Here is a 57671-nt window from a genome sequence, read left to right on the forward strand (position 1 = left end):
AAGGTATTGCTTTTAAAGTATCATGATCTGGATTTATGGTCACTCCCGGGCGGTTTCGTATTTAATGATGAAGATCTCCGGGAAGCAGCTGCAAGGGTATTATTTGAGAGAACACACCTTAAAGACTTGTTTTTAAAGCAGTTTCATACTTTCGGAAGAATAGACCGTACAGAAAATAACGTTCACCAGATTCTTCTTCAAAACAAAGGAATAGAGGTTCCGAAAGATCACTGGATTTTCCAAAGATTTATAACGGTTGGCTACTGCAGCCTTATCGATTTTTCAATAGCCAATACTTTTCCTGATGCTTTCAATGAAAGCTGTGAATGGTTTGAAGTTAGCAAGTTACCTAAGATGGCTTTTGATCACGACAGGATCATAGAAACGGGTCTGGAATACCTGCGGATGAATATCAATACGGAAGTGGCAGCAAGTAATCTTCTTCCGGAAAAGTTTACAATGAAAGACCTTCAGTCACTTTATGAAACAATATTAGGACAGAAGTTCAGGAGAAATAATTTTCAGCGGAAAATTTTAAGTTTAAATATTCTTGACAGACTTGAAAAATTATATGATGGCTCAGCAAATAAAGCCCCTTACCTGTATAAATTCAAAAGCAAAGTTCATAATGCCCCTAATCAGTATCCTATATCCAACGATGAGGAGGTCTGAAAATGAAAAACAGAGCACTAAAATACCATAAATAACGCTATACAATTGAAAATCAACAATAACAGAAGTTGAGAAAAAAATTTCCCAGACAAGACGAAAATTGTTATTTTTAACAAAATCAAAAAATCATGTCATATTATCCTCTTACAAGCATCCCTGATTATTACGGTATAGATGCTTTACTTACTGAAGAACACAAACTAATCCGCCAATCTGTAAGAGACTGGGTAGAAAGTTTTGTAATGCCACAGATTGATCAGGCAGCACAAAACCATACAGATCTTCCCGGCCTGATGAGAGAATTAGGAAAAATTGGGGCTTTAGGTCCATATATCCCGGTGGAATATGGCGGTTCAGGATTAGACCAGATTTCTTACGGTTTAATCATGCAGGAGTTGGAAAGAGGAGATTCTGCAGTACGTTCTGCTGCATCTGTGCAAAGCTCACTGGTAATGTTTCCTATCAACGAATTCGGTTCTGAAGAGCAGAAAAGAAAATACCTTCCTAAGCTTGCTGCAGGAGAAATGATCGGGTCTTTTGGGCTGACTGAGCCTAATCACGGCTCTGACCCGGGTTCTATGGAGACTTATTTTAAAGATATGGGAGATCATTATCTTTTAAATGGTGCCAAAATGTGGATCACCAATTCACCGTTATGCGATATCGCTGTGGTTTGGGCAAAAAATGAAGAAGGAAAAGTACAGGGACTCATCGTTGAAAGAGGAATGGAAGGCTTCACCACTCCGGAAACACACAATAAATGGAGCTTAAGGGCTTCAAAAACAGGAGAACTGGTATTCAATAATGTGAAAGTTCCTAAAGAGAATTTACTTCCGGGAGTTACAGGACTTAAAGGGCCACTTTCTTGTCTGAACTCTGCCAGATATGGAATTTCATGGGGAGTAATCGGTGCTGCTATCGACTGTTACTGCACTGCAGTTCAATATTCGAAAGAAAGAAAACAATTCGGTAAACCAATCGGCTCCTACCAGCTTCAGCAAAAGAAATTAGCCGAATTCCTGACAGAAATTACAAAAGCACAATTGTTATGTCTTCAGCTGGGAAATCTTAAAAATGATCATAAGGCTACTCCTGCACAAATTTCAATGGCAAAACGAAACAACGTAAAAATGGCTATTGATATCGCAAGAGAATCAAGACAAATACTTGGAGGTATGGGAATTATGGGAGAATTCCCAATGATGAGACACGCTGCGAATTTAGAATCGGTTATCACCTATGAAGGGACTCATGATGTTCATTTGTTAATCACCGGTTTAGATATTACAGGAATCAACGCTTTTTAAATCAAAGCAAAATATACCGAAAGAGTCTGGCCCATGGACCAGACTCTTTTATTTTAGTCACTTTCAGGAGATTTGATATTCAATGAATAATTATTAATGTCATAATTTTTAATTAAATTTATTAAATACACTATATTGATACCACTATAAAAATATCAATATGAGAAAAATCGCCGTTTTTTTATTAGGATTAGCCGCACCATTTTACTTTGCCCAGCAACCCGGTGATCTGGTAAGCGTAGAACAGAAACTGGACTTAACCCCGCAAGGTGTTGTCAATTTTATTGCAAATAATCTTGGAGAACAGAATGCTCCTGATTTTGTAAATTATCTTAACGGGTTTAATGTGGGAGTAAAAGGTTATAAAATTACCTATTACACTAAAAATGAGAATAATAACCTGGTAAAGGCAACCGGACTTCTTATGTTTCCCAATGTGGGATTTAAGCTTTCAACAGTAGTTTCAGATCATGGTACAACCGACAGCAGGCATAATGTCCCCTCCAATTTTAAAGGAACATTAACAGCCGGGTTTGTTGTTGAATTATCGTATGTACTTAACGGATATATTTTAATGGCTCCTGATTACGTAGGGATGGGAACAGGAGAAGGTACTCACCCGTATGTAGATTATGCCACAGAAGCCGGGGCTACCATAGATTTTGTAACGGCAGCTGATAAAGTTTTGTCTCAATTGGGAGTAAAACGGTATGATGAATATTTCTTAGCGGGATATTCCCAGGGAGCCCATGCCGCAATGTCTACACTCAAGAAGTTAAGTGTGTCTAATCCTACTAATTTAAAATTTAAGTATGCTTATATGGGAGACGGCCCTTATGACTTCTCAGGGGTCACTCTCAATAAAGGGGTTTTGGAAAAAGATTTTTATCCTTTCACTGCATTTTTAGCCAATGTTCTGCATAGCTGCAATAATACCGGATATAAAACCTATACCAGCGATATTTCGGAAGTCATTTCTGCAGAATACCTGGACCGTTACAATTATCATGTAGTCCAGGATAACGGAGGGCTGCTTTGGGGTCCCGTTATATGGAGAAAGCTTTTTACCACCAATTTTATCAATGATGTGACCAATAATCCAGGTAACAAACTCAGACAATGTATGAAACCTAAGGATGTATACGATTGGTATAATAAAACTCCTATGACTTTGGGCCATTCTACCGTAGATCTGGCTATTCCACCCGAAAATACTTCCAAAACCATTGAAGTACAGCGTGGATATTATCCATGGTGGGATCTGAATAAATATAAACTTGACTCCTTTTACTGGGGGCCTTTGGGTCATATAGGAGGTATTGTACCTTTCGTTCTGGCATCAAATGCAAAATTCAATACATTGAGGAGCGGCGGCCTTTTAAATCAATGGGCTATTGCAGATTCCATTTTTGGCAAACAGTCCGCTCCAGTTCTCTCACAGGCTGATCCATTATCCTCTTCCCAGATAAAACCAGATCTTGGAACTATGCAACTGATTCAAATTACAGATTTCAACCAGGAAAAAGCCATAAGCAGATCAGCAGCAAACCGCAATTTATCTTCTTTAAAGGATGGAGTCTATCTTTTAAAAGTATCGGAAAACAATGAAGATAAATTGATTCCTTATATCAAAAGTACCCCAAAGGAAATTGCAGAAAATGAAATGGTTCAATCTGAAAATAATGCTGTTTTACAATTAAAAATTAATCCGCAGGAACTTTCCTCAGTACATATTTTTGATGAAAATAAAAACCTGGTTAAAACCATTTCCAATGAACAATACCAGGAAAACAACGGCATTGATATACGGAATCTGGAAAGCAGAAATTATATTTTTGAAGTGGTAACTCCGTTTTATAACCTTCAGTTTAAAAAATCAATCGGTCGTGGACTAACAGAAGACATTTCCGAGATTTATACGCAAAATCGTCAAATTAAAGCCAGATCGGGTGATGTTATCAAAAGCATTAGTATATACAGCATCTCCGGTACTTTGGTGCTTCAACAAGAGGTCAATAAATCCAGCTTTGAATCTGACAATTTAGAGCCGGGAGTATATGTGGTGCAAATCAGTCTTTCTAATGGTAAAGTAAACCATAAAAAAATAAAACTCTAACTATCCTCTTCTATTAATTTCAAGTTTAATTTTTTATTACACCTCATTTCTGTGGGGTGTATTTTTATGGATTAAAATTTAAATCCTATACTGAAATATATTCTCCAGAATTCAAGATAATCATTTCTTGAAATATTAAAACTGATTGGACCTAAGAGAGATTCATATCCGAGATTCAGTCCGTAACCCAGAATATTATAACTTTGTTTAAAAGGTGACAGCTCCTGACTGATTTTACCATAATGAAGGGAGGGTGTCAGGTACAATCGTCTCATGATTCTGTATTGAAGCGCTACTCCAGCTTTGGCAACAGAAGTTACAGGCAGCTCTTTCTGGCGTAATCCATTAAATTCGGGATTGAGTAAATCATAATTGTATTCACTTCCTCCCAGATTATATTTCTCATTAAGAAACAGATAAGGATATTTTCCCTCCTTCTGGGATCCGAAACTTGTTCCCAGGAATAGATTGCCTTTTACGGTCAGGCTTCTTGTAACAGGATGAGCAAAATTTTCATTTAAAGTAAATGAAACCAGATTTTCAGGCTGATAGTAATAATCTCCCTTAGGGTTTAAAATAGAATACAACTGAGGTTGTACCTGCTCTAAATCATACAATTCATATTGATCTCCATAATAAAACCTGGCGCTGGCCTGAAGATGATTTCCTTTGGTAGAAAAATATTTCTTGTTAAGGTTGTTCTGCTCAAATTTCAGAAAAGTATTAAAATTGCTGTGATTATATAGTTTTTTACTGTAATTATCATACCTTGTCTGATCTACTTTATCCAATAGACTATACATTCTTTCCGTACTGAATTCGGTACCTAAAGAAATAAATGCATTCGGTGTAACATTATAATTTAAGGCAATTTTCCCGGTTATATTTCTATACATATGATTAGGGAATCTGGCATTCTCACTTTCGCTATAAAGATCTACCAATCTAAAAGTCAGGTCATTACTTTTAAGATGTATCATTTTGGCTTCCGCTTCAAACCACCATCGATCTCCGGTACCCAGAAACTGCTGATACGCCAATCTGGCTTTAAAACGTTCTGAAATATCTACAGTTGCTAAAAATCTTGATCTGTTCATCAGGATATTCCGGTATGTATAATTTACAATAATTCCTACAGATTGTTCCGTATCATAGTGGAGAGCCAGTTTAAAGGCACCCTTTTTAGCTCTTTTCACAAAAATATTCATTACAAGATGGTCATTTTCAGCGGTATAGGTATAATACACTTTCTCATACTGACGCATCCCGAAAACCCGGTCAATGGCTTCGTTGATTGTTTTGGCATCATAATACTTTCCTTCCATCAATCCCATCTGATTTTTAATTACCTTTATTTCAGCAGTATCGGTAATTGGGGTTCCATCTTCTTCATTATATGTAAACTTTGCTGTTGGCATTTTTACTTCCTCAATCATCTGGTGCTCACTTTTAATACCCAGCTTTTTCTGCGCTTCTGCCAATGCTACAAATTCAGGAAGATGTTTTCTTGCTTCCGTTTCTCCAATTTTGATAATCCTTCTGAACTTTGCAAAGTCTTTGGTGGTAATATCTCCCAAAGGATCTACAAAATCTACCAGTATATCGGATAGTTCCTTCTGGTGTTTAAAATCTTCTACAGAACGGATTGCATGGGTTTGATAGATCATTTTCATCGGATTTTCAATTTCCTTTTTGGTAAAAAGCCTAAACCCTGTGTATCCTCCTATTACAAAATCAGCCCCCATCTGTCTGACTTCATTTGCAGGATAATTACGGTCCAAACCACCATCTACCAATAATTTTCCATCAATATAAACCGGGGCAAAAGCCGCCGGGATCGCTAAAGTGGCACGGATTGCCAAGGGCAAAGAGCCTTTTTTCTGCATAACCAATCCTCCGTTTTCTATATCAGAAGAGGTAAGCTCTACAGGGATCCTGAGCTTGCTGAAATCATTAATATGTTTTGCATTGAAGGTAAGGGTATTAAGAACTTCACCCATATATTGCCCTTCAATATAAGAACTGGGAAGTGTCGGAAACCCTTTTACCACCGGAAACTCAAGAATATATTTGTCATACTCTCCTTTTTCGCTGATATTCACTTTATTGTAAGGGATTTTATTACTTAAAATCCTGTTCCAGTCTACTTTATAAACGGTTTTCTTCAGCTGGTCAGCATTATACCCCATTGCATATAACCCGCCAAGAATACCTCCCATACTGGTTCCGGTAATATAGTCGATTTTAATACCGAGCGAATCAATCATTTTCAAAATACCGATGTGAGCAAATCCTTTGGCCCCGCCTCCACTTAGAGCGAGCCCGAATTTGGTATCCCTGGTTATATTTTGCAATGCTGTATCTAAAGTATCCGTTTTTTGTTGAGATTGTAGAGTAAAAGAGAAAATTATAGCCAATACTGTCAAAAGCTTTTTCATACGGTGCTGCGTTTGTTCAATTATCCTGAGATGAAAAGTTTACAGTAAATATACAATTATACCTCTAAAAAACTCTATGAGATTCAATAAAAACATTTTCCATTTTTTTGAGGAAAGGACTAAAAAAATTAATTAATAATTTTAAACGAGGTACAGAATTTTAGTAAAAATATAAACCGGACACCTTAATAAGACTTTATATTCTCTACAAAACTGATATCCGGATTGAGAATCTCCAGAATAAGGCTTTTAACAGATTTCATCGCCTCATCGATATCCCCTTTATCGAATTGTAACGCAACCATTCCTTTTTTGGCTTCTGCAAAGCTCCAGATTCCGGTTTCTATAGGAAAACCCCAGAATTCAGGAAGGTGTTGCACCACGTAATGATAAATACATAACTGAAGAGCCTGCTTCCGGTCACTATTATGGAAATAATCAGAAACATTGTCTTCGTCAATTTTCACATTAAGATTTTTAATTTTGGCAGTTTTATAATCGATAATTCTTAAAGTCCCATTCAGCTTATCGATTCTGTCGATAAAACCAAAAAAAGAAATTTTATCGTTTCCCTCCAGGTAAAATTCTACATTTTCAAACTTTCTTTCAATATCAACAATTTCTAATTTATTGCCCTGCTTTATTAATTCAAGATCATGATTGAGGATATTTTCAATTACTTTCTTAGCAATGGCTTTATGAATATAATTCATCCCTTTTTCATAGAATTCAGGCTGATGTTTCAGTTTTTCAATGGCAATATTAATATATTGATCTACAGCTTTAATTGAATTTCGCAAATCACTTTCTTTTAATAACTTACCTTTTAAAACTTCATATACTTCTTGAAGTGAGTAATGAACCAGATTTCCATAATTTTTCACTGATAATTCTTCCTCAATCTCATCGGTTTCCGAAGTGTTTAAAATCTTGGAAAGATAAAAATCGATAGGATTATAAAGATAACTTGTAAGGTGTGAAGCAGATACTTTCTCTTTCCATTTTTGGAGGCGTTCCATTACAATTCCCGTTTTAGCAATTTCAATAGGTTTTGTAGTAATGGGATCTGAAGAATTTTCAATAATCAAATGCTCAATCTCATGAGCACTTTCCATTTCAATCTGGGTAATAAACCTGCTTTTTTCTCCAGTATTCACACCGGAACTTAAAGCATTGTACAGTAAATGAACATTTCTGGCATCCTGAATAAGCCTGTAAAAGTGATATGCATAAATGCTGTCGTTTTCCAGAAATGTATGAAGATCAAAAACCTTACGGATATCAAAAGGAATATAGGTATTCTGTGAGTTCCCAAGGGGCAGTTTCCCTTCATTCACCGAAAGCATAATGACGTTCTCAAAATTCAGGAGACGTGTCTCCAGCAGCCCCATAATCTGTAGCCCCCGTAATGGTTCTCCCTGGAAATCTATACTTTCGGAATTAATATGCTGATTAATCAGAATTTCCAGTGTTTCCATTTTGATCTCAATATTATAGGGAGTCAGCTGGTTCTTGATAATCCTGAACGCATTTTCAAAATGAGAAACATTTTCGTACTGAATGTCATCTATTTCCAGCCATTTAACCTGTTGGCAAAATGCAATCAGCTTATCGAGATAAGAATGGGTACCCTCCGCTTTCTGAAGAAGTCCGAAATACGATAATTTGCCCAGAAGTTCATGCAAAAGCTTTCCGGAAATATAGACAATATTTCTTTCTTCAATCTTTGCTTTAAAATCATTAATGATGAGTTCATCTTCAGCAGATTTGGGCAATTCTTCCAAAATCGGAAAAATATCCCTGTAATAGTAAGACGATTTATTCTTCTCCAATTGCTTTTGCAGGTAAAAAAGACGTTTTTACTGCATTGGAAAAGGACAAGTTTTTCAAAGGAAATCCCATGGTAATATTCAGGCTTTCAATCCCGTGCATCACATCCAGGCTCGCAGGCAAAAGATTTTCATCAAGCAGCACTACCGCTGTATTGGAATAGGTTTTATTATTGATTTCCTTAAAAATCTCCGGCAGTACTTTTGTTTGGGTTACATTTCCTGAAACCTCATAAACCTTGATTTTTTTAGGCTGGCTGAAATCATCTTCAATCCATTGAAAAGCCCGGTGCTCATCAAATTCTTTCCACATTTTATGATTTCTGAGAAATTTCCCGGCTTCCTGTCTTTCATCATCAAAGTAATAACGGTCTGCCTGAAAAAAACACTGGGCCTTATCTTGTTTCAACAGGCTCCTGACGAGTTTTTCTTCAACCGGAGTAAAGGCGTTAAACCCACAAAAAACAAAATGTTCTGAAGTACTTTTCGCAAAACTTTCAATTTCGGCTTTTGCCGTTTCATGAATCATTCCTGAGGTAGCCCAGTTCCTTTCTTTTAATTTCTCTTTCAACTCCGGAAGAAAGACATTCATATTCCGCCAGAAATTAAGGAACTTTTTTCTGGGAACACCTTCGTCATCCCCTAGGTTCTGGGCCCATTCCTTAATCCTTTCCTCATCAAACATATATTGCAGTACTGCCTGATCACTGTCTGAAAATTTCAGAATATCGTCCCAATCTTTCTGCAAGGTCGGAAACCATTTTAAAAATTCTGCAAAATCTTCGTAAGGTGTAAAGTTCAGACTCCGGAATACATCATAAGAAAAAAGCCAGAGTGGTATTCCCTGAATAGGCTGCTTATCTGCAATCGTATTAATTAATTCCTCTATTGTGAAAAAATTAGGCAGGAAACCGGAGTAATTATTTTCCTCCAGAATCTGACGGATAAACACAATGGGACGCTTCCCGGGCAGAATGATATTGAACGCAGAAAGATCCGGGTTTTGCGCCAACAGTTCATGAATGATTTTATTGAGGAATTTCAAGGGGCTTTATAGCTTTTTAAATTTTCTAATTCTTGAGAAATTATCGTATTGTATTCTTCCTGTTTCTCTTTATTCATCCCATGGCGGGTTTCTTTATCATAAGAGACCTGAAAGTTTTTATAGCTGGCTGACATCTCATTATACACTGTTTTAAAAAACCTGTCATAATCCCCGGAAGTTTTAATTTTCTCTGCAATAGTTTTTCTGAATTTCCTTACAAACATCTCCGCTATATCAAAATGCTTCTGCTCATGCAGTAAAATATAATCATTGATTTTGTTTACATCCTTCCAGGATTTATCTTCATGAAAAACAGCCTTTATTTCAATACTTACGGGAGACTTTGGATTGGTAGATTTCACTACAGAATATTCCCAGCCACAGTTTGTATATGCTGCAACATCCGGATTACTTTTGCTTTTAACAGGACTCCTGAAATTATCCCAGACAAGTTTCTGCTCTTCTTTCCAGATTATTTTCTGACCATACAGGATACTCACAGTCAAAAAACAAAACATCCAGCCTAACTTCATTATTGCACCACAATTGTTTTGGTAATCCAGTTATTTCCACCGTTCCAAAATTTAAAGATATAGGTTCCCTTCTTCTGCGGACTGAAGTTGATTTGGCTGGCTCCCACATAGCTGCCTTGTGCACAAGGGCCGTTCGTAATGTATTTGTAAGAAGTAACGGTTCTTTCAAGGTTGGCATTATAGATATAATCGTATCCGTAGAAACCTTCACAATGAGACGGATAAGTAGAATAGGTTTTAATACTCTGAATGGTAAACACATCCATCGTATCATTCATGACTTTTACACTGTCTATTTTAATCTTGCCAATGGATTCTATGGTCTGGTAGTCTTCATCATCATTACACGAGACCAGAAACAGACCCGATAAAATCACCAAAAACCCAATGTTTAAAAGTTTTTTCATAACTTTTTAATTTCCCGATTATCAATAAATAGTTAGCAAAAATCATTCCTTATTGTTGTCAAATCAGGAACTAAAATTACCTTTTGACAAATAAACCACTTTTTTTGTGTCAAAGAATTCTTCTTCAAAATAATTTTTAAGATTGAAAATTTCGCATTTAATTCCTGCCAGTTCCTCTGCGAGATCTCCTCCTTTTAGATATAAAACACCATTATGCTTCTGATTGAACTGCTCTTTTTCAAACTTTCCTTTCAGCCATCTTAAAAACTCAGGCATCTGGGTAACTGCCCTGCTGACTACAAAATGAAATTTATCTTTTAATTTCTCAGCCCTTCCGTGAATGGCCGTTACATTTTTTAATCCGACACCTTCCGCTACAGCATTCACTACGTTTATCTTCTTCCCGATGGAATCAATTAAAGTGAATTCTGATTCGGGAAATAAAATTGCCAGAGGAATACCCGGAAAACCACCTCCGGTCCCGATATCAAGAACTTTCGTTCCCGGAGCAAACTCCATTACTTTGGCAATTCCCAGTGAGTGCAGGATATGTTTTTCATACAGCGACTCCATATCTTTTCTGGAAATCACATTAATCTTTTCATTCCATTCATTGTACAGTTTTTCCAATTGTGCAAACTGTTCCAGCTGCGTTTCTGTTAGATCCGGAAAGTATTTTAATAGTAACGATGTAGACATGTGAATTATTATAATCCGCAAAAATAAGTTTTTATTAGCTTTATTCAAATTTTAAAGGAATGAATTGCAAACACAGATTCACTAATTGAGATCCTTTAATCTTTTTTACATAAAACGCTGCTGGACAATAACTCCATTAAAGTTTGCTGTAAAAGTATCCACTTTATGAATGTAAAAATCGTGTCCCGACCTGATAAAAATCTTTAAACCGGCTATCTTTTTTATTCCTTTTAAAAAACCTTTTTATTTATATTTGTTAAAATTCAAAAAATACATGGATAAACTTTCAGATAGAGTAAAAAGACTAGGATACTCACAGACTTTTGTAATGTCTAACAAAGCCAGGGAAATGAAAGCGAACGGAATAGATGTAATCAGCTTAACTCTTGGTGAACCGGATTTTGATGTTCCGGATAATATCAAACAGGCTGCGTTCGATGCCATCAATCAAAACTACAGCCACTACTCTCCTGTTCCCGGATTCCTGGAATTGCGTGAAGCTATTGCCTATAAATTAAAAAGAGATAATAAACTGGAGTACAAACCTACTCAAATCTGTGTTTCCAATGGTGCCAAGCAAGCTATTTTAAATGTTCTGGCAGCGATCATTAATGATGGTGATGAAGTTCTTCTTCCCGCTCCTTACTGGGTGAGCTATGATGAGATGGTAAAAATGATGGGCGGAACTTCTGTAATGCTTCCGACATCCTATGTTACGGATTTCAAAGTGACAGCAGAACAACTGGAAGAAGCCATTACAGAGAAAACCAAAGCTATCCTTTTCAGTTCTCCATGTAATCCTTCCGGCGGATATTACACCTATGATGAACTAAAATCTCTTGCTCAGGTTATTGCTAAATATCCTCATGTTACGATAATTTCTGATGAGATCTATGAGTACATCAATTATGAAACAAAAACAACCTCTATTGCCCAGTTTCCGGAAGTATACGAGCAAACAGCCGTTATTAACGGAATGTCTAAAGCATTTGCAATGACCGGCTGGAGAATCGGATACTCCGCATGCCCGGAATGGCTGGCTAAAGCCTGTGAAAAAGTACAGGGACAGATGACAAGCGGTGCCAATACTGTTGCCCAAAGGGCATCCATTGTTGCTTTAAAAACAGACCCTTCAGAATACAGGTACATGATTGATGCCTTCAAGAAAAGAAGAGACCTGGTTTATGAACTGATCAAAGAAATCCCGGGATTCAAAGTGTTGTTGCCAAAAGCAGCGTTTTATTTCTTCCCGGATATTTCACACTATATCGGTAAAAATCTGAACGGAACCGAAATTAAGGATTCGGACGATTTTGCTATGTTCCTTCTTGAAAATGCACATGTAGGATGCGTGGGCGGGCTCTCTTTCGGCAGCCCTGAATGTATCCGGTTTTCTTATGCTGCTTCAGAAGAAGATCTCAGAGAAGCCATGAGACGGATTAAAGAGTTGTTAGAGAAATTTAACTAAAAAAATAAACAAAAAAGTCCTGAATTCAGGGCTTTTTCAATTAAAACACCTTAAAAACAATTATAGATTTTATTTATCGATATTTGTTTGTTCGATAGACAAGTCTTTTATATATTTGCAACAGAAATTTAAATATAAAAACAAGAAAATTATGTCTTTAGTAGGAAAAAAATTCCCGAATTTAACGATTGACGCAATGTCTGAAATGGGTGATGATCTTAGAATCAACATCCTTGATGAAGCAGTAAACAACCAGCAAAAAGTTCTTTTATTCTGGTATCCTAAAGATTTCACTTTTGTATGTCCTACAGAGCTTCACGCTTTCCAGGAAGCTTTAGGTGAATTCGAAAAAAGAAACACTAAAGTAATCGGTGCATCTTGTGATACCAACGAAGTACACTTTGCATGGTTAAACACTCCAAAAGATAACGGAGGTATTGAAGGAGTTACTTATCCGCTTTTAGCTGATACACACAGACAATTGGCTAACACATTAGGAATCGTAGATCAGGATTTCGAATATGATGAAGATGGAAATGAAATTTTCACAGGTTCTAACGTAACTTACAGAGCGACTTACCTTATCGACGAAACCGGAAAAATTTTCCACGAAGCGGTAAACGATATGCCACTGGGTAGAAATGTAAAAGAATTCTTAAGATTAATTGACGCTTACACACACGTTCAAAAACACGGTGAAGTATGTCCGGCAAACTGGGAAGAAGGAAAAGAAGCAATGAAAGCAGACAGAACTTCTACAGCAGAATACTTAGCAAAAAATTAATATTGTAATATAACAATGTAACAATCTAACAGTACAATAATTTACTAGATTGGTAATTTTTTAGATTGTTACATTGTTTATTTTTTCCAAAAATAAACTTATGTACACAGAATTAACCGAAGATACATTACAAAACATAGTTAACGACAACGAAAAAGTAGTTGTTCAGTATGGGGCAACATGGTGCGGAAACTGTAGGATCATGAAGCCGAAGTTCAAAAAATTAGCATCTGAAAATGAATCTATTCCATTTTTATATGTAGATGCTGAAAAGCTTCCTGAAAGCAGAAAATTAGCAAAAGTAGATAACCTGCCTACTTTCGCCATCTTTAAAAACGGAGAATTGGTAAATCAGGTTCAATCTAACCAGGCAGAAAGTTTAATTAACCTTTTTAACGAATTAGTATAATGAAGTTACCAGTAATCAGACAGTTTTATCAGAATCAGACTCCTGAAAGCCTTGAAAAAACATTAGAAGTCCTGGAAAGCTTCTGTGAGTTCAGAGGAACAAGCGAAGAGGATCTTAATGTTGCAGGAGAGCTTATTACCAACATTTGCGGGGCTTTGGAAGTTCATGCCAATGTACAGAACGGAATGAGCGAAAAAGATGCTTTAAACTCTTTTGCCCAAAAGGTTTTGGGTTCTATTGATAAATAGCATTATTATATTTCTACTTAAAAGATTGTAAAAACACAATACCTGAGGTTTTCCTCATTACTATACTTTTCTATTCTTTAAGAATTATTTTATTCAATTGTAAACTTACTTCAAAGGGCTAAACAGGTCATATGAAGCAGATGTTGCATGAACTCCTTAAAGAATCCAAAAATCCCGGTGAAAATATCATCAGGATTTTTTGGTTCACAGCTTACATTAAACTCCAACCCTATTAATATTCTTGTACAAATATCAACTGTACCAATAGTGTCATTTATGGGATTAAGCGCAAAAGTTGGGGGCATATAATATTAGATCTATTTAATTTTTAAAATTCATGCAAAGGTTTCTTTTTGACTACTCTTTATTTTAAGTAAGCTAAGAAATGAATCGATCTTTAATGGATTCAGATGAAGCGAACACTTTGCATGCGCTTAGTCAGCAGCTATGCTGCCTTCTTTGCCTGCTTGAAATAGAACATTACTTTTTTTTAAAAACTTTGAGTGAAAAACGAGCTCAATAATTTTGACGCTAATCAATAATGAACAGAATTTTTATTCAAGATCCCATTTGTGGTTAAAACACTTATTGCAATACACTGCCATTCCGACGAAGGAGGAATATCTATTGCCGCAATGTGTGTTTAACTCTATTATCTAAAAAAAAACTTCCCAAAAAATCAGATTCCGAAATAAAAAAATCCTGATGAAAACTCACCAGGACTCTATTTAAAATTAATAAGATCTTCCCATTAACTTCTTCTGCTCATCAGAATACTCAGGATATACCAGAATAAAAGCATAATAGAAGCAAAAAGCTGTAAAGCGGCACCTACATACTGGTTGGTTCCGAAAGCATCTTTTAATTTGCTTGTTTGATATAAAATGGTAGCTGAAGCCAGGATTACCATTCCTACCGAAAACCATAACCCAAGGTTAAAACCAAAGATCATGCCCGCTACAATCAGTCCGATGGAAATAAATCCTCCGATTACAATGATATTTCTTAAAAAAGAAAAATCTCTTTTAGAAGAAAATGCAACTGCAGAAATACCAGCAAACATCGCAATAGTAAGGGTTGCAGCCTGGAAAATTACATTAGCTCCACCCGTCATATTGGTTGCAATGAAAAGCAAAGGCATGAAGATAACAGCCTCCAGCAGGATATAAAATCCTAAACCTAAATACTGGGTAGATTTACTTTGTGAAAGTGACCATTTGGAAGCTAAAACAGAAGCTAACCAAAACACTCCAATAATCAATAGCCACGTATATCTTTGCCCGAACATCATCGCTATAACTTCTACCGGTACTGTTTTCAGCAAAATAGTTTCAACACCAATAAAAGCCAGGATTGATAAGGCAACATGCAAATACGTCTTCTTGTAAAAATTCGCCTTCTCCGCTTCTGAAGAATGAGCGACTAAAACATCTGTCATCATAGTTACTATTTTTTTATAAAATCAAAATTAAATTTATTTATCTTTATTCGTAGGCAATACACCTAAAATTTTACCATCATCTTCAAATACGGCACTTATCACTTCTTTTGACGATGAATCTCCCTCATATTTATATTTAATATTGGGATGACTGATACCATCCATCGTTACGTGATACCCTACTTTTAAAATTTCAAGTTTTTTTATTGACATCAATGCCATCCTTCACTTTTTTTAAGGATATCTTCTGTAACAATTTCTTTTACCTTATCAGAAAGAACTTCTTGTGCAGCTTTATAATCCGAAGATTGAAGAGCTTTGATAAACCTCTGGAAATTTTCATTACAAACATTGACTTTATCCTTACTTATGGTAGCCGGCTGTTCTTTCTTTTGACTGTTCTCAACCTTCAGTCCCATAACTTTCTGAGCAAACATCAACTGTGCGCCAATAATCGCCAGACCTAAAAATATTTTTTTCATTTAATTATTTTTTATTTGGTGAAATAGGTCATGGAAGATACGAAAATCAAACCAGTTCCAAAAATTTCATCGTATCCACATTATCTGCATACGTATCAAGCCCCGGATTTTGTGCTTCCCCGAATGAAATGGAGTTCAGTCCTAACACACTCTTAGCTACCACACACTGGATATTTTCTTCATTTTCTTCAATAAAATTCCGGACATCATCCAGAGATTCATATCTGCTGAAATTAATTACAGAAAGTGGACTGAAGAGTTTGTCATCTTCTTTCAGCATTACGAAATTATTATCCCAGAACTTTTCCTGATTCAAAAGATAAATCGCCCTGTTGTAGTCATAATTGTTAGCATACTTATGATGATTGATAATATCCTTGAAACCGAGGAAATTTTCAAACAACCTGTCAATCAAAAAAGTCTTTTGGAATAAAGATTCTGGTGACATTTCTGCAGCCTAATCCAAAATATTGGAAAATGTCATGAGCAAGAAGCTGAAGTTCCTCATCTGTTTCATCACCTTTCAAAACAGCAATAGAAGTTCTGTTTTTACGAATAATATTTAAATGATTTTTAAAATAATATTCAAGATACCTGGCTGTATTATTACTTCCTGTGGCAATTACCGCATCAAAATTCTCTAGCTTTTCTACAAATTCAAATTTTATCCGGTTCTCTGAAAACCCGTTCCATTTATTTAATAAAAAAGGAATCAGGTATTTATCTTTGGAAGAAAGTTTAATCACCGGAATATGATTGCTTACAACTACTGAAATTACATCATGAAAGCCCACCAAAGGGATATTGCCAGCTAAAATCAATCCTATTCTCTTGGATATTTTAGAGATTGTATAATTTTCAAGCCAATTTTTGATATTTTCTTCAGTAAGAAGATCTGCCCACTGTTGTAAAGCAAATTTCTGATTATCAACCGTAAACCACGGATTCTCTATTTCAGACTTCTTTAACAATAATTCAATATTAACATCATCCTCATTATAACTCTCCGGTTTCTTAGCTAAAAACGCTTTTATATAACTGCTTAATTTAATAAGTCCTAAAACTTGATTTTCGATATTCATAATTACTTTAAAATTGGGGAATATTTTGTAATTTTGTGCAAATTTAAAAAAAAATTAGCGATGGCTATTAAAATAACTGATGAATGCATTAATTGTGGGGCTTGTGAACCGGAATGTCCGAATAATGCAATATATGAAGGAGCAGTAGATTGGAAAGCTTCAGAAGGGACTGCCCTTAAAGGTACGGTAACACTGCCTTCAGGACTTACTGTAGATGCGGACGCACCACAGGAGCCAGTAAGTGATGACGTTTATTTCATCGTAACTGATAAATGTACAGAATGTAAAGGATTCCACGAAGAGCCACAATGTGCTGCTGTATGTCCGGTAGACTGCTGTATTCCTGATGAAGACCATGTAGAGTCTGAAGAAGCTCTGCTTGATAAAAAAAGCTTTCTTACACGGCGAATAAAAAAATCTCCGTCTCATGATGTGTGAGGCGGCTTTTTTTACCCAAAAACTTAATAAATCTAGTAAAAAATCAAATAAAGCTAAAAGAATTGAAAAATTCCGGAAGCAACCAAAAAATAAAGATATGAACAAAAAGCACAACTTTAGCGCGGGACCATGTATTTTACCACAAGAGGTGTTTGAAAAATCGGCGCAGGCGATTTTAGATTTTAACGGAATCGGATTATCACTCCTGGAAATCTCTCATAGAAGTAAGGATTTTGTTGCGGTAATGGACGAAGCGCGTGCCATTGTGAAAAGGCTGATGAATCTTGGGGATGATTACGAAGTACTTTATTTGGGAAGCGGTGCCAGTATGCAATTTGCAATGGTTCCTTACAACCTTATGAAAGTTGGCGGTAAAGCGGCTTACCTTGATACAGGAACCTGGGCAGCCGGTGCCATTAAAGAAGCTAAAAAATTAGGAACTGTAGATGTTGTAGGGTCTTCAAAAGAAGAAAACTACTCTTTTATTCCTAAAAATTATACGGTAGGATCAGAATATGATTATTTCCATTGTACCTCTAACAATACGATCTATGGAACTCAAATGAAAACTTTCCCTGAGGTAGACACCTTGATGGTATGTGATATGAGTTCCGATATTTTCTCCAGACAACTTGACTTCTCTAAATTTGACCTGATCTACGCCGGAGCCCAAAAAAATATGGGACCTGCGGGAGTTACTTTGGTAGTGATAAAAAAAGAAATCCTTGGAAAAACAGGTAGAGAAAATATGCTGTCTATGCTGGATTATTCCCAGCATATTGCAAAGGAGTCTATGTACAACACCCCACCCGTATTTCCGGTATACGCATCATTACTGACACTTCAGTATCTTGAAAAAAACGGGGGAATAGCTGCTGCTGAACAGAGAAATGAAGCAAAAGCAAAACTTTTATATGATGAAATAGACCGTAATCCCCTATTTGAAACATTCTGCGTAAAAGAAGACCGTTCCCTGATGAACGTTTCTTTCAAAATCACAGACGAAACCAGGAAAGAAGAGTTCGATAATGCGTGGAAAGCTGCAGGGATCAGCGGATTAAACGGACATAGAAGCTTAGGCGGATACCGTGCAAGTCTGTACAACGCTTTACCTATCGAGAGTGTACAGGTTTTAGTGGATGTAATGAAGTCGATAAAATAGTTTATATTAGGCGATCGAAAAAATAAAAAGATACCAGAAACAGATACAGACAACAGACCCTCAAAGTCTGATTTATGACATCTTAAATCTAACATCTGTAATAAAATAACACATGAAAGTTTTAGCAAACGATGGAATTTCGAGAGCAGGAGAACAGGCTTTAAAAGAAGCCGGAATCGAAATCCTGGACAATAGAGTCGCCCAGGATCACGTTATTAATTTTATAAATGACAATAATGTGGATGTTCTTCTTGTAAGAAGTGCAACTAAAGTAAGACAAAATCTGATCGATGCATGTCCCGGCCTTAAAATTATCGGAAGAGGCGGTATCGGCATGGATAATATTGATGTTGAATATGCAAAAAACAAAGGGATTAAAGTAATCAACACTCCTACTGCATCTTCAAAATCAGTGGCAGAGCTTGTATTCGGACATTTTTTTATCATTGGCCAGATTCCTTCACGAATCGAACAGATTGATGCCGTTGGAGGGAGAAACTCACTTCAATGCAATGAAAAAGTCATTCAGCAATGCTTACGAACTTTCAGGTAAAACATTAGGAGTAATCGGTTTTGGAAGTATTGGCCAGGAAGTAGTGAAGATAGGAATTGCATTAGGGATGAAAGTTACTGTTCTGACAAGAAGCCCCAAAACGGAAGTTCTTACCCTGAATTTCTTTGACGGGCAGTCGGTCAGCTTTGAAATTACTTCCACCAATGATATGGATGCATTCCTTAAAGAAGCAGATTTCATCAGCATTAATACTCCTAAAACAACCGAATATATTATAGATACTCCACAATTTGAAAAAATGAAAGACGGAGTCTATATTGTAAATACTGCAAGAGGCGGAGTGATCAATGAAGTGACCCTGGTTGATTTTATTGAGTCAGGAAAAGTGGCGGGGGCTGCATTGGATGTTTTTGAGAATGAGCCCAATCCGGAACTGCCATTATTAATGAACCCTGCATTATCCCTTTCTCCTCACATAGGAGGAAATACGGTAGATGCGCAAGAGAAAATCGGTGTCGAACTTGCAGAACAAATTATTAAGCTACAAAAAGAAACTATAAGATAAATATGCCTGTTTTTAAACCTTTCCGTGGAATAAGACCTCATAGAGACTTCGAGAGTACTTTCCCTACCCATCCTCTGGATAATTTCACCCAGGAAGAGATCGCAGAGAAAGCTCAAGTCGAAAATACTTACATCAATATGATTAAACCCTATGTTGTAAGTAAATCTAAAGATATTGACCGGAATCTGAGAAAAATACGTTCTACATTTGAAGAACTTCTGGAAGACAAAAAATTGGTTCAGGACAATTCAGCTTATTATCTATATGAGCAGATCTATCCCAACAAACAGGTATTCAGAGGACTACTGGGTTTAGCCAGCATTGAAGATTTCTGGAATGGAAAAATCAAAAGACATGAAAGTACCATTCCTCAGAAAAAAGAAAAGCTTGCTCATTACCTTGAAAAAGTAAATCTGCAGGCCGAACCTGTATTACTTACCTACCCTGCCAACTCAAAAATTGAGCTGCTGATGAACCATGAGGAAAAGAATGTTCCAATTTTTAATCATGTGGATTCTATCGGGATCAGACATAAAATCTGGAGAATAGACAATCGTCTGAAACTTCAGCAGTTCAAAGAAGTGATTGATCAGATCGACTCTTTTTATATTGCCGACGGACACCACAGAATTGGTTCTACCGCACTAAACGCTAAGCGCCAGAAAGAAAAAAACAAAAGACATAACGGGACTGAGCTTTACAATTTTGTGTACAGTTTCATTGTTTCCAACCAGTCTATTAAAATTCATGACTACAACAGGCTTCTGCATGATCTGAACGGGCTTTCCAACGAACAATTCCTGAAAGAACTTGAACAGTATTTTCTTATTCATGAGAAAGGAGAAACTCCCTATTTTCCTTCGCAAAAATTCCATATTTCAATGTATATGGGAAACAAATTCTACTCTCTTCACGTAAAACATGATTTACGCTCAAAAGAAATGTCGCTGGACAATCTGGATCACCATCTGGTAGATAAATATATTTTTAAAAACATTTTGAAAATCGAAGACCCTGACAGTTCTGAACAAATTTCTTATGTAAAAGGAACTTCCAATATTAACGGAATCAATATTTTAAAAGAAAAAGTAGACAGCGGCGAAGGTAAGGTCGGCTTCGGAATTTACCCTGTAAGTTTTAATGATATGATTAAAATTTCAGATTTAAAATTGAGCATGCCCCCAAAATGTACATTTATTGAACCAAAACTGGTTACAGCTTTGTTAATGTACGACATGAAACCTTAATAAATTCCTATTTTTTCCCTACTTTTATCCCCGGAAAAAGAAAGGTAAATAAAAAATGAAAAAAATATTCATTATACTTCCACTCTTTTTGAGTGGATTTTTATTTTCTCAAAAAAAACCTCAGAAAAAGCCTGCCGGAAAAGCAGCAATTCCTGTAAAATTAAACTACCACAAAGAATTTGAAAGAATCTCAGATGAGATTATGACCAATGGTAAAGCATATGACAACCTCGGAGAACTTACAAAAGGTATCGGGGCCCGTTTCAGTGCAACCCCCGGTTATGCAAAAGCAGTAGAATGGGCTGAAAAAAAGTTCAGGGAAATTGGTATTGACATGATCTGGAGGCAAGAAGCCAAAGCACCCGTATGGATCAGAGGAAAAGAATCCCTACAGATAAAAGCGGGAAATGGAGATTGGAAAAATATCAGGATGCTTTCTTTCGGGAACTCTGAAGGAACCGGCGGAAAAGACCTGATAGGTGAAATCGTTTTAATTAACTCCACTACCGAGCTTAACGCCATGTCAATAGGCCAGTTAAAAGACAAAATTGTTTTCGTAAATGTTCCTATGGATCCGAAAATTATCAATACGAGTGATTCCTATCTGCTGGCTGCCAAATCAAAATTAATTTCTGCCTCTGTTATTGCTAAAACTGGTGCAAAAGCATTAATCATAAGATCATTAACAACAGCAAATGACGATGTTCCTCATGCCAAAATGATCTACTACGAACCAGATGATAAAGTTAAAATTCCGGCTTTATCAATAGGAGTAAGATCTGCAGATGAATTGGAAAAATTACTAAAAAAACAAAAAGTTACGGCTAAAATCAACATGACTGCGGAATCAAAAAACGATACCACAAATCCCAATATTATTGCTGAAATCCAGGGCAAAAAAGATTCAAAAGTGATTATTTTAGGTGCCCAGCTTGATTCATGGGATATTGGTGAAGGTGCTATTGATGACGGAACAGGAGTGGTGCAATGCATCGAAGTTTTAAGAACTTTGAAAGCAATTGGATATGAAAATAATCACACCATCCGGGTGGTCCTGTATGCCAACAGTGAAAATGGAGGACAGGGCCGCGAGATGTACGCTGCTTATGTGAAAAAGAAAGAAGAAAAACATGTATTTGCCTTAGGTACAGATGCAGGAGGTTATTCTCCACGAGGTTTTTCTTTGGATATGCCCCCTCAGAGAAGAAGATTGATTGAGCCCTGGAAAGAATATTTTCGTCCTTATGGCGTTTATGATTTCGACCAAACCAATGCAATCCAGGACATATCTCCTTTAAAAAAACTGGATATTCCTCTGGCAGAACTCGTTGTAGATACCCAAAGATACTTTGATTACCATCACTCCGAACAGGATACTTTCGATAAAGTGAATAAAAGAGAGCTTTTGCTGGGCGCAGTGGCGATGACTCAATTAATTTTTATGGTTGATAAAAAACTGGTAATATGAAAAGAATAGCCAACCTGTCATTATTCTCAATTTTAGGAGTGACTTTCTTATCCGGTCAGTCCAAAGAAGATTCCTTACAATTCAACAGAATCTCTACAGAAATTCTGAATTATGGAAAAGGCTACAACGATCTGCGCGAACTCACTAAAAATATCGGCCACCGTTTAAGCGGATCTGAAGCTTATGAAAAATCCGTAAAATGGGCAGAACAAAAACTCCGTGAAGCCGGAGCAGATAAAGTCTGGCTTCAGGAAGTCATGATTCCGGTTTGGGTAAGAGGAAAAGAGTCCTTACACATCAAAACTTCCAACGGAGGCTGGAAAAGCCTTAAAATGCTCTCTCTTGGAAACTCCGAAGGAACAGGTGGTAAAGACGTATCAGGGGAAATCATTATGGTAAAATCCATAGAAGAATATGATAAACTTTCCCCGGAACAGGTAAAAGATAAAATTGTATTTTTTAATTATCCTTTCAATCAGGGGCATGTACAGACTTTTATTTCCTATAGGGAATCAGGTCCGTACAGAAGGACTGCTGCTGCTTTAACAGCAGGAAAAGGCGGAAAATTTGCTATCATAAGATCGCTTTCTTCAGCGTTTGACGATGTTCCGCATACAGGAAATATGCGATACGAGGAGAATACGGTCAAAATTCCTGCAGTTACTATTGGAAATACGACTGCAGATGAGCTGGAAGCTCTATTGAAAAACCAGAAAGTCACTGCAAAGCTCAATTCCAACTGCGGGATGAAAGGTGAAAAGCTCTCCCACTCCGTCATCGGAGAAATTACCGGTAAAAAAAGACCAGAGCGTAATTGTGGTAGGTGGCCACCTTGATTCCTGGGATGTAGGAGAAGGGGCCCATGATGACGGAGCAGGAATTGTTCAGAGTATTGAAGTACTGAGAACCTTTAAAAAAATTAGGACTTCAAAATAACCATACCATCAGGGCAGTTTGCTTTGCCAATGAAGAAAACGGCACAAAGGGAGGAAAGCAATATGGAAAAACCGTTAAAGAGAAAAATGAAAAACACCTTTTCGCTATAGAATCTGATGCCGGAGGTTTTTCTCCCAGAGGAATATCACTGGAAATGGAAGATTCTAAAAGAAAACAGATCCAAAGCTGGGGAAAGCTCTTTTTACCTTATGGAGTCTACAACTTCGAGGGTAAATATTCCGGATCAGACATTGCTCCGCTTCATGATATGGGTGTACCCACTGCAGAACTCGTTCCGGAACCACAACGTTATTTTGACATCCACCATACAGCAGAAGATACCTTTGAAAAAGTCAACCGAAGAGAACTGCTGCTTGGCGCAACAGTGATGACACAACTTATTTATATGATCGATAAAAATTGGTAACAATGAAAAAGATACTAGGAACCTCATTATTGCTTTTTGGAATGGTAGCTTTTGGCCAGACCAAAGAAGATTCAGTACAATTCAGCAAGATCTCCCTTGAAGTTTTAAATAACGGAAAAGGCTACAACGATCTGCGCGAACTCACTAAAAATATCGGCCACCGTTTAAGCGGATCTGATGCCTATGAGAAATCTGTAAAATGGGCAGAACAAAAACTCCGTGATGCCGGAGCAGATAAAGTATGGCTTCAGGAAGTCATGATTCCGGTTTGGGTAAGAGGAAAAGAATCCTTACACATTAAAACTTCCAACGGAGGCTGGAAAAGCCTTAAAATGCTCTCTCTTGGAAACTCCGAAGGAACGGGTGGCAAAGACGTATCAGGGGAAATCATCATGGTAAAATCTATGGAAGAATATGAAAAACTCTCTCCGGAACAGGTAAAGGACAAAATCCTGTTTTTTAATTATGCATTCAAACAATCATTCATAGAAACTTTTAAAGGATATAGTGATGCTGCCAAATACAGAACAACAGCAGCTTCATTAACGGCCAAAAAAGGCGGAAAATTTGCTATTATCCGTTCACTTTCGTCAGCTTTTGATGATGTACCGCATACCGGGGCAATGAGATATGAAGACAACGTCGTAAAAGTACCTGCCGTAGCCATCGGAAGCAGTACAGCTGATGAGTTGGAAGTCCTTCTGAAAAACCAGAAAATTATTGCAAAACTTAATTCAAATTGCGGGATGAAAGGAGAAAAACTCTCCCATTCCGTTATTGGTGAAATTACCGGTAAAAAAGACCAGAGCGTAATTGTGGTAGGCGGCCACCTTGATTCCTGGGATGTAGGAGAAGGGGCCCATGATGACGGGGCAGGAATTGTTCAGAGTATTGAAGTATTGAGAACCTTTAAAAAATTAGGACTCCAGAACAACCATACCATCAGGGTTGTATGTTTTGCTAATGAAGAAAACGGCGTAAAAGGCGGAGTTCAGTACGGAAAAACAGTAAAAGAAAAAAATGAAAAGCACCTTTTTGCCATAGAATCTGATGCCGGAGGCTTTGCACCAAGAGGAATTGCTTTAGACATGGACGATACCAAAAGAAAGCAGATTCAAGGCTGGTCAAAACTATTCCTTCCTTACGGAGTTTATAATTTTGAAGAAAAATTCTCAGGAACAGACCTCTATCCACTTCATGATATGGGCATTCCTGCCGCAGAGCTAATGCCTGATTCCCAGCGTTACTTCGACATCCATCACACGGAAGAAGATACCTTTGAAAAAGTAAACCGGAGAGAACTGCTGCTGGGAGCCGTTGCAATGACACAGATGATCTATATGATTGATAAAAACTGGTAAAACCATACACGCCAGATTACATAACAAGTCCATAAAAACCTGATAAATCACGGATTTTTATGGACTTATCATATCCAGAGATCCATGCAAATTTATATTAGTGACATTCATCCTTTATTTTAGTGCAATTTGGTATTTTTTAAAACTCTAATACTACAAATGCTTTCTCCAATATATTAATTATTCATTAGGAACAGACTTTGTCCGCTTTTTAATGGTTAGGCATATATCGGCTTTAGCCAAACCTAATTGATTCATAAATATTATTTCCTTGTTTAAGGAAATAATAAAGAGAAATGCCCTTCAATACCAGACTTATCAATCTCGTAAAACAAAGTGTTAATCGTGAAAATTTCACTTTGGCATGATATTGGCATATAATTTTTCGAGAAAAAATTATAAAAAAAGCACTAAGGATGAGAAAAGAGGTTTTCTGTGGATTTTCAGTTTTCCACTGATTCATGTTCATATACCAGTATATGAATCCTTTTTTTTTCTACGATGCCGTATAAGATACGGGAACGTGATTGGTCAACTGTACGTTGGTTTTTCATTGCAGTTTTATGCCCCGTATCTACTGGTATCTTTCACCCTCGAATCATGAGCAATGATTCAACAGATTGTTAAAATATCCCGGGTTTTCTGACCTGGTATGATATATATTTGAATAAATAGCCCAGCTATCACGACCTTAGCCCAGTAAGAGAATGTAATATTCTTTTTACCGTGATGAAGGATGCTGATTATTCTATTAGTTTAATTAATGTATAACCCTTAAAATGTTAATAATGATGAGAGCCTTTTTTGAAATGATTTTTAAGAGAAATGAAGATGCTGCAAAATTGCATATCTGGAGCCTAATGTTGGTGTTGAGTTTTGCTGCCTTTTCCGTATTGGTATACAGCTCAAAACCTAGCTTAAACAGTTTAATAATATATCTGACCGCATTTGCCGCTTATATCGGCTTTGGTCTTGTATTCATCAGTTCCCTTGCAGGAAACGGTATGAAGAAGAGATCCGGCAGAAATACATAACTTTAATTATTTCTTTTTACTAGAAAACCGCCCCCAGGGGCGGTTTTTTGATAATAACAGGTCTATTATCACATCGTACAAAATTTACTCTTTAAACATATCCTTCATGATCTTATTAAGCAGCTTTTCCGTCTGCTCTTCAATACTTTTTTCAGACTTTTGAACCAACGCCAGCCTGAAAGGATCACAGCAGGCTTTAATTCCAAATCCCTCTTCTGTTTTTATAAACTCAGGATGAATACCATGCTCTCCACAGATTTCTGATTCAATTCCTATTTTATTACATCGTAATTCAGATCAAACATATTTATTGTTTATTAATGTAAGTGTCTGATAAAGATATCAGTAATTGTTCTTTTAGGAAATCCGTATTTATACGGTATTTATAGAAACAAAAAAACGTTCTTTATAGAGCATATTCTGCAATATTCACAGATTTTCTTCAGTAAATCATCAGCAGATTCAGGGGACCTTTTCAATAATAAAATATTCATGCTTTCTGATCTTTGGAAACAGCACATGCTTTCATATTATTTCCGGTTTTGTGAGATCGCACCAACTTTCCAATCCAATAAAAAACCACCCTTTTCCGGGTGGTCTTATATCTTTAAAAAACTGCGATTATTTTACCTTTACAAGCTCAACATCAAAGATCAGCCATGAGTTTGGCGGAATCACGCCTCCTGCTCCCCTTTCTCCGTAAGCCATTGCCGGCGGAATCAATAAAGTAGCTGTTTCACCTTCTTTCAATAATAAGATTCCTTCATCCCATCCTTTGATTACTCTTCCCGTTCCGATTGGAATTTCGATCGGCTCGTTTCTCTTGAATGAAGAATCAAACTCAGTTCCGTCTACCAATTTCCCTGCATAGTGCACAGATACATTATCTCCTGCTTTAGGAGCTTTACCATCAGTATTTTTGGTAATTTTATAATAAAGGCCTGATTCAGTTTTCTGCATACCCGCTTTCAGATTTTCCACTAATTTCTCCTGGTTTGCTCTGAATTCTTCTTCTCTTTTCTTTTTTTTCTGCTTCTTCTTTAGCGATGAAAGCTTTATTGTTTTCTGCGATTTTAGCTTTTCCTTCGTTGAAAGTCTTGGCTGCATCGTAGTTTTTTATATTCATCACCTTTACTGAAAACAGAAACTTTTTCTAAAACAATATCCGTTTTAGGCTTATCCTGCGCTCCTTTTTCTACATTAGCAATGGCATCAATCACTTCAGTTCCTTTTACAACTTTTCCGAAGATTGTGTGTCTTCCGTCTAACCAAGGAGTAGCAACTTCAGTGATAAAAAACTGAGAACCATTTGTATTCGGTCCCGAATTCGCCATAGAAAGAATACCTTTTCCTGTGTGCTTAAGATCGTTTTTTTCATCTTCGAATTTATATCCGGGATCCCCCATTCCTGTTCCCTGGGGATCACCACCCTGGATCATGAAATCTTTAATTACTCTGTGGAAAATAGTTCCGTCATAATAAGGAACTCCCTTAGCCTTAGCTTTGTTATCGATTTTACCTTCTGCAAGACCGATAAAGTTGGCTACAGTTACTGGTGCTTTCTTGTCCTCAAACTTCACAATCATATTGCCTTTAGTTGTTTGAAGATTAGCATAAAGTCCGTCATTAAGACCTTCGTAAGTTTCTTTGTCTACGTTCATTTTTTTATAAATTGGGGTACAACTCATCAGCGAAACACTTGCCGCTGCCAGAATTATATTCTTGTTAAACAATTTCATGTATTATAAAGCTTTTAATTTTATGATTAATGGGATATCGTTATCTATTTTCTTTTCATCTCCAAAAGTTCCATAGGCCAATGCAGACGGCACCAAAAGCGTCACTTCCTCTCCATCATGTATAAAACGCAAAGCATTCTCTACTGCTTTCAGTTCATCAAAATGCCCGAATCTAGCCTCTCTTCTTTCAACAGGCTGATCGTAAATCTTGGTTTGATCAAAATCATACAAATCATAAGAATATGAGATCGAAGTGTTATCAGCTCTCCTTTCTCTCTGATCATACCCTTCTACCGATACCCAATAGTTAAGCTGTGTAGGATAATACCTTACATTCTGACTGCTGATCCATTCCTGAATCTGATTCCTTTCTATCGTATTCAGGTTTTTCATTCTGTTCTTAGAAACCTCCAGGTCTTTCTGACTTAGAATACCGCCTACCGGAGGATGGACGGTTTGTGCATTTCTGTTACAGCTCAGCAGGCTTATGGCTGATATGAAGAGTAATTTTCTCATAAACTTTTGCGAAAATACACATTTCAGGAATCAATTACAAAATTTATACAGGATTTACAAGAACTAATTAATGATAATCAAAATCAATTATCAACCTCCATAAAAAGCTTTAAACTTTTAATATAATTATACCATAAACATCTCTGTTGATCAATGCCATCTGTGGTTAACAAGCCTACCACAAAAGTCGCAAAAGTTTTGAACACTTTAGTTTTTTAAGTTAAAGGCATAGCACAGAGAAGTACACAAAAGTTTTAAAAATCAAAGATTTTTATTACAAACCTTTACCTGTTTAATCTACAAGAAAAATATCCACAAACATCTGTGTCAATCTGTGTCATCTGTGGTTAAAAGCCAATAAAAAAGCCGGGAAAAATCCCGACTCAATATAGTTATTTAATTAATCTTAAACTGTTTCCAGGACATGGTCCACAGCTACTCTCCATCCGAATGGATCTTCAGAAAGGTTGTTTTGCAAGTCAACCAAATCTTTTTTAAGGATGGCTGCATAACTTTCTTCTGCAGGCAATCTTGGAAGTTCCAACTTCTCACCCTGATAACCTAAAGCCTGGAATTCAGTAGTAACCACAGCGGTACCTACTCCCCATACTTCTTTAAGACTACCATTTTTTAAAGCATCAATCACTGTTTTTACAGCAACAGGTTCTACTTTTACTTCAATTCCTCTTTTCTTAGCCAGCTGAATGAAGCTATCCCTTGTTACTCCATCAAGGATTTTCTCAGAGGTTGGTGGTGTATAAATAGTATCATTGATTCTTACAAATACATTCATTGTACCACTCTCTTCAAAATACTCATGTGTAGCATCATCTGTCCAGATAATCTGCTCATATCCTTCTTCAATTGCCAGCTGCGTAGGATAGAAAGAAGCCGCATAATTTCCGGCTGCCTTAGCAGAACCTACTCCACCATTTGCCGCTCTTGAATAATGGTCAGAGATTTTTACAGAAACAGGTTCTGAATAATAACTCTTTGCAGGGGTAGCAACAATAGCAAACATATATTTATTAGCAACTCTAGCTTTCAAAGCTTCCTCTGTTGCAAAAATCAATGGTCTTATATATAATGACATTCCTTCTCCCTGAGGGATCCAGTCTCTGTCGATATCCACTAATGCTTTTAATCCGCCTAAAAACATTTCTTCAGTCACCTCCGGCATGGCAAGACGCTTCGCTGACTTGTTGATACGTTCAAAATTCTTTTCAGGCCTGAAAAGGAAAACCTGCCCGTCTTTGTCTTTATAGGCTTTCATACCTTCAAAACAAGCTTGTCCGTAGTTTACTCCCATCATAGCAGGGGTAAATGGTATAGGACCATAAGGAACTAATTTTACATCACCCCATTTTCCATTTTCATACTCACATATAATCATATGATCAATAAAAGTACTTCCAAATGTAAAATTGTTTGGGTCAAATGTAGAAATTCTGGAGTTTTCAGTTTTTTGAATTATCATTTTTTAAAATTTTTTAACGATGTTCTACAAATTTAACATAATTTTCTAAATATAAAAATTTTAGAGTAAATTTGACAAAAAAATAGCTTGAAAAGAGAAATTAAGACCACTAACGACGGAAGCAAAACATTGTATATCAATGATTTAAATGAAAATTATCATTCTCATCACGGAGCTCTTCAGGAAGCAGAACACGTGTTTATTAAAAATGGACTAAATTTAATAGATGATTGCGAAATTAATATTTTAGAACTCGGTTTTGGGACAGGTTTGAATGTTTTAGTGACAATTAATGAATATTTAAAAACTGACAAAAATCATGTCATCAATTATTTTTCACTCGAAAAATATCCCATAAATGAATCCGAAGTTAACGATTTAGCTTATTTTGAACTTTTTGATAACCCTGAGTTTAAAAAATATTTATCAGAAAATTCATCTGGCTGATTGGGAAAAATCAGTTGAAATTATTAGTGGTTTCAACTTAAAAAAAGATAGAATGTGACTTTTTTGATCTCAAAGACATTGATCTGCCTGAAATTAATCTTGTTTATTTTGACTGCTTCGGAGCCAGGGTACAGCCTGATCTTTGGGAAAAGCCATTATTTGAGCTTGTATCTGACAAAATGTCCGTTAATGGATTATTAACAACGTATTCTTCTAAAGGAAGTGTAAGAAGAATCCTGCAGGATCTCAATTTTAAAGTAGAGAAAAAGCAGGGGCCGCCTGGAAAAAGGGAAATGATTAATGCGATTAAATTATAGAAGTCAAATCTTTTTAGAAATTCCGGTTTCTGACTTCTGTATAATTTTCTTACTTTAGCTATACAAAATATTATACCTTATATATGATAGACAAGATCAATATCAGAGTCTATGCCTGCGCAATAAAAAAATAAAAAAAGTACTGACTTTATTTGAGGAATATGCCGGCGAGCCTTTAATGAAATTCCCTGGTGGCGGACTGGAATATGGTGAAGGAGTCCTGGAGTGTTTGCATCGCGAGTTTGATGAGGAGCTTAATGTAAAAATAGATGTGATAGAACATTTTTTATACCCAGGAAAATTTCCTGGTGTCCCGTTTCAGGGAAAACGAACAGCTTCTCACCATTTATTATATAGTCAACATTGTAAATGAAGAGGACTTTCTGATCCTGGATCCCTGTATAGAAAAAACAGAATGGATAAATATTGACAGGCCGGATAATCCTTTTCCACTTCCTATCGATAAGATCGTATTTGATAAATTAAAAGAAAAATTCCTGTAAGCAATCTTACAGGAATTATATTTTATTTCTTTACTTTAAAATCGCTGGCTCCGGGATAAGGTTTCAGATATCCTGAATTCCAGTTAGACTGGAGTAATGATTCAACAAATTCATCTGTCCTGTTTTTATGTGGATCATAGCGATCTTTCAGATCAATATCAGCCATTTTACCTTTTAAGTTCCACCAGAAAGCACTTAATCCTCCTCTTAATTCTCTGATAATCTCGTAAACACTTTTATCAGTAGCTCTGTTCATAAGCTTTGCAAAAACCTGTCCTTCTGTAGTAGTCAGATCCCGCAGTTGCTTTTCATACTGATCAGCAAGCATGCTTTGTCTTTCTCTTACAAATTTTCTTTTAGCCTTGCTGTCCATGTCATTCATATCTTTCTGAATGTCCCTGTATTGCTGTAAAGCAGTTAAAAATAACGGATATACTCTATACAGTTTCTTATTCAGGAAATAATAGTAATTTTTATCCAGTTGATTGTTGAATCTCGGTTTATTAACCAAAACCAATTCATCCAATACGACCACAGGCTCACCATTAACTTCATAAACCTTCACCTTCTGCTGCTCATCATAATAATATTTATTGCCAAACTCATCCACCTTCAAGGATTCAGCCGGGTATTGATTAAGTGGTTTAGCCACAATAGTATCTTTCTGACCGAAAACACTGACTCCAAAAAAGAAAATAAAAAAGACAGACAATCTTACTAAAAATTCATTATTTTTACACTTGTAATAGCAAAAATTGAACGCAAAAATCATTCCTTTTTATGAAATTTGAAAAGAAATCTTTAAAATTTTTAGAAAAATATTTAAATACCTCATCACCAACCGGTTACGAACACAAAGGACAGGAAGTCTGGATGGATTACATCAGACCTTATGTAGACAAAGTAGAAGTAGATCATTATGGAACCTGTTATGGTATTATCAATCCGGAAGCAGAATTTAAGGTAGTGATTGAAGCTCATGCCGATGAAATCTCATGGTACGTTAATTATATCACTGATGACGGGCTTATCTACGTTATCAGAAACGGAGGTTCAGATCAAACAATTGCACCTTCGAAAGTAGTTCATATTCATGGTGAAAACGGAATTGTAAAAGGGGTATTCGGATGGCCGGCTATTCACACGAGAACCAATCAAAATGAGCCTGCACCGAAAATTGAAAATATTTTTATTGATTGTGGGGCTACTTCTAAAAAAAGAAGTGGAAGAAATGGGAATCTTTGTAGGTTGTATGATTACATATCCTGATGAGTTCTTTGAAATGAATAACAGGTATTTTGTCTGCAGGGCACTGGACAACAGAATCGGAGGCTTTATGATTGCTGAAGTGGCAAGACTTTTAAAGGAAAATAAAAAAATCTATACCATTTGGTCTTTATATTACCAATTCCGTTCAGGAAGAAGTAGGATTATATGGTGCTGATATGATTGCAGATACAATCAAACCGAATATTGCAATTGTAACAGACGTTACCCATGATACCACTACCCCGATGATCGAAAAGAAAAAAGAAGGAGATCAGAAATGCGGAGCTGGCCCCGTTGTGTTTTTTGCGCCAAGCGTTCACCATACGATCAGGGAGTTAATAATTAGCACGGCAAAAACAAAGAAAATTCCTTTCCAGAGAGCAGCCGCAAGCAGATCTACGGGAACGGATACTGATGCTTTTGCCCATTCCAACGGTGGTGTACCAAGTGCTTTGATTTCCTTACCTTTGCGATACATGCATACCACAGTAGAAATGGTATCTAAAGAAGATGTCGCCAATGTCATCAAACTGATCTACGAAACAGTATTGGCAATCAAGCCGGAAATGAAACTGAAGTATCATTAAAGACATTAGATAAAAGATATCAGACACTAGATTATGATAACAATTCTACGTCTGATATCTGAGGTCTAACATCTTAAATCTAATATTAAGTAAAAAGTAAAAATGAAAACGAAGCTTATTGCTCCATCCCTTTTATCCGCAGACTTTGGGAATCTGCAAAAAGACATTGAAATGTTAAACAGATCTCAGGCCGACTGGTTCCATATTGATGTAATGGACGGCAGATTTGTACCTAATATTTCATTTGGTTTTCCTGTGATGAAAACTGTTCAGCAACATGCTAAAAAAATTCGTAGATGTTCACCTGATGATTGTTGAACCCGAAAAATATGTTGATGAATTCATCAATCACGGTGCAGATCTGATTTCTGTACATTACGAAGCGTGTACTCACCTTCACAGGACCATCCATCACATCCAGAGTAAAGGAGCAAAAGCAGGGGTTGTATTAAATCCTTCTACTCCTGTATTAATGCTTGAAGATATTATTGCAGATGTAGATCTTGTTTTATTGATGAGTGTAAACCCAGGGTTTGGAGGACAGAAATTCATTGAAAACACGTATAAAAAAATTGCGGAAACCAAAGATTTGATTCTGAGCAACAATTCTACTGCCCTTATTGAAGTAGACGGCGGAGTCAATCTTGATAACGCTTCAAAACTTTTTGAAGCCGGAGCAGATGTCCTTGTAGCCGGAAATGCGGTTTTCTCTGCAGAAAGCCCGGAGAGAACTATAGAACTTTTAAAGATCTGAAAAAAATAGAAAACATTATAATAAAGGCAGCCTGCGAGCTGCCTTTATTGTTTACAACAACTCGTATCGTACTCTTTATCAGGATAATTTTTCACTTAAAAACTGACAAGAAAAAGGCAGGTCTGAAGACCTGCCTTTTTCACATTTTTTGGAATTCGAGCTTTGTGGTTTTTAGTTTTAATTCCTTATTGCTACCACTCAAATATCTGAATAAAATACAATAAAACCATCCGTAGAAACACGGAATTTGATTGGTCCGTATTTTTACTGAATTATACTTCCTTATCCCAGATACAGGCACTAATCACCAGCGCAATGGTTATCACGGAAAAAACTGTTCTTATAATGTTCAGCAGATTCCATCTGTTTTCAAAACTGTCGCGCATTTTTTTTAACAGCTTCAGCTGTAGATCCGGAAATATCGAATGTATCCAGGACGTTATTCATCGGGACATTTCCGGCTACCGTAACCCCAAAAACACCTGTGAGATATGCTAAACTTGCCAGTAAAAGAAAAATAAAAGCAGGCTGCCCACGAAAAACGAAAGCTGATACCGGCAGCAGAATAAGTGTTCCCATAAAACTCAGGAAAAAAACAGGGTTTAAGATTTCACGGTTAATACTCTGCATTGCTTTCAGATATTCCGTATCGGACAATTTTCCCAGCCCTAGTACCACAGAGCAGGAATACGCATAAAAAAAGTCCGGCAATAAGCGCAGTAAGCACAGCTGTAATAAGCAGTAATAACGTAGTCATTTTCATATAATTTGATTGATGGTTATTGAATTTTAGTAAGGATTCCATTTTTTAATGATATTCTGGGCCGTCCGTATCATTTCCGGGTCCCAATTCTCAGTTTTAAAATACTGGAAATCAAAATCTTTGAAATGATCAGCTTTCACATTATCAAAAAGAAGCTTTGTAAGTATCGTCTGTTCCCGGTACAATCCTTCATCTTCAACAGGCCGGCCAGCACACTCCGGTTTCTTTTTGATCTTTATTTCTTTATGACGGCTGTTCCATTCTGAAGCCTCGATAATTGCCTTTACCTTGAGAAAGTCGTCAAGGAAGTCTTTTGCCTCAGTTTCCGTTTGTATTGTATGTCCTAGCCTCTCTATAATTACATATTCCAGATTTTCACATTGTGACAATACTGACGGTAAAACAGCCAGTATTTCCGCAGGAACAGTATCGTCATGAGTATCTCTCCGGATTCGTCTCTTTCCATAAGGGCTTGTTTGCCAGCTTCCTCCGGACAGATGTATCTCCCGTACTTTTTCCAAAGGATAAAGTCTGACGATTTCTTCTATACCTAATCCAAAATTGCATGCCTGGCAGTATATATTATGCAGATCCAGAATCAAGAAACCATCTGTATCTTCTATTAATTTTTCAAGAAAAATGCCCTGTTGTTTAACGTCATCTATAGAAAAGGAAAACGCCAGATTTTCTATCCCAACCGGAATTTCCAATACTTCCTGCAGTCTGCACAACCTGTCTTTTCCTATTTCTAAAGTTTTGGGATGCAAAGAAACCGGCAATGGAACTCCCTGATGGAAATTTTCTGTATTCATAAATCCAAAATGTTCCGTGATATGGTTGTATTTTCGCTGCTGAACTTCCTCTTTTAATTTCTGCAGCCACATGCTTTGCCTTTCGGTCCATTTTGCATCAAATAATGAATAGTAAACACCATGCCCCAGCAAACGATTGTTCTGTGAATAGAAGTTCAAAAGACGGGTAAGCCAATCCGGCTCTTCTGCATGGTAAAAAGTATCAAAAGACCATTCTAATACATCAATAGAACCGTCTCTTAATAAAGGTAAAATGGCAGTAAGAAAGTCTGCTTCTGCCATCATTGATATTCCTAAAAAAGGTTTTTCCATTCTTATCCCATTCCGCAGGCCGGACAATGATGTGGAACACGTATAAGCGTATCTTTTTTAACAATCACTTTTGGTGTAGGTTTTGGCTTTTTGGAAGTATCCAGAATAATTTCTTTTTTCATTTTCTTTACCTGCTTTTTGTTTTTGGAAACAGGTTTTGTTTGCGCTGACACTCCTGCCGCTAACAAACTAGCCATTAATACTGCTGGAAGTTTCATACTTGTTTTTTTGATAAAATTTACAATAAGCGTTCCGTTTATTTGTCTTAAAAGTACAACAATTTCATTTGAAGATTATACAATTTGATTTTTATGTCAAAGCATTCATATTTAAAAGAAGATTTTCACAAATACCGGAAAATAAATATTCTTTATTTATATTTAGCCTTAAAATGAAAAATTATGAAAAACAGGCTGATCAAAGCTATTTCCCTTGGTTTGTTATTATCTGCATATAGCATCAATATACAAGCGCAATCTGTTGATAACACCCAAAAAATGGAATGGTTTAAAAAAGCCAAATTGGGTATTTTTATTCACTGGGGAATCTATTCTGTCAATGGAATTTCCGAATCCTGGTCTTTCTTCAACAATTACATCAATTATGATAATTATATGAAGCAGCTTAACGGTTTTTCAGCTTCACAATATCATCCCGAACAATGGACAAGGCTCATCAAAGAATCGGGAGCCCAATATGCGGTTATTACCACCAAACACCATGACGGGGTTTCACTATGGAATTCAAAAGCAGATAAGGCTATTACCGTTCCAGGCAATACTCCCGCCAAAAAAGACGTTTTTAAGTCCTTTTATATCTGATTTGAAAAAATCCGGACTAAAAACAGGGTTATACTTTTCACTTCCTGATTGGAGCCATCCTTATTATGATGTCAATACCCGGACAAAAAAGAGATATGAACTCAAAAATGATCCGAAACGATGGGAAAATTTTATCAATTATTACCAAACCCAGCTCCGGGAGCTTTCATCCTCCTACCGGCCTGATCTACTATGGTTTGATGGAGATTGGGAACACACTTCAGACGAATGGAAAGCTCCTCAGACCTTAAATCTATTAAAAGAATATAATCCCAATATTATCATCAATTCCAGACTCAATAGTCATGGGGATTATGATACTCCTGAACAAGGTATTCCAGTGACAGCCCCACATAACCCCTATTGGGAATTATGCTATACAATGAATGATTCCTGGGGATATCAGCCTTATGACAATAATTATAAGACGTCCAATATGATTATAAGGACACTGGCTGATGTGATCAGTATGGGTGGTAACCTGCTGTTAGACATAGGTCCTAAGTCCGATGGAACTATTCCTGAGAAACAGGTAGAAATCCTGAAAAACCTGGGCAGGTGGACATTAAAGAATAAAGATGCCATTTATGAAACGGAACAAGGTATTCCTTTTGAAAACTACAGAGGAAAATCGGCATTATCTGCTTCTAAAAAGTCATTATTTCTTTACCTTGAAGAAGCCAAGAGTTTTACCCGGATCTATGGTTTGGATTCCAGGCCTGTATCTGCCAAAATCATAGGAGATGAACGGGCCGTGGTAAAAGTAGATTATGATGCAGATAAAACAGCAACACTATATTTTCCTGAAGCAAAGTTTGACAAGGACGTCACCGTTGTGGAACTTACTTTTGATACCCCTCCAATTTTCCTGAAAAATAGTAAACAGAAAGCCCAGCTTACAGATATTCTGGAACGTAAAAACAGTCAGTTGGCCAGTTATGAAATTGCAGACCAGCTCCACCTTGGTAATAATCTACTGAACAACACGGGACTTACAGGTGACGGTCTTGATATGACTATCAAAAAAACCGCCAGAACAAACTCTGAAACCCTGCAATGGATCAGTAAACATGCTGAAGCCCTTTTTGAAACCGGAAAAGGATTGCCGGGCGGTTATTATTCAGGGATGAGTGCACTTTCCAAAGACAGGCAGACCCTTTATCTCTTTGTAGAAGGAACTCCTACCGGCCCTATTGCTTTAAAGGGAATAAAAAATAGTATTGCCAGAATAAGGATTGTGGGGGAAGGTACCCTGATTTCTCATTCTGTTTACAATAAGCTTTATTGGAGCGAAACACCGGGAATCGTTTACATTGATGTTCCAGAAGACAGGTTAGATAAAAATATGACGGTCATTGCTGTGTTGCTTGACAAGCCGCTGGAACTTTACAAAGGGAAAGTAGGTGCTATAGAAAGCAATCTTTAGCCATAAAACAAAATCCGGAGATTGGTCTCCGGATTTTTTATGATGTAAGAAAATTTACTTAGAAAATTTCTCTTCCTGAAAAATGGAATTGAGCTTCGATTAATGCATTCTCGTCAGAGTCTGAACCGTGAACTGCATTTTCTCCGATGCTTCTTGCAAACATTTTTCTGATTGTTCCTTCTGCCGCTTCAGCAGGATTGGTAGAACCAATTAATGTTCTGAAGTCTTCCACAGCGTTTTCTTTTTCTAAAACTGCAGCTACGATAGGACCAGAGCTCATGAATTCTACCAGCTCTCCATAAAATGGTCTTTCAGCATGTACTTCATAGAATTTTTTAGCATCAGCTACTGTAAGCTGGGTTAATTTTAAAGCTTTGATTTTAAAACCTCCTTCAGCAATCTTTCCCAATATAGCACCGATATGTCCGTCTGCAACTGCATCAGGCTTAATCATAGTGAATGTAATGTTAGACATAAATGTATATTTTTTAATGGCGCAAAATTACAAAAAATATCTTTTGTTTTAATTTTAATTTTTATTTAACATAAAAATAACTTTTATTAAGAAATTATGAATTCAACTTTGGCACAGTAATTGTTTATTCTATTGCGATTCTCATGTTTAATTTGAGTTTTCATGGTTATTAGTTTTTACCCAGCTTCGGCTGGGTTTTTTATTGACAATAAATCGATTGTTTTTTTGCGAAATTAACAAAAATAAAAAGCATAAAAAAATCATATTAATACACTATTGCTTCCATTTTAATCAATGAAATAAATGAACTTTTTTTTTATTTTTTTAATTGCTATTTTAAAATCAGTCTAATTACAGAGAAGAAATACAAAAATGGCAGATTTTTTAATGACAAAAGTGGAGTTATTTTTAAATTACAAGAAATTGTAACTTATATAGGTGCTGAATAAATAAAACTTTGTTTTGGAATTTTAAAAACTGATCGGTTCCCAAATAAGAATTGGCAATAATAAATGAAGGAAGTGTCTGAAGTTTATTTTTGGGAAGCTTCTTCCGCTTCATCCATTAGTTTGATATAAGTAGAATAACGGGAAGACTGGATTTCCCCGGTTTCCAAAGCGGCTACAACAGCACATTTCGGTTCATTAATATGCAGGCAGTTATGAAATTTACATTCTTCCCTTTTCCTGAAAATTTCGGGGAAATAATGCTGAACTTCTTCCTTTTCAATATCAATCATTGCAAATTCACGAACACCGGGAGTATCAATAACATTTCCTCCAAAATCCCAGAAATGCATCTGAGCAAAAGTGGTAGTATGTTTACCTTTAAGGTGAGTGTCTGATATTTCAGAGGTTTTTAGGTTCAGGCCGGGCTGCAATGCATTCACCAAGGTAGATTTTCCACATCCTGAATGTCCGAAAAACACAGAAGTTTTATCTTTTAGAATTTCCTGAAGCTGATCCAGGTTTAATCTTGAATAGGATGAAATTTCCAATGTATCATAACCAATTTCCTGATAAAGAAATTCAATATCTTTTACAATTTCAATCTCCTCCTCATGCAGAACATCTATTTTATTGAAAAGAATCAGTGGGGTGATATTATAAGCTTCACAGCATGCCAGAAACCTGTCCAGGAATCCTAATGACGTTTCAGGATGCTTCAGAGTAAAAATAAAACATGCCAGATCAATATTGGAAGCGATGATATGTGCTTCTTTTGAAAGGTTTACTGATTTTCTGATCAGATAATTTCTACGTGGCTCTATTTTCGTAATCCATGCAATATCATCCTGTTCCAGCTGAAACTCGACAAAATCTCCTACAGCAAGTGGATTGGTAAGTCTTGTTTTAATCAGCTTGAATTTCCCCCGGATCCTGGCTTCAAAAATTTTATTTGTTTCCAATTCCAAAACCTGGTACCAGCTGCCTGTTGATTTAATGATTTTTCCTTTCATAGATAATACTTCTGCAAATATACGCAATTAGGGCTTAGATAGCGGATTCAGATGAAAACAAATGCTTTAATTTTCCCTTAGTCCGTTTTATCTAAGCCCTGTATGTATTGATGGCAACATCTGAATCATAAAGATTTACTGATTCAGGACTGTGTGCAATTTATTTCTTGTCGATCATAATGTTATTCTGAACTTCAATAGATTCTTCATGGATCGCCTTAAAGATTTTTTCAATAAACTCCTGGGACATTCCTGTTTCTATAGCCTTCTGGTTAGCATATTCTGTGATAACCTTCCAACGCTCCGGCTGAAAAATAGCAATATCGTTTTCTTTTTTTAAGCTTTCCTATTTTTTCAGAGATCCTCATCCTTTGAGAAAGAAGCTCTATTAACTGGAAGTCAAGATCAGAAATCAGTGTTCTGTGTCTTCCCATTTCTCCTTCAAAACCTGCAAGATTTGAACTTCTTACTTTTAAATTGCCGATAAGGTCCGCCAATACTTCGGGAGTAATCTGTTGTGCGGCATCACTCCAGGCTTCATCAGGGTTACAGTGCGTTTCGATGATTGCTCCCTGGTATCCAACGTTAAGGGCTTCCTGGGTTATATCGGCAAGGCCTGTTCTATTACCGCAAATATGGGATGGATCAATCAGCATTGGAATATCAGGAAACTGGCTTTTGAAGTCAAGAGCAATCTGCCAGTTGGGATTATTCCTGTATTTTGTTTTCTGGTAAGTAGAAAATCCTCTGTGAATTACACCAAGATTTTTAATATCCTGCCCAAGTAGTCTTTCTAAGGCTCCGATCCATAAAGCCAAATCAGGGTTTACAGGGTTTTTAACGAATACCGGCTTGTCTGTTCCGCGTAAAGCCATTGCTATTTCCTGTACTGTAAAAGGATTTACTGTAGACCTTGCTCCTATCCAAAGCACATCTACATCAGCCTCCAAAGCTGCGAATACATGGTGAGCATTGGCTACTTCCGTAGCGGTTTTAAAACCATATTCTTCTTTTACTTTTTTTAGCCAATTCAAGCCGATCACTCCTACTCCTTCAAAGCCATTCGGTTTTGTACGCGGTTTCCAGATTCCTGCCCGGAAAACAGATACCTGGGCATTTGATTCTTTAATTCTTTTGGCTGTTTCAAGCATTTGAGCCTCACTTTCAGCACTGCAGGGTCCGGCAATCATTAATGGTTGTGTAAGACCACTCATCCATTCATTTTTTAAATCTTTTAAGTTCATATTCTAAAATCTATTGTTTACATTTTTAAATAAAATCACAGCACGGCCCTTTCATTATAAAATTTACTTTATAATTCTTTTCAAAAAATGCCGTTCAAAAATTTTTAAAGGAATCAGGAGAATTAAAGGGCTTAGCTCCTCCTGTATTTTTTGGAAAGAAATTCAGTTAACAATACCAGTAAAATCGGTAATATGTTCTGAAATTTCTATAATAAGAAGCAGAAAAGCTAAAATAACCGCTAAAGTAATTAGCGGGTGTAAAATAAGACAGATATGTTAATAATAATTTTTCCATTTTTGTCTGGAAATGTCTTGTTTTAGCGTTTTCTTGTACTGTTTATTTTTGTTGCAGACTTAATTTCTACAAAAATATTTGACAAATATATAAAAATTATGTCAAATCAAACTTCATTAAATCATCAAGATCTTTCAAAAGTGGATTTTTCTCGATGAATTTTTCAAATATTTTTCTTTTGGTCATCACCTCAATCTTCAGATTTTCAACGTCCCGCTCATACTCTATCTCAATAGCATGATTGTGAACTTTTCTTCTGAAATGATTAAAAAATTCTCCGCTTATTTTGTCAAACTCTACTTTGGCTGATTCTGAAGGGTATAAAACTTTAATCTTACTTTCTTCTTTTTTTACCAGTTTAAAACGTTTTGACTGCATTGAATATGAAGCCGTCTTTTTTCTGAAGCTGTTTAAGCATAAGATTCCATTCCATCTGCAGATCTGTATCTGTGAAATGATTCTGGGGAAGATTTTCTGTTTTTACAGTTACCGTTTCTTCTATCGTTTGTTTTTCTTCTGTATTCAGAAAAGAATTAATGCTAAATCCCAGAGAAGCTCCTTGTCTGGATAACGGTTTATTGGCCTTCCGGAAAGCAGGTTCGGATGCTATTTCCGCCTGTACGGGCAAAGGCTGAGCTACAGCTGCTACTTTCTCTGGCGTTTTTTCAGGAGTTTTCACTTCCTGCTTTTCACTGAGAAACGGCGCTAATATCAGGAACTTTTTTTTTTTTTAGTATCACCTGAATTAGCTGTCAGGGAAGCCAGCTGCATCAGTGCAATTTCAACTGTAAGTCTTGGATTTTTTGAGTTCTTGTAATTGATATCAGCATGGTTGCAGATTTCAATGCCATCGATGAGCTGCTGGGCATTCCATTTCTGGCTTTGCTCTACAAACCTGGCCTTTGTTTTTTCACCGACTTCAATAAGATCTATTGTAGCTGTGTTCTGGGCCATCATAAGATCTCTGAAATGATTTCCGAGTCCCGCAATGAAAATATGGGGGTCAAACCCTTTTTTTACAATTTCATTAAATGCAAAAAGTACTTCAGGAATTTTATTTTCTTTCGCCAGATCTACGATATTCAGATATTGATCGTAATCCAGAATATTTAATACTTCAGCAGCTTTTGCCAGGGTAATATTCTTTTGGGAAAATGTAGAAAGCCTGTCGAAAATGGAAAGAGCGTCCCTCAATGCACCATCTGCTTTCTGGGCAATCAGGTACAGGGCATCGTCTTCATATTGAATATTTTCTTTTACGGCGATATTTTTCAGATGTCCCTGGATATCTTCAATAATGATTCTTTTGAAATCATAGATCTGACATCGGGATAAAATTGTTGGAATAATTTTATGCTTTTCAGTTGTGGCCAGAATAAAAATAGCGTGGGCAGGCGGTTCTTCAAGTGTTTTAAGAAAAGCATTGAATGCTGCAGAAGACAACATATGCACCTCGTCTATGATATACACTTTATATTTTCCTACCTGAGGGGCAAAACGTACCTGGTCAATGAGTTCTCTGATATCATCTACAGAATTATTGGAGGCGGCATCTAATTCATAGATATTATAGGCAAAGCCATCTTCTGAAACAGAACCGTCTTTTTCATTAATTTTTCTGGCCAAAATTCTGGCACAGGTAGTTTTGCCCACCCCACGAGGACCACAAAAAAGCAAAGCCTGTGCTAACTGACTTTCTTCAATTGCATGTTCTAAAGTATCCGTAATATGGGATTGTCCAACAACAGTATCAAACTCTTGTGGGCGGTATTTTCTTGCAGATACGATAAAATTTTCCATTGGTCAAAAATAAGCAATAAAGTTTTAATTTGAAAATTAAAAGCTCCAAATTATCCACAAACTTATTTCTGATTTAAAAAGGAAAGCTTTTTAATTTTCAGTTTTTGCTTTTTTTGTTTTATAATAATGATCAATAATTTCAACGATCACTTTTTCAACTTCTTTCCTTCCTTCTTCCGTTCTCATATCAATACCACAGAATTCAGTTCCGTTGTAGGCAGGAAACAGGTTCAGGTAATACACCCCTGCTGCTATCAAAGCCAACATGGCTCTTACATTGGTAGCATTTTCCCCGAAATAAGGATCTGTTACGTTTTCAAACAGGTTGGCTGCTACTTCTTCCCTTTGCTTTAAAATATTTTTAAGGATGGGCTTGCTTTCTGAAAGCTCCCAAAGAATAATTTTTTGCAGTTCTTTGTTTTTCTTCAGGCTTTCAAATTGCGTAAGAATTCTCTGGGTTAATGCTTCTTTCCCTTTTCCCACCTGTATTTCTTCTTCAATATTCGGGCTGAATTTGCTCCAGTAATCCTGAGATTTGATATACTCATCAATAAGCTTATCAGTACTTCCAAAATACTCATAGATAAGCTTTTTGTCAAATCCGGCTACTGCAGCAATTTTACTTACTTTTAATCCTGCATAACCTTTTACTCTCAAAATTTTACCAACTGCGGCAAGCAGTTTCTGTTTTGTTTTTTTCTTTGTCCCTAATGGGGCCTTGCACTACTTTTCTAGGCATAATTTATTATTTTTTCGCAATATGCAATTTTTTTATTAATATCATCAAACACATTTAGTGTTTTGTCAAGATGTTCTTTTTCGTGTCTTGCCGTTACAGTCATCCTTATACGGGCATCTTTTCTCGCAACAGCAGGATACATAATAGGATTGGTATAGACTCCGTGCTCAAGCAGGATCCTTCCGATATCCCACATTTTATTCTGGTCTCCGATTTTCACCGGAATAATTGCTGAACAGGTAATTCCTGTATCCAAGCCCATATCATTCAGTCCATTCTTAAAATAATTAATATTATCCCACAGCTTTTCTTGCCAGAACGGCTCTTCATCAATCAAATCGATTGCTTTCAAAATCCCGAATGAAGAAGGAGGTGCTGTTACGGAAAAAATATGCTGTCTGGACTGAAATTTAAGGAATGACGCAATTTTTTTATTGGCAATGACGTATCCTCCCAGATTACCAAAGGTTTTGCTGGATGTCCCTGTTATAAAATCAACTTTGTCTAATAGGCCATCATTCTCGAGGGCTCCCCTTCCGGTTTTCCCCAAAACTCCAACACCATGTGCATCATCTACCATGAGATAGGCATTATATTTTTTGACAAGGTCACATATTTCTTTAGCGCGTGAAGTATCGCCTTCCTGGGAATATACTCCATCCACGATAACAAGCTTTGTACGGTACGTATTTTCAGATACCTTCAAAATATGTTCCAAAGCTTCCAAATTGTTGTGAGGAAATGTTTTTTTTATTGGTAAAAGCACATCCTTCGTGTACGCTGGCATGTACACCCATGTCTAAAATAGCGATATCTTCCTTCTGCATCAGGATCTGTAAAGTAGCACTATTAGCGGAATAGCCGGTAGTAAACAAGACTACTTCATCTTCATTTCTACCGAAAAAACCGGCAATCTTGTTTTCAATGGCATTATGATAATCAAAATACCCTCCAATGAGCGGGGATGCTCCCGTACCGGTGCCATACTTCTCAAGTCCTTCAATAGCAGCTTGTATTACCTTCGGATGCTGGGTAAATCCTAAATAGTCACTGGAAACAAAGCTTATATATTCTTTGTCGTGGTTGGCAATATTTATATTTAGGGTTGCATTGGCTCCTGAAGTATTTTTCAATCTGTAATTCATGTGTCCCCTGGATTTCATATGCTCCAGGAATTCATAAAAATACTCTGCTCTCTGAGCAATATCATAACCGGGAATATTCTCAAAGTCCTTAAAAGTTGCTGTTGTAAAATCAATACTCATCCTTAATGTTGTTTGTGCGGTTCAAAGAAGCAAATATATAATTATTCAAAGGGCTTTAGCTTTCCTATAAGATTAAAATATCATTAAAGATAAATCTATTATTATTATTTCTAAAGACCAGCTTACTCATATATTTACAGTTTCTAGTATATTTTTCTTTTTAGATTAACTCGTTTTTTGTTAATCTAAAATTATGAAAAAAAAGAAAATGAGAACATGACACTAATAAATAAATAATAAAAAAGACCATTGTTTTTTACAACTATCTCATTTATAAAACATTATTCTTCTTAATTTCTTTTAAATTCCTGGTATTTATTATTCAAAAGCATTCATTACCATCAAAAAAGACGCCTTTTAAGTCCCTTAAAAGAGAAATAAAGCAGCAAAAAAAAATACGTAAGCGTATTGTAACAAGCTACTATCCCTTAATTCTGGATCTTCTGAATTCACCCGGGGTAATCCCTGTCATTTTTTTAAAGAATTTTGAAAAATTAGAGGGGTCATAGGTAAAGATACGTGCTATTTCCGCTACTGATTTATCAGACGTAATGAGCATCAGTTGCGCTTCCTGAATAATTTTTTCATCATAAAAAAAACATGGATGTTTCCCGGTTTCTTTTTTGACGGTATCTGTAAGATGTTTATGGGAAATAGCAAGCTGGCCGGCTATTTCATTGACTTCCATAAATTCAGCAACAATACCTGAAATCACTTCATTGATATGTTTTTCCAAAAAGGCAAAATATTGCTGGGTAATCTCTTCGCTTCTTTTAATCATTTGTTCTTCTTATAATTAGTTAAAATCATAAATTTAACTAATGAGAATTAAAATAATATGGTGAACTTTTCGGGCTTTTCAATTATCTTCTAATAAAAACTGTCTTTAAATGCCTGAACAGAATTTCTTACTTTCAGTTTTTCAAGAATATTCTGCCTGTGCCTGTTTACTGTATTGATACTGATAGAAAGATTCACTGCAATTTCTTTACTGGCATATCCCTCTCCTACAAATTTTAAAACTTCTAATTCCCTTGGGCTTAAAATATTTTTATAATCAAGTTTATCTTTTACAATCATCTCTCCTTTTATAGTATTAATAATCATAAATTCAGAAATGAGAGGCTGCAGCAATGCAACATTATAAAGGCAAAGGGCAAATCTCAGCTTACCATTATTGGGTGAGTAGATATAAAACATCCGGTGTTCCATCCATTTGTATTCATCATGCTTGTCTTTCATCCGGATTCTGGATACTACACAATAATCTGCACGGGATTTCTGCTCCATTGGTTCCAGCAAATTGAAAAACCTGAGTTCATGAATGTATTTTTTAAGCCGGTCATCAGGATGAATTTTTTTCAACAATTCTTCTTCCCATATGCCACCGATCTCTGTAAGATGATTTTCACTATACTGTAACCCCAATTCCAAAGCTGTTTTAGACTGGTAAATATAACTTTTATCTTCCTGCATATCACTTAATACACATATGGCGCCTTCTATTTGAGAGTACATCACAGCTCTCTGCTTATACAGTTCTGTGTCCAGTTTACATTTTTCTATACTTTTGTTCAGCAATTTGTGGTTCAGTTGATCAAGGATTTCCATAATGGTTATTTATCAGTATTGATATGGCTCAGGTTAAATTATACTTTTGCTAAAATAGTAATTACCTAGAATTTACTTATAAAAATGAAGAAATTGATCTTAAGCTTCTGCGCATTATTCTTAATTGAAAAGATACCTGCCCAGACCCTGGAAAAAATGATTTGGTTTAATGAACCGGAAAAGTGGGAAATCAAAAACAACAGTTTATCAATGTTTGTCACCCCTCAGAGTGACTACTGGAGAGTTTCGCATTATGGTTTCACGGTAGATGACGCTCCTTTTTATTATACCACGTATGGTGGAGAATTTGAGGCAAAAGTAAAGATCAGCGGGAATTATAAAACAAGATTTGATCAGATGGGGATTATGCTGCGAACAGACAAAGATCATTATATCAAAGCCGGTGTGGAATTTGTAGACGGAAAATATAACCTGAGTACGGTTGTTACCCATGATAAAAGTGATTGGAGCGTTATTATTCTTGATAAAATACCTCCTGCTGTCTGGATTAAAGCAATAAGAAGACTGGATGCCGTTGAGATATTTTATTCTTTTGATGACAAAAATTACAGTTTGATGAGAAATGCCCCTTTTCAGGACCATACTCCTGTAATGGTAGGTTTAATGGCGGCCTGTCCTGATGGAGATGGATTTACGGCAACTTTTGAAAACTTCACAGTAAAGCACTTACCAGACCTGCGGCGGCTAAAGTGGCTGAAAAACAATCAATAAACGATTGAAATAATTTCAAATATACAGTCAATTTTTTGCCTCTCATTTTGAGAGGTTTTTGCCATATAAGGGTTATCATCTACAAAAAAAATAGAATGATCCGATGTCATTCTATTTTTTTATTCCGAGGTTATGTAATGAGCCTGATCAGTTCCGGCTAAAGGTTTTGTATAAATCTACAATAGTGACTTTGCCATCTTTGAATACAATAGATAATATAATCCTTTTCCCTATCCATGTCCGGCCTAATTCATACGTCCAGGTATCATTCATAAAAAAAATTGAAACCGTCTCCTAATTCTTTTTTAATTTCATGGCGATTTTTTCCAATCAAATGGTTAAAATTTTCTTTTTTCATAATGTTGTGTTTTGTGTTCTTTATCATCAAAATTGAGGCCAGAATATTGATATTCTCTCATAATTTTACACAAAATCAACAAATATAATTGTTGGAGTTATTTCTTTACCACTGCATTTTGCATACATTAAAAGTGCCGGAATACAAATACATATAAAAGGTTAAAAAAACAAAAAGAATCTCTGTAAAGAAATCCTTTTGTTTTAAACCGTTCTTTGTGTCCTTAGAATCATTAATTGTAATACAGGCCTCCTTTTCAAGGGTGAGAATTATGCTGCAAAAATAGCTTTGTTTCACATTTTTTTCAAAAATCACACATAGAATAAACCTCACTGCACTGTAAAACTTTTACTACAAAAACAGCCTTCCTGAACCTGATGAACTATTCACTTTAAATTCCAGCCCATATTCTATATGATTATATGGCACAGAAAGACCGATAAAACCATCAGAAAAACCATTGCAGGCGTTTTTTAAGTTTCATTTGTAGAATTAATTTTCACATACTGTAGAATTACTACTACAAAAATATAGAATTAAAAGGCCTAACTGCTTATAAATGCAGATAAAACTCATATTAAAACGAAATAAAATATAATGATTTATGTGTATAATTTCATTACTTTTACACCCGCAAATCAATTTTGTTTAAACTAAAACACAAAGCCAAGAAAATTCAATGATAAAAATTTATTCTCAACTGTTCCTGCATCTTAAAAAAACTTCGACTTATACACAAACTATTATTAACCGTTTTTTGCAGTAATATGCAAAAGACATAGATCGGTTTTGCACGTATGAGGACCTGGGCATTGTTTTTTGCTTTCTTGTATCTGAATATTTACGGACAACGATATACTTCTGAATGGTATAATACTGACAATGGACTTCCGCAAAGCAGCGCAAAAGCTATTGTCAAGGATAAATATGGCTTTATCTGGATATCCACTGACGATGGTCTTGTAAGATATGACGGTATTTCTTTTGTCACATTTAATAATTTTAAAATAAATAATCTGCACTTTGGAGAATTCATTGGAGATCCTCTTTCAGACAGCATTACAGTGCTGAATAATTTTCAGGAAAACAAAATCATCATTAAGAACAAAATCCCCCGGCTCACCCAACGGTACAGTCATGATAAAACGCTTTTTTCCAACAGAAACAGTTTTGTTTATCGGATTGCAACCAATACCATATCATCTCATTTTTATAATGATGTTCAATATTTTATACAGCTTAAAAAGTCGTCCTATCATTTCGGAGAAAAAAACACCATTATTTACAAAGACGGGAAAGGTAATGAAACGAGGATAAACATTCCCTTTTCCAATAAAGACCTGAGCAATATCTTTGTATATAACGAAACATTATTCATCAATAATTTTAAAGACAGGATAACCTATTCCATCTGCCAGGGAAAACTTTCTGTTTCTGAAAAGCCAAGTCTTATTAATGATCCCGATACAAAAATATACTGGCAGCAAATTACCAACCAGACTTTTATCATTAATCATAATAATATCTATATCGTAGAATACACGGAGAACAAACCGGTACTGAAGTTCCTTGTACAATATAATGAAATAGGAAACCACTCTTATTATTCGATGTTTTATGACAAAGATTTTAACAAGCTTTATTTGGGAACTTTAAATAATGGTTTTAATATTCTTAGTTTATCCAACTTTTATGTTGCCAGAAAGGAAACTGAGTTTTCAAACAATGTAGCTTATGCCTCTCTTCCTTTTAGTAAAAAAACAATTATTACGGAAAACGGGACTGAGTTTGGAAAAAACGGCATTGTCCAAAAATATGCATTTGGAAATAATGACAGCTATTTTATGATGTATGACAGCTCAGGGAATATCCTCATTAAAAAAAGAAACAGCGTTATAAGGTTTTTTAAAAATTCCGGGTATAAAAAGAAAGATTCGGTATTGTTAAAGCCTGGCTTTGAAAATTTTATGAAAAGCGGAAACCTGTTTGCTACGTCATCATCCACTACCTCAGGTAATCACCTGTATCTTTCTAAAAAAGAAACTTTTGGAACACCCGATTTCACATACACCTTCAATGGTTTTATCAACACATTTTTTCAGTATAACAGGAATGAAGTACTGGCAGGCACCAGTGACGGATTATATCTTTTAACACTGGGCAAAAATACTCCGGACCCGGTTCTTAAAAACACTCATATAAAAAGTATTATCAGAACAAAAGATAATCTGGTTTGGGTAATGACCAATAAAGACGGTTTCTATCTCCTAAGAAACAGAAAAATGATCAAGATGCCTGAGGACCGGAACGGATATCTTCAGTCTGCCCATTATATTCTGGAAGATCAGCAAGGGTTTTACTGGATATCCTCTAATAATGGTTTGTTTAAAGTTCCTAAAAAACAGCTGCTCCAGTATGCGCAAGACAGAAAGTCCCCTGTTTTTTATTACCGTTATACTAAAAAAGACGGCTTTTTGACCAATGAGTTCAATGGCAGCTCACAACCGAATGCGCACATATTGGAAAATGGAGAATTTGTATTTCCATCCATGGATGGTTTTGTTTTCTTCAATCCGTCTGATATTAAAACTTACTATCCGGACAGGAAAAAAAATCTATATGGAAAGGGCCAGAATAGGAAATTCCGGAGTGGTATATTTCAATAATTTTCTGGACCTGAAGAACAATTACAAAACAGCGGATATATTTATTGATCTTCCCTATTTTTCCAATCTGGAAAATTTATACATAGAAGCTAAAATATCAGGTAAGGAAAATTCCGATTGGGAACAGATCCCCATAGGAAAAGATTTAAAATATACCATCAGTAACCTCAGCCCGGGAGAATATACTCTGAATGTAAGAATACTGGTATCACCGGATGGAGAGTATGAAGTAAAAACGGTAAAGTTCAACATTCAACCTCTTTTTTATCAAACCTTGCTGTTCAGGGTTTCTTTTTCTATTACTTTACTGGTTATCATCATTGTCATTGTTCAGCTGGCTACCAATTTTTTTAAGGATAAAAAATAAGGCTTTAAAACAGATTGTCCATAATAAAAATTCAGAGCTTAAGGAAACTTATCTGAATCTTGAAGTGGTACAAAATAATCTGCAAAAAGAAGCAGAGTACCAGAAAAAGCTGGTGGAAACGATCAGCCATGATATCACTACACCTATCAGGTTTATTTCCATGCTTTCTCAAAAACTTTATGAATCAGATGATATAGAGCTGCAGAAAAAAATACTTTGACAGTATTTACAAGTCTTCGGAACAGCTTTATCAGTTTACCCTGAATTTAAAAGAATATACGGAGCTCTACCGGACTGAGAATATTTTTGAGGAAAAGGAATATCTGGTTAACAGGATTCTCGAAAGTAAGAAAAAAATTATTCTATGAAATTGCGAAAGAAAGAGGAACCTCTATAATCACTACAGCCCGTGAACACTCTTATTCTAAAGTGAACGAGGGTATTTTATCTGCAATTATTCACAATATCCTGGACAATGCAGTAAAGAATACCTTTGACGGGGAAATTATCCTTCATATTACCAGCCATAAACATACAACCATTATTACAATATCCGACACCGGAACAGGAATGTCTTTGGAGCAAATAGCTATATACAGAAACCTGTTTAAAAATCCAAAAATAGAAACTCCCAGCTTTAGAGGAAAGGGGCTTGGCCTGCATATGGTTATCCACCTTGTTAAAAAAATCGGTGCCGAGATCAATTTTAAACAGAATTATCCTAAAGGAACTGTCGTCGAAATAACGCTTAATAAAAACCAATTTCTATGAATGAAAGAATTTTAATCGCTGATGATCACTATGTTGTACGAGCAGGCACAGCCCTTGTTCTGGAATCAGCTTTTCCAAAACTGGAAATAGATTTTGCAGAAAATTATGAACAGGCGAAAAAGGCTTTGGAATCCCAACATTACCATCTTCTTATTCTGGATATTGATATGCCCGGGACCCGATATAAAAAAATGATCCCTGAACTTAAAAGCATCCAGAAAGATTTAAAAATCCTTATATTCTCCGGATATGATAAGGACGTAGCCATCCAGTACATCAGAGAGGGAGCAGAAGGTTACCTCAATAAACAAAGCCGTGAGGAAGACATTAAAAATGCAGTAAAGACTATTATTGAAAAAGGATATTTTTATCCGGCAGAACTCATCGGGTTGATCATTCAGAATAAAAGAAACAATCCTGTGGAAAAACTGTCTTCACGGGAATACGAAATTTTTAAACTTCTCGCAGACGGATACGGAAATCTCGAAATTGCCAACAAGCTCAGCATACAAATGTCCACTGTAAGCACCTACAAAAAAAGAATTTTTCAGAAACTGGATGTAGGAAACATTGCAGAGCTCATTAAAGTCTATGAAATGATGCACTGATATCTGCATTGGAAAAGTACTTTATTGTTGATCATTACCTATGATTATAATTGAAATAATGATTTTTTTAATCAAAAAATAATCAGCAAATTTACATGGTTATACTTCTGCAGAAATCAATGCCTTTTTAATTGCAAAACTCATGGATATATCTGAAAAAGCATACCAGGGAAGCCGCCGTCTACGATACATAAAACTTTGTATTTTCTTTTCAGGACTTTCTGTATTTGCCCAGCTGTATCTTTTTCAGCCTATACTTCCCATGGCAGCAGAAAATTTCCACGTGAGTGTCGGAGATACCTCTTTACTCGTTTCTTCATCTACCATAGGGATGGCATTGGGATTATTGTTTTTTGCTTTTAAAGCAGACAGCTATTCCAGAAAAAGGCTGATGGTTTTTTCTCTTATCTCTTCGTCTTTGCTTACCATTATTTCTACCTGGATACCCAGTCTCGGTATATTGATTGGCATTGGAGTTTTCAAAGGCTTTGTGGTTTCGGGAGTCTCTGCCGTGGCCCTTGCCTATCTTACAGAGGAAGTACAGGCGGCGGCAGTAGCGGCAACCATTAGTATGTATCTTAGCGGAAATACCATCGGAGGAATGAGCGGAAGAATACTGGCAACTCTTTTAGCAGGTGAGTTCGGATGGAGGAATGCCGTTCTTATCATTGGAATAGAAAGCCTGATCCTGGGTGTTATATTCTGGAAATTGTTTCCGGAATCCAGGTTTTTCACTCCTCAAAAAACAGATTATCATCAGAAGGTGAAACAAATGAAGCTTTTTCTAACGGATCCGTATATGCTTCGTTTATATTTTATAGCTGCATTATTGATGGGCGTTTTTGTAAGTATATACAATTACCTGACTTTCAGACTAGAAGACAAGCCATTTTCACTCAGTCATTTTATCATTGCCTTTATATTTTTAATGTATATTTTCGGTGTTGTCGGGACGATGATTGTTGGTAAGCTTTCAAAAAGGTATCCTGCCAACAATATCCTCAAGGGATCTATCTTGTTTATGCTGTTAAGCATCTTATTACTGCTCTCAAAAAACATCTTTATTCTTATTTCAGGGCTCGGCCTTTTCACGCTTTCATTTTTTGCAGCCCATACAATGGCAAGTCAGATGACAACTCTCTATGCAAAGCGGGGTAAATCGTCCGCCACTTCTATTTATTGGCTTTTCTATTACTTTGGTTCCAGTGTTCTGGGAAGCGGTACAGGTTATCTTCTTCATGGCTTTTCCTGGGAAGTCTTTGTTGCCATCCTTATGATCTGTATTATTCTGGCTCTCTTATTAGCAACAGCCCACCCTTCTGTGAAAAAATAGATACAACAACAATATTCAACAGCTGTATGAATATAGGTATATCATTCAAGCTTTAACACATTCTTAACTTTTAAATGAAAAATTAACATAATATTGTTGATATTACTTATTTACAATATAATGTGAGGCATAATATTTGCTCTTTTTAAGATACTATAACAGTTTCACCAAATCTTTACTAAAATCAAAATATCATGAATGTAGCAGATCTTAAAATCAAAAATTTAGTTGAATACAAAAATCAGACATACACGATCACTGAAATTTTTCAGAGTATCGGAAAATCCTATTTTGTAAAAATTGAAAATGATATTCACAGTATTTCTGTTCCGGCAGATTCCATTAAACCTATTAAAATAACAGAAGAATGGCTTGAAAAATTCGGCTTTTCAAGAACTTATAATTCTGCGGAAATCATACGGTATGAAAGACCGGAAACATTTATAAAATATGACATTGACCTGAGTTCCAGGAAAATACTGGAAGGTCTAAAAATATACGGGAATACTATAAAATGTAAATATATTCATGAATTTCAAAATATCTTTTCATCTTTATTCGGAAAAGAGCCTGCTTTACATTACCTGAAAACAGAATAATATTATAGTTCTTAATTATTGTAAAAAACCACTGCTATTCTACAGTGGTTTTTTTTTATAAAATGCTTTTACTTCATCCGGCCAGATCTACCTCATCTGAATTCATCAGCAAGTTCCGAAAAATTCACCATTTATAACTCATTCATTTAATGCATATTTGTAAAGGATCATTCATAAACTGATCCATTATCAAGCAATTTAAAAACATACAACTCCGATGATTCTGAAAATTATTAATTCCGCACTTATTTTAGTTGCAGTTTTTATGGGATTCAAACAGGGAATGGCAATGGTTTCGGGAAAACCTGAAATGGCAGCCATGTTTGGAAAATGGGGATTTGACAAAACAGGACTTATGATCAATGGGATTATTACTATTGCAGCTTCCCTTATGATATTATTTCCCAAAACATTTGTATGGGGAAATTTCCTGATGGCAGCAGGGATTTTACTGATCATTTGTTTTCATCTTGCAGACAAAGACTTCAAAGGAGTACTCATTGAATTACCGTTCCTTCTGTTAAACGGTATCATTATTTACCTGCAACACCCCCTTAAACATTAAAAAAATGAAATATAGTCTGGCAGCAGCTTTTGCAATAAGTTTTTTCTTTATAGCCTGTGGACAAAATACAGAAAAAGAGAAACAAGATTCAAAAAAACTCAACAATTTCCAATAAAAAACAAGAAATGGATGTATCAAAAATAACTGACGCCACAGTAAAACAAGCTATAGAAGCTTTGCAAACCGGTGATAAAAGCTGGTATGGTTTCTTTACAGAAAACCCGGTAATGACAGATGATGGCAATACTGTAGATTTCAAATCGTTTTTTTCTAATGCACTTGGCAAAGAGATGTTTCTTACCATAGATCGTGTAGAAAATAACGGAAAAGATATTTATGGCAATTTTAAAGCGTGACAATGGGGAACATTTCCGGTATTTTTTAAATTTCATAAAAATGCTGAAGGAAAGTTTGACCGCCTTGACATTGGGCAAGCCCACTAAAAATAGCAGCATACATAATCTATTTAATTTTTACGGTTATTTATAAAAAAGGAGAGACTACCAGGGTAATCTCTCCATGCACCACTATGAAATAAATCGTGCAGATACTAATGAAGATTGTTTAGAAAAATTGTATTTAACTTTTAAAGATTATTTTGTTTGATTTTTTCAATGTATAGGTATCCTTCATCCTTGTAAGGGTATATTGTCCTTTTTTATAAACAACAGCATTTCTAGAGGAAACTTTAGAAAGTACAATACTTCCTGTAGCAGAAGGGAGAAATAATTCCGCTTTCTTTTCATCCGTACTTAAAATCACAGCAGCACCAGAGGTATATGACTTCCTGGAGGCCACTTCCTTTAATTGTATTTTTTGTTCAAAAAGCCTTACACAATCATTTTTTATTACTGAAAAGGTATATCCCGCTGAGCCTTTACAGCCATGCTTATCCGTATCTGAGCCCGGCATTACCGTTTTTTGTGCTGAGATGCCTGAAGTAAAAAGGACAACTGCCATAGCTGCTATTGCATGCTTTACGTTTTTCATGAGTCTTTTATTATTTGTTAAAATTTGTATTAAAAAAATATAATAGAAATTTCAGCTGTTACTTGTTTCAGCACACTGAACTTTCTTAATAAATAAAGAGGGGCGCATCATTTTGTGTTTTTAGAATTTTTTGTTTTTTTCATTGTGTTTATTTTTTTTGCCCCTCTTCTGTTTTGCAAATTTTTAAAAACTTATTAAAAAAAACAACTACATCATACTACTACATATGTACCACATTTTGCGTTTTCTTTGTCTACAAGATGTTTTTTGATGAATTTTTTCATGAGAAACACCATATTCATTATTATTTAATTTCAAAAACCAATCTGAATGGTTTTCTAATCGTTGAAACACATGCAAAAAAAAGTTGAGGATCACAAAGACATTAAAAAAAATATCTATTAAAGATTCATGAAGGCATCCATCCGGGCTTGAATGGCAGCCTACACTTGCTTGATACAAAACTGACTTAAGAATATATTCGAAGACCAATATGGAATCAATTGCAATGGCATGGCTGCTTTTCTTGTTCATTTAGAAAAACACCTGACAAGATTTCTATACAATGGACGACGGTCAATCCTGCTTGACCCGTTTTTAGGCTAATCTGTAAACTGTTGATAAAAAAAAGAGAGGTTGCTGCATTATCACATGAGCAACCTCTCAACACTAAGATTTTAAACCACATCCCAATCACTATATGAGAAAGTATAGAAAATAAAAAAGTGATTGGTAGCGCTAAGTAATAAAAAAAACGAGGAATAAAATAAATTATAAGGAACATTCAGATACCACATAGATACAGCAATAAAGATATAACACTCATTAACAATAACTTACAAAATAAAAGCAGCTATAATTAACAGCTGCTTTACAAAATTGGCGATAATAATTTTTTTAACCTGATTATAAAGTATCGAAGAAGATAAAGAGTTCCTGGTCACTTGGAACATTAAGTTTCTTTCGCAGGCGGTGCTTTTTTTGCTGAACCGATTTATGCTGTATAAAAGTGTATTCCGCAATTTCTTTTGAGGTAAAATTAAGTTTAATCATTGCGCAAAACGCCAGTTCAGAAGCCCCCAGTTTTGGATTGATATCCAACAGCTTTGGACAAAAGTCCGGATAAATTTCCTGGAATCTCGTTAAAAATGTTGAATCATTCTTTTTGGCTAAACTAACCAGCTCGTCAAAAGAATCGTTAATTTTACTCTTCAGCGAAAGTGCTTCACTTTTGAATATGTTTTTTCTCCTTCTAAGAGCCCTGTTACGTCTGTACAATAAAATAAATATGGCTGCTGATAAGAGGGTAATAATACTTCCATACAGGTACAATTTCTTCTCAAGGCCGCTTGATTCCTCATCTTTATCGGTCAGCATATGGTCTATGGAAATATTGATCGCTTCATTCTGAATATTCTCCAATGCCGTCTTTTCTTCTGTATACTTCATCATTGCTTCCTGTTCCTTCTGAGGTTCATTCAGCATTCTGTATGTTTTACCTATAGATTCATAAACTCCCGGTATTCCATATAACCTATTGGTCTTATTATAATTATCCAAAGCCTTGTAATAATATTCCAAAGCAGTGTGGTAATCTTTTAATTCAAAATAATAATCTCCGTAAATTAAAAATACAAACCCGCTCAGAATATTTACTTTACCGGTATTTACAGCCTTTTCAGATGCCCTTTGAAGATAAATCAGGGCAGAGTCTTTCCTTTTGGTATACTGCAGATGGTGTTTAGCCAGCAACGCATTCAGAAGAACACCATGGCTATCAACCCTTTTTCCTTTCTGGAGATAAATATAGGCTGAATCGGCTTTATTGGCTTTATATAAAAAGTCTGCCCGGTTCGCATACAACCTGTATAAATAAAAACGTTCTTTTTTCTTTATCAGAAGTCTTCTTCAGATAATACATTCCTTTGGCATTCAGATC

The 57671-nt window shown here is 35.9% G+C and carries 53 protein-coding genes and 10 pseudogenes (2 of these 63 running past the window's edge); 33 read left to right on the forward strand and 30 right to left on the reverse strand.

All coding sequences use genetic code 11. The features are described 5' to 3' along the window. From HX13_RS11235 to HX13_RS11245, 3 genes are all read left to right on the forward strand, one after another. Positions 1-672: the 3' portion of an NUDIX hydrolase gene (locus tag HX13_RS11235; RefSeq protein ID WP_050021143.1), read on the forward strand. Its footprint begins 117 nt before the window's first position; only the last 672 of its 789 coding nucleotides appear in the window; its start codon lies beyond the left edge, outside the window; it ends in the stop codon at positions 670-672. A gap of 128 nt (positions 673-800) precedes the next feature. Continuing rightward, positions 801-1979 (forward strand): acyl-CoA dehydrogenase family protein, encoded by a 1179-nt coding sequence (locus HX13_RS11240; protein WP_050021144.1) that lies wholly within the window; start codon positions 801-803, stop codon positions 1977-1979. Between the two features lie 160 nt (positions 1980-2139). Then, a complete protein-coding gene (locus HX13_RS11245; protein ID WP_050021145.1) occupies positions 2140-4095 on the forward strand; it encodes a T9SS type A sorting domain-containing protein in 1956 nt (651 codons plus the stop codon). A gap of 71 nt (positions 4096-4166) precedes the next feature. On the opposite strand, the gene HX13_RS11250 is transcribed toward HX13_RS11245, so the two are convergent. From HX13_RS11250 to rsmG, 5 genes and pseudogenes are all read right to left on the reverse strand, one after another. Then, entirely contained in the window at positions 4167-6533 is a 2367-nt protein-coding gene (locus HX13_RS11250; RefSeq protein ID WP_050021146.1) for a patatin-like phospholipase family protein, read from the reverse strand. Between the two features lie 185 nt (positions 6534-6718). After that, positions 6719-9407 (reverse strand): annotated as a pseudogene (locus HX13_RS11255) (PD-(D/E)XK nuclease family protein). Then, positions 9404-9940: a DUF922 domain-containing protein gene (locus tag HX13_RS11260; RefSeq protein WP_050021147.1), complete on the reverse strand. Its 537-nt coding sequence runs from the start codon at positions 9938-9940 to the stop codon at positions 9404-9406. Before HX13_RS11260 ends, HX13_RS11255 begins: the two are co-directional and overlap by 4 nt. Beyond that, entirely contained in the window at positions 9940-10347 is a 408-nt protein-coding gene (locus HX13_RS11265) for a hypothetical protein (protein WP_050021148.1), read from the reverse strand. Before HX13_RS11265 ends, HX13_RS11260 begins: the two co-directional genes overlap by 1 nt. A 63-nt stretch (positions 10348-10410) precedes the next feature. Continuing rightward, the gene (rsmG, locus tag HX13_RS11270) at positions 10411-11046 is read right to left on the reverse strand and encodes a 16S rRNA (guanine(527)-N(7))-methyltransferase RsmG (protein WP_050021149.1); all 636 of its coding nucleotides are present in this window, start codon (positions 11044-11046) and stop codon (positions 10411-10413) included. 274 nt (positions 11047-11320) lie between these two features. On the opposite strand from rsmG, the gene HX13_RS11275 reads away from it, so the two are divergent. The 4 genes from HX13_RS11275 (at position 11321) to HX13_RS11290 (ending at position 13955) form a co-directional block, all read left to right on the forward strand. Beyond that, the gene (locus HX13_RS11275; RefSeq protein WP_050021150.1) at positions 11321-12514 is read left to right on the forward strand and encodes a pyridoxal phosphate-dependent aminotransferase; all 1194 of its coding nucleotides are present in this window, start codon (positions 11321-11323) and stop codon (positions 12512-12514) included. 151 nt (positions 12515-12665) lie between these two features. After that, positions 12666-13298: a peroxiredoxin gene (locus tag HX13_RS11280; protein ID WP_050021419.1), complete on the forward strand. Its 633-nt coding sequence runs from the start codon at positions 12666-12668 to the stop codon at positions 13296-13298. Between the two features lie 100 nt (positions 13299-13398). Beyond that, the gene (locus tag HX13_RS11285) at positions 13399-13707 is read left to right on the forward strand and encodes a thioredoxin family protein (protein WP_050021420.1); all 309 of its coding nucleotides are present in this window, start codon (positions 13399-13401) and stop codon (positions 13705-13707) included. Next, the gene (locus HX13_RS11290) at positions 13707-13955 is read left to right on the forward strand and encodes a DUF6952 family protein (protein ID WP_050021151.1); all 249 of its coding nucleotides are present in this window, start codon (positions 13707-13709) and stop codon (positions 13953-13955) included. Before HX13_RS11285 ends, HX13_RS11290 begins: the two co-directional genes overlap by 1 nt. A gap of 751 nt (positions 13956-14706) precedes the next feature. On the opposite strand, the gene HX13_RS11300 is transcribed toward HX13_RS11290, so the two are convergent. From HX13_RS11300 to HX13_RS11315, 4 genes and pseudogenes are all read right to left on the reverse strand, one after another. Beyond that, positions 14707-15396, reverse strand: coding sequence for a Bax inhibitor-1 family protein (locus HX13_RS11300; protein ID WP_050021153.1), 690 nt, complete (start codon positions 15394-15396; stop codon positions 14707-14709). Between the two features lie 33 nt (positions 15397-15429). After that, the gene (locus tag HX13_RS11305; protein ID WP_050021154.1) at positions 15430-15618 is read right to left on the reverse strand and encodes a hypothetical protein; all 189 of its coding nucleotides are present in this window, start codon (positions 15616-15618) and stop codon (positions 15430-15432) included. Then, entirely contained in the window at positions 15609-15878 is a 270-nt protein-coding gene (locus HX13_RS11310; protein ID WP_050021155.1) for a hypothetical protein, read from the reverse strand. The genes HX13_RS11305 and HX13_RS11310 overlap by 10 nt, the downstream gene beginning before the upstream one ends. 46 nt (positions 15879-15924) lie before the next feature. After that, positions 15925-16960, reverse strand: a pseudogene (locus tag HX13_RS11315) (acyl-CoA reductase). A 60-nt stretch (positions 16961-17020) separates the two neighbouring features. Between HX13_RS11315 and HX13_RS11320 the strand changes: the two are divergent. The 10 genes and pseudogenes from HX13_RS11320 (at position 17021) to HX13_RS11355 (ending at position 26112) form a co-directional block, all read left to right on the forward strand. Continuing rightward, on the forward strand, positions 17021-17398 hold the full coding sequence (locus HX13_RS11320) for a 4Fe-4S binding protein (protein ID WP_050021421.1): 378 nt from the start codon (positions 17021-17023) through the stop codon (positions 17396-17398). 97 nt (positions 17399-17495) lie between these two features. Beyond that, complete coding sequence (gene serC, locus HX13_RS11325) at positions 17496-18560, forward strand: 3-phosphoserine/phosphohydroxythreonine transaminase (protein ID WP_050021422.1); 1065 nt, start codon at positions 17496-17498, stop codon at positions 18558-18560. 112 nt (positions 18561-18672) lie between these two features. Next, positions 18673-19639: pseudogene (locus tag HX13_RS11330) on the forward strand (D-2-hydroxyacid dehydrogenase). 2 nt (positions 19640-19641) lie between these two features. Beyond that, positions 19642-20886, forward strand: coding sequence for a DUF1015 domain-containing protein (locus HX13_RS11335; protein ID WP_050021156.1), 1245 nt, complete (start codon positions 19642-19644; stop codon positions 20884-20886). 55 nt (positions 20887-20941) lie between these two features. Continuing rightward, positions 20942-22354, forward strand: a complete 1413-nt coding sequence (locus tag HX13_RS11340) for a M28 family peptidase (RefSeq protein WP_050021157.1) — start codon at positions 20942-20944, stop codon at positions 22352-22354. Further along, positions 22351-23190, forward strand: a complete 840-nt coding sequence (locus HX13_RS24105) for a hypothetical protein (RefSeq protein ID WP_238555248.1) — start codon at positions 22351-22353, stop codon at positions 23188-23190. The genes HX13_RS11340 and HX13_RS24105 overlap by 4 nt, the downstream gene beginning before the upstream one ends. Continuing rightward, the gene (locus tag HX13_RS25565) at positions 23171-23290 is read left to right on the forward strand and encodes a M28 family peptidase (protein ID WP_262483530.1); all 120 of its coding nucleotides are present in this window, start codon (positions 23171-23173) and stop codon (positions 23288-23290) included. The genes HX13_RS24105 and HX13_RS25565 overlap by 20 nt, the downstream gene beginning before the upstream one ends. Before the next feature lie 7 nt (positions 23291-23297). Next, a complete protein-coding gene (locus tag HX13_RS24110) occupies positions 23298-23717 on the forward strand; it encodes a M28 family peptidase (RefSeq protein ID WP_262483543.1) in 420 nt (139 codons plus the stop codon). Positions 23718-23719: 2 nt separating this feature from the next. Continuing rightward, complete coding sequence (locus HX13_RS11350; RefSeq protein ID WP_128572367.1) at positions 23720-25078, forward strand: M20/M25/M40 family metallo-hydrolase; 1359 nt, start codon at positions 23720-23722, stop codon at positions 25076-25078. A gap of 788 nt (positions 25079-25866) precedes the next feature. Beyond that, positions 25867-26112: a hypothetical protein gene (locus HX13_RS11355; protein WP_050021158.1), complete on the forward strand. Its 246-nt coding sequence runs from the start codon at positions 25867-25869 to the stop codon at positions 26110-26112. 621 nt (positions 26113-26733) lie between these two features. Here the strand turns inward: HX13_RS11355 and HX13_RS26025 are convergent. From HX13_RS26025 to HX13_RS11370, 3 genes and pseudogenes are all read right to left on the reverse strand, one after another. Further along, positions 26734-27773: pseudogene (locus tag HX13_RS26025) on the reverse strand (peptidylprolyl isomerase). 81 nt (positions 27774-27854) lie between these two features. After that, positions 27855-28367 carry an FKBP-type peptidyl-prolyl cis-trans isomerase gene (locus HX13_RS11365; protein WP_050021159.1) on the reverse strand — a complete coding sequence of 171 codons (513 nt, stop codon included), beginning with the start codon at positions 28365-28367 and terminating at the stop codon, positions 27855-27857. A 406-nt stretch (positions 28368-28773) separates the two neighbouring features. Continuing rightward, on the reverse strand, positions 28774-29844 hold the full coding sequence (locus tag HX13_RS11370; protein WP_050021160.1) for a branched-chain amino acid aminotransferase: 1071 nt from the start codon (positions 29842-29844) through the stop codon (positions 28774-28776). An 87-nt stretch (positions 29845-29931) separates the two neighbouring features. Between HX13_RS11370 and mnmD the strand changes: the two are divergent. Both mnmD and HX13_RS11380 read left to right on the forward strand, forming a co-directional pair. Next, a pseudogene (mnmD, locus tag HX13_RS11375) lies at positions 29932-30608 on the forward strand (tRNA (5-methylaminomethyl-2-thiouridine)(34)-methyltransferase MnmD). Positions 30609-30691: 83 nt separating this feature from the next. Further along, positions 30692-31111 (forward strand): annotated as a pseudogene (locus HX13_RS11380) (NUDIX hydrolase). Positions 31112-31133: 22 nt separating this feature from the next. On the opposite strand, the gene HX13_RS11385 reads toward HX13_RS11380, so the two are convergent. Continuing rightward, positions 31134-31763 carry a DUF4294 domain-containing protein gene (locus tag HX13_RS11385; protein WP_410493121.1) on the reverse strand — a complete coding sequence of 210 codons (630 nt, stop codon included), beginning with the start codon at positions 31761-31763 and terminating at the stop codon, positions 31134-31136. Positions 31764-31891: 128 nt separating this feature from the next. Here HX13_RS11385 and HX13_RS11390 point away from each other — a divergent pair. Together HX13_RS11390 and rpe are read left to right on the forward strand one after the other, a co-directional pair. After that, positions 31892-32967 (forward strand): annotated as a pseudogene (locus HX13_RS11390) (M28 family peptidase). Positions 32968-33069: 102 nt separating this feature from the next. After that, positions 33070-33721: pseudogene (rpe, locus tag HX13_RS11395) on the forward strand (ribulose-phosphate 3-epimerase). 369 nt (positions 33722-34090) lie between these two features. Here the strand turns inward: rpe and HX13_RS24125 are convergent. From HX13_RS24125 to HX13_RS11410, 3 genes are all read right to left on the reverse strand, one after another. Next, positions 34091-34378: a DUF1772 domain-containing protein gene (locus tag HX13_RS24125; RefSeq protein ID WP_238555251.1), complete on the reverse strand. Its 288-nt coding sequence runs from the start codon at positions 34376-34378 to the stop codon at positions 34091-34093. Between the two features lie 132 nt (positions 34379-34510). Further along, a complete protein-coding gene (locus tag HX13_RS11405) occupies positions 34511-35608 on the reverse strand; it encodes a DUF692 family multinuclear iron-containing protein (protein ID WP_050021162.1) in 1098 nt (365 codons plus the stop codon). 2 nt (positions 35609-35610) lie between these two features. Then, positions 35611-35826, reverse strand: a complete 216-nt coding sequence (locus HX13_RS11410; protein WP_050021163.1) for a hypothetical protein — start codon at positions 35824-35826, stop codon at positions 35611-35613. A 183-nt stretch (positions 35827-36009) separates the two neighbouring features. Between HX13_RS11410 and HX13_RS25570 the strand changes: the two genes are divergently transcribed. Continuing rightward, complete coding sequence (locus HX13_RS25570) at positions 36010-36429, forward strand: alpha-L-fucosidase (protein WP_262483531.1); 420 nt, start codon at positions 36010-36012, stop codon at positions 36427-36429. Position 36430: 1 nt separating this feature from the next. Then, positions 36431-37855, forward strand: a complete 1425-nt coding sequence (locus tag HX13_RS11415) for an alpha-L-fucosidase (protein WP_262483532.1) — start codon at positions 36431-36433, stop codon at positions 37853-37855. Between the two features lie 58 nt (positions 37856-37913). Here HX13_RS11415 and HX13_RS11420 read toward each other — a convergent pair whose 3' ends face one another. The 11 genes and pseudogenes from HX13_RS11420 to HX13_RS11460 all read right to left on the reverse strand — a co-directional run bounded on the left by HX13_RS11420 (position 37914) and on the right by HX13_RS11460 (position 46743). Continuing rightward, positions 37914-38330, reverse strand: coding sequence for a nucleoside-diphosphate kinase (locus HX13_RS11420; RefSeq protein WP_050021164.1), 417 nt, complete (start codon positions 38328-38330; stop codon positions 37914-37916). 532 nt (positions 38331-38862) lie between these two features. Further along, complete coding sequence (gene rsgA / locus HX13_RS11425; protein ID WP_050021165.1) at positions 38863-39789, reverse strand: ribosome small subunit-dependent GTPase A; 927 nt, start codon at positions 39787-39789, stop codon at positions 38863-38865. Positions 39790-39949: 160 nt separating this feature from the next. Continuing rightward, positions 39950-41033 (reverse strand): annotated as a pseudogene (locus HX13_RS11430) (chorismate mutase). 391 nt (positions 41034-41424) lie between these two features. Then, a complete protein-coding gene (locus HX13_RS11435; protein ID WP_238555252.1) occupies positions 41425-41706 on the reverse strand; it encodes a hypothetical protein in 282 nt (93 codons plus the stop codon). After that, a complete protein-coding gene (locus HX13_RS24130; protein WP_238555253.1) occupies positions 41687-42007 on the reverse strand; it encodes a hypothetical protein in 321 nt (106 codons plus the stop codon). Before HX13_RS24130 ends, HX13_RS11435 begins: the two co-directional genes overlap by 20 nt. A 32-nt stretch (positions 42008-42039) precedes the next feature. Continuing rightward, entirely contained in the window at positions 42040-43128 is a 1089-nt protein-coding gene (gene dnaX / locus HX13_RS11440; RefSeq protein WP_050021166.1) for a DNA polymerase III subunit gamma/tau, read from the reverse strand. A gap of 90 nt (positions 43129-43218) precedes the next feature. Next, positions 43219-43785 carry a TetR/AcrR family transcriptional regulator gene (locus HX13_RS11445; protein WP_238555254.1) on the reverse strand — a complete coding sequence of 189 codons (567 nt, stop codon included), beginning with the start codon at positions 43783-43785 and terminating at the stop codon, positions 43219-43221. Between the two features lie 74 nt (positions 43786-43859). After that, positions 43860-44585, reverse strand: coding sequence for an aminotransferase class I/II-fold pyridoxal phosphate-dependent enzyme (locus tag HX13_RS25575; RefSeq protein ID WP_262483533.1), 726 nt, complete (start codon positions 44583-44585; stop codon positions 43860-43862). Beyond that, a complete protein-coding gene (locus tag HX13_RS25580; protein ID WP_262483534.1) occupies positions 44560-45132 on the reverse strand; it encodes an aminotransferase class I/II-fold pyridoxal phosphate-dependent enzyme in 573 nt (190 codons plus the stop codon). The genes HX13_RS25575 and HX13_RS25580 overlap by 26 nt, the downstream gene beginning before the upstream one ends. Positions 45133-45553: 421 nt before the next feature. Beyond that, a complete protein-coding gene (locus HX13_RS11455) occupies positions 45554-45913 on the reverse strand; it encodes a helix-turn-helix domain-containing protein (RefSeq protein WP_050021167.1) in 360 nt (119 codons plus the stop codon). An 89-nt stretch (positions 45914-46002) separates the two neighbouring features. After that, positions 46003-46743 (reverse strand): response regulator transcription factor, encoded by a 741-nt coding sequence (locus HX13_RS11460; RefSeq protein WP_050021168.1) that lies wholly within the window; start codon positions 46741-46743, stop codon positions 46003-46005. Between the two features lie 84 nt (positions 46744-46827). Here HX13_RS11460 and HX13_RS11465 point away from each other — a divergent pair, with 84 nt between their 5' ends. From HX13_RS11465 to HX13_RS11515, 10 genes and pseudogenes are all read left to right on the forward strand, one after another. Continuing rightward, positions 46828-47475 (forward strand): DUF1349 domain-containing protein, encoded by a 648-nt coding sequence (locus HX13_RS11465; protein WP_050021169.1) that lies wholly within the window; start codon positions 46828-46830, stop codon positions 47473-47475. Between the two features lie 1155 nt (positions 47476-48630). After that, positions 48631-50499, forward strand: a complete 1869-nt coding sequence (locus HX13_RS11475) for a two-component regulator propeller domain-containing protein (protein ID WP_050021171.1) — start codon at positions 48631-48633, stop codon at positions 50497-50499. Continuing rightward, a complete protein-coding gene (locus HX13_RS11480; RefSeq protein ID WP_050021172.1) occupies positions 50453-50866 on the forward strand; it encodes a hypothetical protein in 414 nt (137 codons plus the stop codon). Before HX13_RS11475 ends, HX13_RS11480 begins: the two co-directional genes overlap by 47 nt. A 64-nt stretch (positions 50867-50930) precedes the next feature. Further along, a complete protein-coding gene (locus HX13_RS22510; protein ID WP_157837435.1) occupies positions 50931-51086 on the forward strand; it encodes a hypothetical protein in 156 nt (51 codons plus the stop codon). Positions 51087-51172: 86 nt separating this feature from the next. Then, on the forward strand, positions 51173-51637 hold the full coding sequence (locus HX13_RS11490; protein ID WP_050021174.1) for a sensor histidine kinase: 465 nt from the start codon (positions 51173-51175) through the stop codon (positions 51635-51637). Next, entirely contained in the window at positions 51634-52245 is a 612-nt protein-coding gene (locus HX13_RS11495) for a response regulator (RefSeq protein WP_050021175.1), read from the forward strand. Before HX13_RS11490 ends, HX13_RS11495 begins: the two co-directional genes overlap by 4 nt. 106 nt (positions 52246-52351) lie before the next feature. Beyond that, a pseudogene (locus HX13_RS11500) lies at positions 52352-53578 on the forward strand (MFS transporter); the annotation flags it as partial. A 194-nt stretch (positions 53579-53772) separates the two neighbouring features. Beyond that, on the forward strand, positions 53773-54177 hold the full coding sequence (locus HX13_RS11505; RefSeq protein WP_050021177.1) for a hypothetical protein: 405 nt from the start codon (positions 53773-53775) through the stop codon (positions 54175-54177). A gap of 217 nt (positions 54178-54394) precedes the next feature. Further along, positions 54395-54742, forward strand: a complete 348-nt coding sequence (locus tag HX13_RS11510) for a DoxX family protein (RefSeq protein WP_050021178.1) — start codon at positions 54395-54397, stop codon at positions 54740-54742. Positions 54743-54867: 125 nt separating this feature from the next. After that, positions 54868-55098: a hypothetical protein gene (locus HX13_RS11515; protein WP_238555256.1), complete on the forward strand. Its 231-nt coding sequence runs from the start codon at positions 54868-54870 to the stop codon at positions 55096-55098. Between the two features lie 223 nt (positions 55099-55321). Here the strand turns inward: HX13_RS11515 and HX13_RS11520 are convergent, their stop codons facing one another. The 3 genes from HX13_RS11520 to HX13_RS11530 form a co-directional block, all read right to left on the reverse strand. Further along, entirely contained in the window at positions 55322-55732 is a 411-nt protein-coding gene (locus HX13_RS11520; RefSeq protein WP_228377634.1) for a hypothetical protein, read from the reverse strand. A 906-nt stretch (positions 55733-56638) separates the two neighbouring features. Further along, the gene (locus HX13_RS24135) at positions 56639-57595 is read right to left on the reverse strand and encodes a LuxR C-terminal-related transcriptional regulator (protein ID WP_050021179.1); all 957 of its coding nucleotides are present in this window, start codon (positions 57593-57595) and stop codon (positions 56639-56641) included. Continuing rightward, positions 57564-57671, reverse strand: the end of a protein-coding gene (locus tag HX13_RS11530; RefSeq protein ID WP_128572370.1) for a hypothetical protein. Its footprint extends 306 nt past the window's final position; the window shows 108 of its 414 coding nt (coding positions 307-414); the start codon falls outside the window, past its right edge — the gene reads right to left on this strand; it ends in the stop codon at positions 57564-57566. Before HX13_RS11530 ends, HX13_RS24135 begins: the two co-directional genes overlap by 32 nt.

This window comes from Chryseobacterium sp. P1-3, from assembly GCF_000738495.1.
Taxonomy (GTDB): domain Bacteria; phylum Bacteroidota; class Bacteroidia; order Flavobacteriales; family Weeksellaceae; genus Chryseobacterium; species Chryseobacterium gallinarum.

Bases quoted from the DNA above. Each gene is read 5' to 3' on its own strand.
- HX13_RS11405 (WP_050021162.1), bottom strand. From the start codon at position 35,608: ATGGAAAAACCTTTTTTAGGAATATCAATGATGGCAGAAGCAGACTTT.
- HX13_RS11505 (WP_050021177.1), top strand. From the start codon at position 53,773: ATGAATGTAGCAGATCTTAAAATCAAAAATTTAGTTGAATACAAAAAT.
- HX13_RS11290 (WP_050021151.1), top strand. From the start codon at position 13,707: ATGAAGTTACCAGTAATCAGACAGTTTTATCAGAATCAGACTCCTGAA.
- rsmG (WP_050021149.1), bottom strand. From the start codon at position 11,046: ATGTCTACATCGTTACTATTAAAATACTTTCCGGATCTAACAGAAACG.
- HX13_RS11335 (WP_050021156.1), top strand. From the start codon at position 19,642: ATGCCTGTTTTTAAACCTTTCCGTGGAATAAGACCTCATAGAGACTTC.
- HX13_RS11320 (WP_050021421.1), top strand. From the start codon at position 17,021: ATGGCTATTAAAATAACTGATGAATGCATTAATTGTGGGGCTTGTGAA.
- HX13_RS11420 (WP_050021164.1), bottom strand. From the start codon at position 38,330: ATGTCTAACATTACATTCACTATGATTAAGCCTGATGCAGTTGCAGAC.
- serC (WP_050021422.1), top strand. From the start codon at position 17,496: ATGAACAAAAAGCACAACTTTAGCGCGGGACCATGTATTTTACCACAA.
- HX13_RS11310 (WP_050021155.1), bottom strand. From the start codon at position 15,878: ATGAAAAAAATATTTTTAGGTCTGGCGATTATTGGCGCACAGTTGATG.
- HX13_RS11365 (WP_050021159.1), bottom strand. From the start codon at position 28,367: ATGAGAAAATTACTCTTCATATCAGCCATAAGCCTGCTGAGCTGTAAC.
- HX13_RS11245 (WP_050021145.1), top strand. From the start codon at position 2,140: ATGAGAAAAATCGCCGTTTTTTTATTAGGATTAGCCGCACCATTTTAC.
- HX13_RS25580 (WP_262483534.1), bottom strand. From the start codon at position 45,132: ATGAGTATTGATTTTACAACAGCAACTTTTAAGGACTTTGAGAATATT.
- HX13_RS11480 (WP_050021172.1), top strand. From the start codon at position 50,453: ATGGAAAGGGCCAGAATAGGAAATTCCGGAGTGGTATATTTCAATAAT.
- HX13_RS11520 (WP_228377634.1), bottom strand. From the start codon at position 55,732: ATGAAAAACGTAAAGCATGCAATAGCAGCTATGGCAGTTGTCCTTTTT.
- HX13_RS11300 (WP_050021153.1), bottom strand. From the start codon at position 15,396: ATGATGACAGATGTTTTAGTCGCTCATTCTTCAGAAGCGGAGAAGGCG.
- HX13_RS11435 (WP_238555252.1), bottom strand. From the start codon at position 41,706: ATGCAGTCAAAACGTTTTAAACTGGTAAAAAAAGAAGAAAGTAAGATT.
- HX13_RS11455 (WP_050021167.1), bottom strand. From the start codon at position 45,913: ATGATTAAAAGAAGCGAAGAGATTACCCAGCAATATTTTGCCTTTTTG.
- HX13_RS11515 (WP_238555256.1), top strand. From the start codon at position 54,868: ATGGATGTATCAAAAATAACTGACGCCACAGTAAAACAAGCTATAGAA.
- HX13_RS11465 (WP_050021169.1), top strand. From the start codon at position 46,828: ATGAAGAAATTGATCTTAAGCTTCTGCGCATTATTCTTAATTGAAAAG.
- rsgA (WP_050021165.1), bottom strand. From the start codon at position 39,789: ATGAAAGGAAAAATCATTAAATCAACAGGCAGCTGGTACCAGGTTTTG.
- HX13_RS25570 (WP_262483531.1), top strand. From the start codon at position 36,010: ATGAAAAACAGGCTGATCAAAGCTATTTCCCTTGGTTTGTTATTATCT.
- dnaX (WP_050021166.1), bottom strand. From the start codon at position 43,128: ATGGAAAATTTTATCGTATCTGCAAGAAAATACCGCCCACAAGAGTTT.
- HX13_RS11280 (WP_050021419.1), top strand. From the start codon at position 12,666: ATGTCTTTAGTAGGAAAAAAATTCCCGAATTTAACGATTGACGCAATG.
- HX13_RS11250 (WP_050021146.1), bottom strand. From the start codon at position 6,533: ATGAAAAAGCTTTTGACAGTATTGGCTATAATTTTCTCTTTTACTCTA.
- HX13_RS11350 (WP_128572367.1), top strand. From the start codon at position 23,720: ATGAAAAAGATACTAGGAACCTCATTATTGCTTTTTGGAATGGTAGCT.
- HX13_RS11495 (WP_050021175.1), top strand. From the start codon at position 51,634: ATGAATGAAAGAATTTTAATCGCTGATGATCACTATGTTGTACGAGCA.
- HX13_RS11410 (WP_050021163.1), bottom strand. From the start codon at position 35,826: ATGAAACTTCCAGCAGTATTAATGGCTAGTTTGTTAGCGGCAGGAGTG.
- HX13_RS11460 (WP_050021168.1), bottom strand. From the start codon at position 46,743: ATGGAAATCCTTGATCAACTGAACCACAAATTGCTGAACAAAAGTATA.
- HX13_RS11370 (WP_050021160.1), bottom strand. From the start codon at position 29,844: ATGATAATTCAAAAAACTGAAAACTCCAGAATTTCTACATTTGACCCA.
- HX13_RS11240 (WP_050021144.1), top strand. From the start codon at position 801: ATGTCATATTATCCTCTTACAAGCATCCCTGATTATTACGGTATAGAT.
- HX13_RS11260 (WP_050021147.1), bottom strand. From the start codon at position 9,940: ATGAAGTTAGGCTGGATGTTTTGTTTTTTGACTGTGAGTATCCTGTAT.
- HX13_RS11510 (WP_050021178.1), top strand. From the start codon at position 54,395: ATGATTCTGAAAATTATTAATTCCGCACTTATTTTAGTTGCAGTTTTT.
- HX13_RS24105 (WP_238555248.1), top strand. From the start codon at position 22,351: ATGAAAAGAATAGCCAACCTGTCATTATTCTCAATTTTAGGAGTGACT.
- HX13_RS11475 (WP_050021171.1), top strand. From the start codon at position 48,631: ATGAGGACCTGGGCATTGTTTTTTGCTTTCTTGTATCTGAATATTTAC.
- HX13_RS11305 (WP_050021154.1), bottom strand. From the start codon at position 15,618: ATGGCATTGATGTCAATAAAAAAACTTGAAATTTTAAAAGTAGGGTAT.
- HX13_RS11355 (WP_050021158.1), top strand. From the start codon at position 25,867: ATGATGAGAGCCTTTTTTGAAATGATTTTTAAGAGAAATGAAGATGCT.
- HX13_RS11275 (WP_050021150.1), top strand. From the start codon at position 11,321: ATGGATAAACTTTCAGATAGAGTAAAAAGACTAGGATACTCACAGACT.
- HX13_RS11265 (WP_050021148.1), bottom strand. From the start codon at position 10,347: ATGAAAAAACTTTTAAACATTGGGTTTTTGGTGATTTTATCGGGTCTG.
- HX13_RS11285 (WP_050021420.1), top strand. From the start codon at position 13,399: ATGTACACAGAATTAACCGAAGATACATTACAAAACATAGTTAACGAC.
- HX13_RS11340 (WP_050021157.1), top strand. From the start codon at position 20,942: ATGAAAAAAATATTCATTATACTTCCACTCTTTTTGAGTGGATTTTTA.